The organism is Pseudomonas gregormendelii (assembly GCF_017114825.1).
GTDB classification, from domain to species: Bacteria; Pseudomonadota; Gammaproteobacteria; order Pseudomonadales; family Pseudomonadaceae; genus Aquipseudomonas; species Aquipseudomonas gregormendelii.
Window position 1 is genome coordinate 1 of record NZ_JADEVO010000021.1, and the last position, 56073, is coordinate 56073.

The following is a 56073-nucleotide window of genomic DNA, read 5'->3' on the forward strand; positions in this document are numbered from 1 at the left end:
GAAATGCGCAGCCGACTCGCTACGTCTGGAACGCCAAGGGGGAAGATATTTTGAACAAGATACAGCGAGCCCGTGAGGCAATGGCCTCACAGGCATGAGGAGTGTTATTTGTGAGACAGCACACTAGGGATGTAATGCGTACGTGATGTGGCAGTGAGGCAAAAACGGCTGATAGTGGTATTCAGGGATTTGGGTTGAAGTCAAAAGATCTCAGGCCGGCGCCATCTCTTGCGCCAGCCCGAGAAACGCCGCCGGCAACCGCGCGCCCTTGCGCTCCTTGAGGCAGTACAGGTATTCAGGGATCTGCGGCGCATTCTCGATGGTCAACACCCGCAGTTGCGGATCATGCGGCACTTCCTGCCGGGCAATGATGCTGATACCGATATTGCGCAGCACTGCCTCGCGGATCGACTCCCGACTGCCAATTTCCAGCAGCGGTCCGAAACCCACGCCGGCACTGGCCAGCAGCTCTTCAGTCAAGCGCCGGGTGGTGGAGCCGGATTCGCGCATCAACAGGGTATGCCCGGCCAACGCGCTGAGCGGCACAAGATCATGCACCGCCAGCGGATGATTGCGATGCACCGCCAGTACCAGTGGATCGGTACCCAGCACTCGACGGATCAATCGCGCATCATCCAGCAACTGCGAGGAAGCAGCGACGTCGACGCGGTACTCCTCCAGCGCCTCCAGCACCTGCTGCGAGTTGCCGATTTCCACCGACACCTCCACCTGGGGCAGGCGCTCGCGAAAGGTCTTCACCAGGTCGAGAATGTAATAAGGCGCAGTAGCCGCGATGCGCAAAGTGCCTTGAACCTGACCACTGTTGCGCAGGAAGAACTCGATGTCCGCCTCCTGCTGCATCAATGCCTTGACCATGGGCAGCAGCCGCGCCCCTTCATCGCTGACAGTGAGGCGGCGGCCACCGCGATAGAACAGTTCAACCGAGTACTGGCTTTCCAGATTGCGAATCTGGGTGGTCACCGTAGGCTGGCTCAGCCCGAGCTTTTTCGCCGCCTGGGTGATGCTGCCCAGGCGGGCCACCATATAAAACGCCTTCAGCTCCGCACTCAGCACACCCGATCCTCATCGCTTACTTGCGCAACAAACGCAAACCATTGAACACCACCAACAGGCTCACGCCCATGTCGGCGAACACCGCCATCCACATGGTGGCGACCCCGGCGAAGGTTACCCCAAGAAAGATCGCCTTGATTACCAATGCAAGGGCAATGTTCTGCTTGAGGATGCTCGACGTTTGCCGCGACAGGCGGATAAACGCGGGGATCTTGCGCAGATCGTCGTCCATCAGGGCGACATCGGCGGTCTCGATGGCGGTATCGGTACCAGCAGCCGCCATTGCGAAACCGATCTCTGCCCGAGCCAGTGCCGGCGCATCGTTGATGCCATCGCCGACCATGCCGACGTGATGGCCCTGTGCATAAAGTGCTTCGATGGCTTGCAGCTTGTCGGTTGGCAGCAGGTCGCCCTTGGCTTCGTCGATACCCACTTGCGCGGCAATCGCCTGAGCGGTGTGGACGTTGTCGCCGGTAAGCATCAGGGTTTTGATGCCCAGTTCGTGCAGTTGCCGGATCGCCTCGCGGCTGGACTCCTTGACCGTATCGGCCACGGCGAATAGCGCCAGCGGGCCGGACTTGTCGAGCAACAAGACCACCGATTTACCCTGTTTTTCCAGTGCAAACAGCTTCTCTTCCAGTTCCGGCGAGCAAAGATTCAGCTCTTCCACCAGCCGATGGTTGCCCAAATGGTAGACCTGACCGTTGATTTCACCGCGCACACCGCGACCAGCCAGCGCTTCAAAGTTATCCACAACCAGCGGCGCGAATTGTTTATCCACAGCCGCATTGGCGATGGCCAACGACACCGGGTGATCCGAGCGACCGGCCAGCGCCGCCGCAATCGCTGGGGCGGTTGCGTTAGCGGTTGGGTCAAGCGACAAATAATCGGTCTGCACCGGTTTGCCATGGGTGATGGTGCCGGTCTTGTCCAACGCCAGGTAATCGAGCTTGTAGCCGCCCTCCAGATAAACCCCGCCCTTCACCAGGATGCCTTTGCGCGCCGCCGCCGCGAGGCCGCTGACGATGGTCACCGGGGTGGAAATCACCAACGCGCATGGGCAAGCGACCACCAGCAAGACCAACGCCCGGTAGATCCAGTCGAACCAGGCGCCGCCCATGAACAGCGGCGCAATCACGGCAACGGCCAAGGCCAGCAGGAACACTGCCGGGGTATAGATTTTGGAGAACTGATCGACGAAACGCTGGGTCGGCGCCCGTGCGCCCTGCGCCTGTTCCACGTCGTGGATGATCCGCGCCAGCGTAGAGTTATTGGCCGCAGCAGTGACGGCATATTCCAGGGACCCTGCCTGGTTGATGGTCCCGGCGAACACCTTATCGCCCACGGTCTTCTCGATCGGCAGGCTTTCGCCCGTGATCGGCGCCTGATCGATGGTGGAACTGCCCGACACGACTTCGCCGTCCAGACCAATCCGCTCGCCGGGACGCACCCGCACTCGCGCGCCGAGCTCGATGGTTTTGACGTCTTGCTCAACCCAGCGGCCGTCGGCTTGCTGCACCGTGGCCTGTTCCGGGGTCATCTGCATCAGGCCGCCAATGGCGTTGCGCGCTCGATCCAGCGACTTGGCTTCGATCAACTCGGCCACGGTGAACAGGAACATCACCATCGCCGCTTCCGGCCACTGGCCAATCAGGACCGCGCCGGTGACCGCGATGCTCATCAACGCGTTGATGTTCAGGTTGAGGTTCTTGAGCGCAATCCAGCCTTTTTTGTACGTAGTGAGGCCACCACTGAGGATCGAAACCAGCGCGATGATCGCCACCACCCAGTCCGGCGCGGCGTTGGTGAAGTGGATCACTTCTGCAGTCAGTGCACCCACACCCGACAGCGCCAGAGGCCACCAATGCTTTTTCTCGGGAATCGGCGCAGGCGTTTCGGCGCCCTGCTCCATCGGCTCGGCCACCATGCCCAGCGACTTGATCGCCTCGATGATCGGCGCCGTACTGGGCAGGTCATGGGTCACGCCCAGGACCCGATTGATCAGGTTGAATTCGAGTTGCTGCACACCTGCCAGTTTACCGAGCTTGTTCTGGATCAGCGTCTGCTCGGTCGGGCAGTCCATGGCATCGATGCGGAAACTGCTCAGGCGCGCGCCGTCGGTCGGCGTTTCGCTCAGCTTGATCAGCGAAGGCGCAGCGGCTTTGGAAGCACAGCACGAGTCGCCATGGCTGCCATGGTCATGCTGTTGTACAGGCTGAAGCTTGGGGGCGTGATCATGATCGTGATCCGCGCCGGGTTTGTGGATGTGCTGGGAGTCGCTCATTGGTTTGCGTCCATGTAGGTGCCTGTTGCCAAGTAAAGACCCTGTAGCCACTATAGGGTCAAGCACCCATTTGGAGATTTGCAGCCATGAAGATCGGAGAGCTGGCCAAACTGACCGACTGCGCCGTGGAGACCATCCGCTATTACGAGCGTGAGAACCTGCTGCCAGAGCCCGCGCGCAGTGACGGCAACTACCGCGTATACACCCAGGCCCACGTCGAACGCCTGACGTTTATCCGCAACTGCCGCACCCTCGACATGACCCTGGAAGAGATCCGCAGCCTGCTGGCATTGCGCGACAGTCCGCAGGATCAGTGTGAAAGCGTGAATGCGCTGGTGGATGAGCACATCCATCACGTCAGGGCCCGGATCGAGGGCTTGCTGGCATTGCAGGCACAGCTTCTCGACCTGCGCCAACGTTGCGGCGAGGGACCAGGGAGCGAGCATTGCGGGATTTTGCAGCGGCTGGAGGTGAGTGGCGGGGTTGTCGCGACGGAAGTCGAGCCCTCCCATGTTGGCCGCAGCCACGGCCACTAAAAGCACCACCCATCCCCTGTAGGAGCTGCCGAAGGCTGCGATCTTTTGATCTTGCTGTGAATCAAGATCAAAAGATCGCAGCCTTCGGCAGCTCCTACGCGGAGAGATAACGGAGGCGTTAGACCGCCATCGGCGCGGTCATTGGCGCGTGGTGCTGATAGCCTTCCAGCGAGAAATCGCCAGGCTCGATCAGCTCCAGCCACTCAGGCTGATAAACACCGGTCTTGGCAAACTCCGGCACCCGGTCGCTGATCACCAGTTTGGGCATCGGGAACGGCTCACGCGTGAGCTGCTCGTTGAGCATGTCCAGATGGTTCTCGTACACGTGCGCATCACCGATGAAGTAGGTGAACCAGCGCGGTGTATAGCCGGTCAGGCGGCCGATCAGGCTCAGCAGCGCGGCGCCTTCGGTGAGGTTGAACGGCGTGCCCAGGCCCAGGTCATTGGAGCGGATGAAGAGGGTCAGGGAAATCTCCCTGGTCTCGACATTCGGGTGGAACTGGTACAGCAGGTGGCACGGCGGCAGGGCCATTTCATCGAGCTGCGCGACGTTCCAGCCGTGGAACAGGATGCGCCGGCTACCTGGGTCCTTGATGATGGTGTCGATACACTGGCGGATCTGGTCGATCGCCTTGTACAGCACCACATAAGCCTCGCCGTCTTCTTCGCCCGCGGCGATCTGCCGATATCCCTGGCTCAGGGTCTGCTCGATCGCCGCCTGGTTGCTGACCGGGATCTGCTTGTATGCCGGCCATTTGCGCCACTGCACACCGTAGATCTCGCCGAGATCGTCTTCACCCTGGCGGAACGGGTTGGCCAGCCATTGCGCATTTTCGTTGGCGTTCTGGTCCCAGACCTTGCAGCCCAGGGCGCGGAATTCGGCGGCGTTGTTCACCCCTCGCAAGAATCCGCACATCTCGCCAATGGCCGATTTGAAGGCCATTTTGCGAGTGGTGATTGCCGGAAAACCTTCTTGCAGGTCATAACGCAGCATCGCACCGGGAAAACTGATGGTGTTCACGCCGGTACGGTTGGCCTGCTTGGTGCCGTTCTTGATGACGTGGGCGACCAGTTCGAGATATTGCTTCATGAGTTACCTGTGTCCTTGAGCCCGGGGCCCGAGCCCCGGGTTCGAATTTTATACTGCCGCTGCCGGAGTAGCCGTGGCGCGGTGATACGCCAGCCAGATCAGGAACAACCCGCCAACGATCATCGGTACGCACAGCACCTGACCCATGGTCAGCCAGTTCCAGGCCAGATAGCCCAGTTGCGCGTCCGGTACGCGGACGAATTCAACGATGAAGCGGAAGATGCCGTAGAACAGCGCGAACATCCCCGACACCGCCATGGTCGGCCGTGGCTTGCGGGAAAAAATCCACAGGATCGCAAACAGCGCCACGCCTTCCAGTGCGAACTGGTACAGCTGCGACGGGTGACGCGCCAGTTGCGCAGGATCGGTCGGGAACACCATCGCCCACGGCACGTCCGTTGCCTTGCCCCACAGTTCGGCGTTGATGAAGTTGCCGATACGGCCGGCACCCAGGCCGATCGGCACCATCGGTGCGATGAAATCCATCAGCTGGAAAAACGACTTGTTGTTCTTCTTGCCGAACCACAATGCCGCCAGCATCACGCCAATAAAGCCGCCGTGGAACGACATGCCGCCCTTCCACACTTCGAAAATCAGCGTCGGGTTGGCCAGATAGGCATTCAGATCGTAGAACAGCACATAGCCCAGGCGGCCGCCGACGATCACGCCCATCGACATCCAGAACACCATGTCGGAGAGCTTCTCCTTGGTCCAGGTCGGGTCGAAGCGGTTCAGCCGGCGGGACGCCAGCCACCATGCGCCGCCAATGCCGATCAGGTACATCAGGCCGTACCAGTGGATTTTCAGCGGACCGATGGCCAAGGCCACCGGGTCGATCTGCGGGTAAGGCAGCATTGCGACTCCTCGTTAGAGTTGAAACTTTCTAAATTCCCGGGCGACGCTGTCACGCCAGGATTAAGCCAGTATTGCGGAGCGCGTCAAAGCAGGAAGCTGAGCCCGACGCAGAACAGCAAAGCGGCAAACAGTCTTTTCAGCAATTTCGGCGACAGTCGGTGAGCCAGCCGCGCGCCCACCCGGGCGAAGAACATGCTGGTCAGGGCAATGCCCAGCAGCGCCGGTAAATAAATAAAACCGAGACTATGGGCCGGCAACAACGGATCGTGCCAGCCCAGAATCATGAAACTTAATGCACTGGCCAGCGCAATCGGCAGGCCGCACGCCGATGACGTGGCCACCGCCTGCTGCATTGGCACGCTGCGCCAGGTGAGGAACGGCACGGTCAGCGAGCCACCGCCGATCCCGAAAATCGCCGAGGCCCAACCGATCACGCTGCCGGCCAGGGTCAGACCGACTTTGCCGGGCACCGTTCGGCTGGCCTTGGGCTTGACGTCCAGAGCCAGCTGCACAGCGATGACCAGCGCAAATACGCCAATAATCTTCTGCAGGTTCGGCCCGGAGATCGCTTCGGCCGTCAGCGCACCAAAACCGGCGCCCATCAGGATACCCACGGTCATCCACGCGAAGATCGGCCAACGCACGGCCCCGCGGCGATGATGCTCGCGAACCGCATTGACCGAGGTAAAAATGATCGTCGCCAGGGATGTACCCACCGCCAGGTGAGTCAGGATCGACGCATCGAAACCCTGCAAAGTGAAACTGAACACCAGTACCGGGACGATAATGATGCCGCCCCCCACCCCGAACAGCCCGGCCAGTACGCCCGCACAGGCGCCCAGCGCCAGATAGAGCAGAATTTCCATGGCCATATCCCTAGCATCGTGAAATCAGGAGCGGCATGGTAACGGATGCGGGGGCCAAGGCTCCACTGTGCAAGGCGATGGATCGACGGACGATGACTGCGTACAGTGGGAAAAAAACGCATGGGACCCTCTTATGTGCCTGATTGTTTTTGCCTGGCGACCCGGGCATGCCCAGCCGCTGATCGTGGCGGCCAACCGCGACGAGTTCTACGCCCGTCCCAGCCTGCCCCTTGCGCAGTGGTCGCAAGCGCCCCAGGTGTACGCCGGTCGAGACCTGGAAGCCGGCGGCACCTGGCTCGGTATTGGCGCCAATGGCCGCTTCGCCGCGCTGACCAATATTCGCGATCCCCATCAGCCACCAGCGCGCAAATCCCGGGGCGAGCTGGTCGCACGGTTCCTCAGTGGCGACATACCAATTGATGATTATTTAAACGACGTTGTCGGACGTTCGGTTGAATATGCCGGCTTTAACCTGTTGGTTGGCAACAATCATGAGCTGTGGCACTTCAACGCCCGGGAGTCGGAGGCGGTGATGCTGCAGCCGGGAGTCTATGGGTTATCCAATGCCGGGCTCGACACGCCCTGGCCCAAGTTGCTCAAGGCCCGCTCGGCACTGGAAAGAGCGCTGGACGATCCACAGCCTGATGTTCTGCTCGCGCTGCTCAACGACCCGCAGACAGCCGACTTTGCCGAGCTGCCGGATACCGGGGTGGGGCTGGCAACCGAGGCGTTGCTGTCGAGTGTGTTCATTGCCAGCCCGACTTACGGGACGCGGGCGAGTACGGCGCTGATTGTGCAGGCGGATGGCACTCGGCATATGGTCGAACGGAGCTTCGGGCCGTATGGCGGGCATTTGGGGGAAGTGGAAATCAGGGTTTGATTTTGTCTTGCCTGTGCCGGCCTCATCGCGGGCAAGCCCGCGATGAGGCCATCAGCGGTTTAGAGCACCTTGGCAGTCGCCGGATTATTGATCCGCGCCAACCCAAGGTTCTTCAGCGCCAACTGCAACGAGCTGTGGATAACTTGCGGGTTGTCGATGGTCATCAGCTCTGCCAGCAACTCTTTGGCCTTGCTCAGATTGATCTGGCGCAGCATCCATTTCACCTTGGGCAGGTTGGTGGCGTTCATCGACAGGCTGTCGAAACCCATCGCCATCAACAACACCGCCGCCGCAGGATCACCGGCCATCTCGCCGCAGATACTCACCGGTTTGCCCTCGGCATGGGCATCACGCACCACGTTCTGCAGCGCTTGAAGCACTGCCGGGTGCAGGTAATCGTAGAGATCGGCCACCCGCGGGTTGTTGCGATCCACCGCCAGCAGGTACTGCGTCAGGTCGTTCGAACCGACCGAAAGGAAATCGACTTGTCGCGCCAGCTCCTTGGTCTGGTACACCGCCGCCGGAATCTCGATCATCACGCCAATCGGGGGCATCGGAACATCCGTGCCCTCGTCGCGCACTTCACCCCAGGCCCGATGGATCAGGTGCAGGGCTTCTTCGAGCTCGTGGGTGCCGGAGATCATCGGCAACAGGATTCGCAGGTTGTTCAGGCCCTCACTGGCCTTGAGCATGGCCCGGGTCTGCACCAGAAAGATTTCCGGGTGGTCGAGGGTGACGCGAATGCCGCGCCATCCCAGGAACGGGTTGTCTTCCTTGATGGGGAAATACGACAGCGACTTGTCACCGCCGATATCCAGGCTGCGCATGGTGACCGGCTGCGGGTGGAACGCGGCGAGCTGCTCGCGATAGATCGCCAGCTGCTCCTTTTCGCTCGGGAAGCGCTGGTTGATCATGAACGGCACTTCGGTGCGATACAGGCCAACGCCCTCGGCGCCACGCTTCTGCGCCCGCGCCACGTCCGCCAGCAGGCCGGTGTTGACCCACAGCGGCATGCGGTGGCCGTCGAGGGTCACGCATGGCAGGTCTCGCAAAGAGTCGAGACCCAGGGCCAGTTGCTTCTCTTCTTCCACCACCTCGGCGAATTGCTTGCGCAGCACGTCACTGGGGTTGGTGTAGACCTCGCCACGATTGCCGTCGACGATCAGCTCGATGCCGTCAACCTTGGCGTATGGCAGGTCAACCAGGCCCATAACCGTCGGGATACCCATGGCCCGAGCCAGGATCGCAACGTGGGAGTTACCCGAGCCAAGCACCGAGACCAGGCCAACCAGTGTGCCTTCCGGAACCTCGCCGAGCATCGCCGGCGTCAGTTCTTCGCTGACCAGAATGGTTCTTTCCGGGTAGACCAGGTTTTGCTGGCGCTCCTCCTGTAAGTAAGCCAGCAGGCGTCGGCCGAGGTCCTTGACGTCCGATGCGCGCTCACGCAGGTAGGCGTCGTCCATCAGTTCGAAGCGGTTGACGTGATCGGTGACGACCTGGCGCAACGCGCCTTGGGCCCACTGCCCGGTCTTGATCACGGTGGTGACTTCGTTGCCCAGCGCGGCATCGTCGAGCATCATCAGATAGACGTCGAACAACGCGCGCTCTTCCGGGCGCAGCTGGGTCGCAAGCTTGGCCGACAAGGCACGCATGTCGGCACGCACACCTTCGATGGCAGTCTTGAACAGCCCAAGTTCGGCATCGATGTCGGTAATGGTCTTGTCCGGCACCACATCCAGATCCGCCGGCGGCAGCATGACCACCGCCGTACCGACCGCCGCGCCCGGCGAACCGGGAACGCCGACGAACTTCGCCTCCTGGATGCCCTTGCCCTGGCGCCCCAGCCCTCGGATCGAGCCGGTGGCCTCGGCGTGGGCGATAACGCCGGCGAGCTGCGCGCTCATGGTCACGAGGAAGGCTTCTTCACCTTCATCGAACTGGCGGCGTTCTTTCTGTTGAATGACCAGCACGCCGACGACGCGGCGGTGGTGAATGATCGGCGCCCCAAGGAAGGAGGCGTAGCGCTCTTCCCCCGTCTCGGCGAAGTAACGGTAGCGCGGGTGATCCGCAGCGTTTTCCAGGTTCAGGGGTTCTTCACGCGTACCGACCAGGCCCACCAGACCTTCGTTCGGCGCCATGCTGACCTTGCCGATCGAGCGCTTGTTGAGGCCTTCGGTGGCCATCAGGACGAAGCGGTTGGTCTCGGGGTCGAGCAGGTAGACCGAGCAAACCTGGCTGCCCATGGCCTCTTTGACGCGCAACACAATAATCCCCAACGCCGCCTTGAGATCCTTGGCGGAGTTAACTTCCTGGACGATCTTGCGCAGCGTATTGAGCATGGCTCGGGGTCGAACTCCGTCGTCAGTCGCGCGTTAAAAGGCGCGGGGCAAGCTCTTTGAGAGCGCGTCGATACACCTCGCGCTTGAATGTCACCACCTGGCCCAACGGATACCAATAGCTGACCCAGCGCCAGCCATCGAACTCCGGTTTACCGGTCAAATCCATCCGCACCCGCTGCTCGTTGGAGATCAGGCGCAGGAGAAACCACTTCTGTTTCTGGCCGATGCACAGCGGTTGGCTGTGGGTCCTGACCAGACGTTGCGGCAAACGATAGCGCAACCAGCCCCGAGTACAGGCGAGAATTTCAACATCTTCGCGTTCCAGGCCCACTTCTTCGTTCAACTCGCGGTACAAGGCGTCTTCCGGCGTCTCCTGGGGATTGATTCCACCCTGGGGGAACTGCCAGGCATCTTGATTGATACGGCGAGCCCATAGCACCTGTCCGGCATCATTCGTGAGAATGATCCCGACATTGGGGCGGAAACCATCGGGGTCGATCACGGCAACAACCTCGCAAACGCATGTCGTCGCATTGTTCCACAAAGGTTGTGAAGGCAGCAACGAGCCGGCCTACCTTATGTGCACTCTTGTGAAAAGTCCGTATTCTGGACGCCTTTCTACAGACTTTTCAGCGAGTAACTGCAATGCGGCTGGCTTTATTCGACTTGGACAACACACTTCTGGGCGGCGACAGCGACCACGCCTGGGGCGATTACCTGTGCGAGCGCGGGTTCCTCGACGCGGTTGCCTACAAGACACGCAACGACGAGTTCTATCAGGATTACCTGGCCGGCAAGCTCGATAACGCCGCTTACCTGAACTTTTGCCTGGAGGTCCTGGGCCGCACCGAAATGGCCACGCTGGCGCAATGGCACCAGGACTACATGCGCGACTGCATTGAGCCGATCGTGTTACCCAAGGCTATCGAACTGCTGGCCAAGCACCGCGACGCAGGTGACAAGCTGGTGATCATCACCGCGACCAACCGTTTCGTAACCGGGCCGATTGCCGAGCGCCTGGGCGTTGAAACCCTGATTGCTACCGAGTGCGAAATGCTCGACGGCCGCTACACCGGGCGCAGCACCGACGTGCCGTGCTTCCGCGAAGGCAAGGTCACCCGATTGAATCGCTGGCTGCAAGAGACCGGGCATTCGTTGGACGACAGCTATTTCTATAGCGATTCGATGAATGATTTGCCGCTGCTTGAGCAGGTGGCGAATCCGGTGGCGGTTGATCCGGACCCTAACTTGCGGGCTGAGGCCGAGAAGCGCGGTTGGCCGGTGATCACCCTGCGCGACTGAAGATCAAAAGATCGTCCGAAGGCTCGGGCCGCGTTCGGACGATCTTTTCGGGCTAAACCGGCTTAGCGCCCATTAACCCCGCAATCGCGACCAGGCAAACAAAACTGAACAGCGCCAAGGCAAAGGTAAATCTGCCATTACCCCCCGGCGCCTTGCGCAATTTGTTCAGCCGCACCAGCAGCCAGAACCACCCCAACGCCGCCAAGGTATAAAGCACACTGGAGGCCAGCAGCCAGGTCTGCCCCAAGGGCCAGCCCACCAGGTGCACCATCCACCAGCCGGTGAATGGCATGCTCAGCAGGGCCAGGCCCATCAGCAGCCAGACAAACACCCGTGGCCGCTGCAAGGTGCGGCTGCCCGCCGTGGCGTCGCCACCGCGCCGCGTTTGCCACACCCAGATCCCCAGGCCCAGCGCACAACCCAGCAATATCGCGGTCGCCGCAGTGTGGGCCATTTTCAGGGCGGTTAACGTGTCCATTGTTCGATTTCCTTATGGCTTGCCCAACAGCGTAGTCGCTCAGCCCAGAAACAGCAGATAGGCCGGATTGTCGCTTTCGTCCCAATACGGATAGCCGATTTCTTCCAGCGCCGCAGGCACCAGGTGACGCTCGTCATGCGGTACCTGCAGCCCCGCGACGACTCGGCCGTCCGCAGCGCCGTGGTTGCGATAATGGAACATCGATATGTTCCAGCGCCCGCCCAGCTTGTTGAGGAAGTTGAACAGCGCGCCCGGGCGCTCCGGGAATTCAAACCGCAGAATCACTTCATCGACCACATGCGCGGCACGACCGCCCACCATGTGACGGATGTGCAACTTGGCCAGTTCGTTGTCGGTCAGGTCGAGCACCGGAAAGCCCTGCTCGCCCAGGCTGGCAATCAGCGCGCTGCGCGGATCGGTGTCCGGATGCGTTTGCACCCCGACAAAAATATGCGCTTCGCTGCCGGTGTTGTAGCGGTAGTTGAATTCGGTGATCTGGCGCTTGCCGATGGCTTCGCAGAACGCCTTGAAGCTGCCAGGCTTCTCGGGAATGGTCACGGCGATGATGGCTTCGCGACCCTCGCCCAGCTCGGCTCGCTCGGCGACGTGGCGCAGGCGGTCGAAGTTGACGTTGGCGCCGGAGTCGATGGCCACGAAGGTATGGCCGGTGACACCATGCTGTTCGACGTACTTTTTGATCCCGGCCACGCCCAGCGCGCCGGCGGGCTCGGTGATGGAGCGGGTGTCGTCGTAAATGTCCTTGATTGCCGCACAGATTTCGTCAGTGCTGACGGTGATGACTTCATCGACGTAGTCTTTGCAGATGTCGAATGTGTGCTGGCCGATCTGCGCCACCGCCACACCGTCGGCGAAGATGCCCACGGTCGGCAAGACCACGCGTTCACCGGCAGCCATGGCTGCTTGCAGGCAATTGGAATCGTCCGGCTCGACGCCGATGACCTTGATTTCAGGTCGAAGGTATTTAACGTACGCCGCAATACCGGCGATCAGCCCGCCACCGCCGACCGGGACGAAAATGGCATCCAGGCGCCCCGGGTGCTGGCGCAGGATCTCCATGGCCACCGTGCCCTGCCCGGCGATGGTATGAGGATCGTCGTAGGGATGAATGTAGACGTAGCCTTTTTCGTCGACCAGTTTCAGCGAGTAGGCCAGGGCTTCCGGGAATGAATCCCCGTGCAACACGACTTTGCCGCCGCGCGAGCGTACGCCTTCGACCTTGATTTCCGGGGTGGTCTTGGGCATCACGATGGTCGCTTTCACGCCCAGTACCTTGGCCGCCAGGGCCAGCCCTTGGGCATGGTTGCCGGCAGAAGCGGTGACGACACCGCGCGCCCGCTCTTCCTCGCTCAGTTGGGTGAGCTTGTTGTAGGCGCCGCGGATCTTGAACGAGAACACCGGTTGCAAGTCTTCGCGCTTGAGCCAAATGCTGTTGCCCAGCCGCTCCGAGAGCTGGCGAGCAGTCTGCAATGGGGTTTCTACGGCAACGTCATAAACGCGCGAGGTGAGGATCTTCTTGACGTACTGTTCGAGCATCGGAAAGCATCACTGAGCGGGTTGGGCAGGACCAACGAGTCTAACCCGGCTTCGCGCCACACGACCACACCCCAATCCAAAGCTTTGACCCTACAGGGGTATGCCCCAGGTTTGAGCATGACCTTCGCTGCCCCGCAGCCTATAATGCCGGCCTTCAGCCCCCTCTTCGGCACTTCGGAGCCCGCATGACCCAGGATCAACTCAAACAGGCAGTGGCCCAGGCCGCCGTCGACTTCATCCTCCCGAAACTCGATGACAAGAGCATCGTCGGGGTCGGCACCGGCTCCACCGCCAATTGCTTCATCGACGCCCTGGCGCAACACAAAGGCGCATTTGATGGCGCCGTCGCCAGCTCCGAAGCCACTGCCGCGCGCCTCAAGGGCCACGGGATTCCGGTGTACGAACTCAATACCGTCAGCGACCTGGAGTTCTACGTCGACGGCGCCGATGAAAGCGACGAGCACCTGAACCTGATCAAGGGCGGTGGCGCCGCCCTGACTCGCGAGAAGATCGTTGCCGCCGTGGCCAAGACGTTCATCTGCATTGCCGACGCCAGCAAGCTGGTGCCGGTCCTGGGCGAGTTCCCGCTGCCAGTGGAAGTGATCCCGATGGCCCGCAGCCACGTGGCCCGCGAACTGGTCAAGCTGGGCGGCGACCCGGTCTACCGCGAAGGTGTGCTGACCGACAATGGCAACATCATCCTCGACGTGTACAACATGCAGATCACCAACCCAGTGCAGCTGGAGACGCAGATCAATGCGATCGTCGGCGTGGTGACCAATGGTTTGTTTGCTGCACGACCCGCGGACTTGCTGTTGCTGGGCACCAGCGAAGGCGTGAAAACCCTGCGCGCAGAATAACCAGAAACACCGATAAACCTGTGGGAGCGGGCTTGCCCGCGATGAGGCCATTACAATCAACATTCTGTTGACTGACCGGCCGCCATCGCGAGCAAGCCCGCGCCCACAGTGTTTTGGGGTATTGGTTAGTTTTGTGCGGGTTTCTTGAACACGTAGAACAGGTTCGGCTCGCTCACCAGGTACATCGTGCCTTCGTCATCCATGGCGATCCCCTCCGCCTGCGGCACGGTCTTTTGCAGGCCCTGGCGCCCCTTGCTCAGTGACATGGTACTGAGCGGGCGCCCGTCCACGTCCAGTTCCAGGATCAACCGCGACTCGTCCGACAGCGCCAGCAGATGGCCGCTGCGCTCGTCGTACTGCAGACTGGACAGGTCTCGCACGAACATCCCGGCATCGCGCTTGGGGTTATTGACCACATGTACCGCGTAGGACTTTTCCGGATTGTAGTGCGGAAAACCCTGTACTTCGTAGATCAGCATCGGGTCGCGCTCCTTGGCAACAAACAGGCGCTTGCCCACCGAGTCGTACGCCAGGCCCTCAAAGCCCTTGTTACCGGCCATATGCACACCAAGGGTCATCTGCTCGGCGTCCGCCGCGTCGAGGAAGGTGGTGTCTTCCTCCAGATGAATCTTGATCAATCGCTGCTCGCGCTCGTCAGTGATCACGTAGGTGTCGGCGCTGATGTACTCCACCGCTTCCGGATCGCCAAAGCCCACCAGCGAAATGCGCCGGATAATCTGGCCATCCAGAGACAGCTCGATCAATTCGGAATTCTTGTTGGTGACCGTGAACAGGCTTTTGCGCACTGGATCGAATGTCAGGGCCGACACGTCGTCATCCAGGCCATCGATCACCCGCGCCTCGACCGTGACCTGATAACGATCAAGACCAATGGAAAGTGCGCTCTCGGCCTGCCACAGCGCATGCAGGTTGAACCAGCCGCGCTCGAACAGGCGCAGGTATTGGCCCATGGCTACGAGGGCGATCAGCGCAATGACTAAGAAGATCAGGATCAGAGATTTGGGACGGGCCAATCGACGCATTCTGGTGTGCTCGGATTCAAAACAGGCGGATGAAATACCACGCCTGTCTGAACTGAAGCTTAATGGCCACTTGCCTGCGCCTACAACGTCCAAATTTCTCCTACAGGTTTTCAGCGTGTTTTTCGGATCAGTGTTGTTTTTCGAAGCGGTAAAACAAGTTCGGCTCGCTCACCATGTACAGGTTGCCAGCGTCATCCATGGTCACGCCTTCGGCTCGGGGGATGGTGTTCTCCAACCCGTTGAAGCCCCCCAGCAAGGTCATGAAGCTGACCTGCTTGCCCTGCTCGTCCAGCTCCAGCAGCAGGTGGGAATCGGCTGACAGCACCAGGGTATGGCCGGTGCGTGGGTCGATGGCCAGGGCAGACAGATTACGCAGGTCCAGTTCGTCACTGTCGAGCTTCTGCTTGTCGCCCGCCAGCGAGACGCCGTCGCTGCTTTTCCAGGTGAACAGCGCCGGTGGACGCTCTTCACCTAACAACATCTGCTGATTGCGCGAGTCCCAGACGATGGCTTCGAACGCCTTGTTCTGATCTTTCGAAGGGCCAAGATCGTACTTGGGGAAGTCGCCGATGTTCAGCTCCCGGGTATCGGCATCGACCTTGACTATGGACAGCAGGTGCTCGCGCTCGTCGACGATGGCCATCAGGCCATTGCCCATCACCGTCAGGCCTTCCGGATTGCTCCAGCCGACCAGGGGCATCTTGCGCAGCACGTCGCCCTGCAAGGACAGTTCGACGAGGAACGGGTTCTTGCCCATGACCGAGAACAGGGTTTTGGTCTGAGGGTTGTACGCCAGGTCGGACGCTTCGTCCTTCTCCATGCCTGGCAGCAATTTGGCGTCGATGACTGCGGTGTAATTCGGCAGCCAGATACTTTCCTGGCGCTCGGCGGGGCTTTCGAAACGTTCCTGCAACCAGAGCGCACCGCGGTCATCCCAATGCATGGCAATGGCCAGGCCATAGGTTATGGCGGCAACCAGCAATAGCCAGTAATACCAGCGCATGAAAAAGCGCGGGCGGCGGGCAGGTTTCAGCGTGGGCAGCGGTGGGTTGGCCATTAACGGATGGATTCCGGATAGTCATGAATGGGAGTCATGGGAGCAATCCCGGTTGGGATGCAATTCCTGTGGGAGCAACGCTTGCTCGCGATGAGGCCTTTGAATTCAACATTGAAGTTGAATGGTGGACCGCTATCGCGAGCAAGCGTTGCTCCCACAGGCAGCTCTCCACAGGCAGCTTTGCTTCCACGGGAGGGTGTGCTGTCAGCGGACGCTGGTGGTAAAGCTGCTGGCGCCGGGCAATTCGATGACCAGTTCGTCGCCGACATTCAGCGGGCCAACGCCCACTGGCGTGCCTGTCAGGATCACGTCACCGGCCTGCAGCGAGAAGCATCCGGCCATGTGCTGGATCATCGGCACGATAGGGTTGAGCATGGCGCTGCTGTTGCCGTCCTGGCGAACTTGACCATTGATGGTCAGGCGAATGCCGATGTCGGTCAGGTCGGCGAAGGTGCTGCCGGATACGAACGGCGCAATCACCGCCGCGCCATCGAATGACTTGGCGATTTCCCAGGGCAGGCCCTTGGATTTCAGTTCAGCCTGCTTGTCGCGCAGCGTCAGGTCCAGGGCCGGTGCGAAACCCGAGATCGCATCCAGCACTTCTTCCCGGCTTGGCTTGGTCGACAGCGGCTTGCCGATCAATACGGCGATTTCTGCTTCGTAATGCACCGAACCACGCTCGGTCGGAATGCTGAAGCCGCCTTCGAGCGGCACGACGCAACTGCCCGGCTTGATGAACAGCAGCGGTTCGGTAGGCACCGGGTTGTCCAGTTCCTTGGCGTGTTCGGCGTAGTTACGACCGATGCAGACCACTTTGCCCAGTGGAAAGTGGATACGCGTACCGTCGACATACTGGTGCTGATAGCTCATTGACCGGCTCCTGGTTCGTAGCGCTTAAGTTCGAAAGTCAAACAGCAAAAATCTTGCCCGGGTTCATGATGCCGTTCGGGTCGAACACTGCCTTGACGGCTTTCATGTACTCGATCTCAACCTCTGAACGGCTATAGGTCAAGTAGTCACGCTTGGTCATGCCCACGCCGTGTTCGGCGGAAATCGAACCGTTGTACTTCTGGACGGTTTCGAACACCCACTTGTTGACCGTGGCGCACTTGGCGAAGAACTCGTCCTTGCTCAGGTTATCCGGCTTGAGGATGTTCAAGTGCAGGTTGCCGTCGCCGATGTGACCAAACCAGACGATTTCGAAATCCGGATAGTGTTGGCCGACGATCGCGTCGATTTCCTTGAGGAACGCCGGCACTTTCGACACGGTGACCGAAATGTCGTTCTTGTACGGAGTCCAGTGGGAGATGGTCTCGGAGATGTATTCGCGCAGCTTCCAGAGGTTCTGCAGCTGGGTTTCGCTCTGGCTCATCACACCGTCCAGCACCCAGCCCTGCTCGACGCAGTATTCGAAGGTTTCCAGGGCGTGGTTGGCCACTTCTTCAGTGGTCGCTTCAAATTCCAGCAGCGCGTAAAACGGGCAATCGGTTTCGAAAGGCGCCGGAACATCACCGCGCGCCATGACTTTGGCCAGGGCCTTGTCGGAGAAAAACTCAAAGGCCGTCAGGTCGAGTTTGCCCTGGAAAGCGTGCAGTACCGGCATGATCGAATCGAAATCGGCGGTACCGAGCACCATGGCAGTCAGGTTTTTCGGCGCGCGATCCAGGCGCATGGTCGCTTCGACCACAAAACCCAGGGTCCCTTCGGCACCGATGAACAGCTGACGCATGTCGTAGCCCGTGGCGTTCTTGATCAGGTCGCGGTTCAACTCAAGCAGGTCACCCTTGCCGGTGACGACCTTCATGCCGGCGACCCAATTGCGGGTCATCCCGTAGCGAATCACCTTGATTCCGCCGGCATTGGTACCGATATTACCGCCAATCTGGCTGGAACCGGCCGAGGCGAAATCTACCGGGTAGTACAGGCCCTTTTCTTCGGCGACATTCTGCAGGTGCTCGGTGACCACCCCCGGCTGGCACACGGCGGTGCGATCGGTGAGGTTTACCTCAAGAATCTGGTTCATGTAGTCGAACGACACAACCACTTCGCCGTTGGCTGCCACGGCGGCGGCGGAAAGCCCGGTACGACCGCCGGATGGCACCAGTGCCACCTTGCGTTCGTTGGCCCAACGGACAATGGCCTGAACCTGCTCGGTGGTCTTGGGAAACACGATCGCGGTGGGCGCCGGGGCGAAATGCTTGGTCCAATCCTTGCCATAAGCATTGAGGGAGTCGGCATCGGTCAGCACCTTGCCAGGCTCAACCAGGGTCTTCAGCTCATCAATCAGGGCAGGATTGGTCATCGACAGAACTCTCGAACAATTCATGGTCATCCTGAGAACGCTTCACGTCGCAGGAATGAGTGTTTAGCGGGGCGCCTATGCTAGCATACCGACCCCGCAGCATAGTGCCCAAAGGCGATTCTGCGGCGACGGCGTTCCTGCCGTCCGGGGTCAGCGTCTGCTGACTTCCTGCCATTTTTCTCCGGGATACAGGTTTACGCAGATGAGCAAGACTTCTCTCGATAAGAGCAAGATCAAGTTCCTTCTTCTCGAAGGCGTCCACCAATCGGCTGTCGACGTCCTCAAGGCGGCGGGCTACACCAGCATCGAGTACCTCACTGGTTCTCTGCCGGAAGCCCAACTGAAGGAAAAGATCGCTGATGCGCACTTCATCGGCATCCGCTCCCGCACGCAACTGACCGAAGAGATCTTCGATCACGCGAAGAAGCTCGTCGCTGTCGGTTGCTTCTGCATCGGCACCAACCAGGTCGACCTGAACGCGGCTCGCGAACGCGGGATCGCAGTGTTCAACGCACCGTACTCCAACACTCGCTCCGTAGCCGAGCTGGTGCTGGCCGAAGCGATTCTGTTGTTGCGTGGCATCCCCGAGAAGAACGCTTCCTGCCATCGTGGCGGCTGGATCAAGAGCGCGGCCAATTCCTTCGAAATCCGCGGTAAGAAGCTGGGCATCGTCGGTTACGGCTCGATCGGTACCCAACTGTCGGTACTGGCTGAAGGCCTGGGCATGCAAGTGTACTTCTATGACACCGTGACCAAGCTGCCACTGGGTAACGCGACCCAGGTCGGCAACCTGCACGACCTGCTGGGCATGTCCGACATCGTCACCCTGCACGTTCCGGAAACCGCTGCGACCCAGTGGATGATCGGCGAGAAGGAAATCCGCGCCATCAAGAAGGGCGGCATCCTGATCAACGCTGCGCGCGGCACCGTGGTCGAGCTGGACGCCCTGGCGGACGCGATCAAGGACAAACACCTGATCGGCGCAGCCATCGACGTGTTCCCGGTAGAACCCCGCTCCAACGACGAAGAGTTCGAAAGCCCGCTGCGTGGCCTGGACAACGTTATCCTGACCCCGCACATCGGTGGTTCCACCGCCGAGGCGCAGGCCAACATCGGTCTGGAAGTGGCTGAGAAGCTGGTCAAGTACAGCGATAACGGTACCTCGGTATCGTCGGTGAACTTCCCGGAAGTGGCCCTGCCGGCTCACCCTGGCAAGCATCGCCTGCTGCACATCCACGAGAACATTCCGGGCGTGATGAGCGAGATCAACAAGGTCTTCGCCGAAAACGGCATCAACATTTCCGGTCAGTTCCTGCAGACCAACGAGAAAGTCGGCTACGTAGTGATCGACGTCGACGCCGACTACTCGGAGATCGCCCAGGAGAAGCTGCAGCACATCAACGGCACCATTCGTTGCCGCGTATTGTTCTGACAGCGATGTTGAGCGACAAAAAAGGGAGCCTTCGGGCTCCCTTTTTCATGCCTGCGAAAAATTACTCTACAGTCACGGTGATCTTTTTCGACACGATCGGCGGATCGAACGGAATGTGGCCGCTGTCACCCAGCTCAAGCTGCAAGGTGTGCTTGCCTGGCGGCAGCTTGATGGTCGCTTCGGTCTGCGCCTTGCCGAAATGCATGTGGTTGGCGTCCGTCGGAATCGGCTGACCGGCGGCTGGGAGCTCTTTGACATCAATCAGCAGGTGGTGGTGACCGGTGTGTTTGGTCGTATCGCCAGCCGGGGCCAGGGAGATGTCCTTGACGCCAAACTTGACCTTGAATTCCTGTGGCACCTTGGCGCCGTCTTCGGGCGACACGATGAACGCTTCTGCTCCCTTGGGAGCCGGAGTGGCTGCCGTTGCCAGCATCGAAGCCCCCATCAACAGGCCAGCCAATGCTGCTCGTGACATAAAGGTTTTCATTCTCTTCTCCAGTTTTTACGTAAAATCTGCGCAGTCATGACAACTTCATGACCATTTGTTGTCGAAGGCACTCGACAACCATAGCAAAGCGAGCCGATCCAGAGCCTCGCAATAATGAATTCAAAGGAGTGACCATGCGTTTTTTGCCTGGCCTGATCTGCCTGCTACCCCTTTTGAGCCCACTGGCTCATGCCGAGTTGATTGACGACATCAACGACCGTGGCGAACTACGCATCGCTCTTGAGGCTAATACACCACCCTTCAATTTCAAGGACGACGGCAAGCTCGCCGGCTTTGAAGTCGAACTGGGCCAGCTGCTGGCCCAAGAGCTGGACGTGCGGGCCGACTTCGTCGTTGCCGATGCCAGTGAGCTGTTGCCTGGGGTTGAAATCGGCAAATACGACGTCGCCATCAACCACATAGCACTGACCCCGGATCTGAAGGATCGTTTCGACTTCACCGAACCTTACAGCTATGCCAAGGCGGATCTGATCGCGCAGAAAGAAGCGGAGCCGCGCTCCATACTGCTGGTGCAGAGCCTGGCGCAGGACAAACCCAAGGCGGCTGTGCCGGTGAAACTGGCCATTCCGTTCCAGAAGGGCAACCCGGCGTTTCATGCCAGCCTGGAGAATGCGCTGGGGCGGATCAAGGCGGACGGACGCCTGCAGGCACTGTCGCAGAAGTGGTTTGGTGCGGATACGAGTGTGGCGCCGAAGCCCTGAGCCGAGGCAGATGGATAACCCTGTGGGAGCGCGCTGCTCGCGATGAGGCCGGCATATCCAGCTAAAGTGTTGAGTGACAGGCCGCCAACGCGAGAAGGCTCGCTCCCAAAGGAAACGTGTTCGGGCGGTTAGTCTTGTGCGGTCAAAGCACGGGCCGCTTCCGGCAGTTGCAGCTCGCTGAAGACTTGCACCCCGTGGCGTCGCAGCAATGCCGCTGTGACGCCCTCACCGTTGACCTTCACACCGCTGAACGTCCCGTCATAAGTCAACAGATTCCCGCACGACGGGCTGTTGGCCTTCAGCACCGCAATCCGGATGCCGTGCTTTTGCACCAGTTCCAGGGCCTGACAAGCCCCCGACAGGAACTCGGCGCTGACATCCGCACCATCAGTGGTGATGACCGCCGCCCGCCCATCCAGCACTTCACCGCCCTGCCCGCCGGGGATTTCCGCAGCAGCCCGGGGAGTCGGCAAGCCGCCGGCCACCTCGGGGCACAAAGGCACGACCCGACCCTCACCGACCCATTGCTGCAACTGATCGAAAGGCCCACTGGCACCGCCGTCGTAGCGAACGCGGTGACCCAGCAGGCAGCGGCTTACCAGAATTTTCTGCATGGTCAGAAGGGCTCGTTGCCGCGACGCCGGAACCAGCCGGTCAACGACAGGCGATTTCGGCTGGCGGGCAGGACTTCGTGGGGCACCTCGCCGGACAGGAAGACCACCAGGCAGCCGCCGGTTGGCACGACGTCATGCTGCACGCCTTCGTCCAGGTACATGCGCAACTGGCCACCGTGCTCGGGTAGCCAGGCATCATTCAGGTAGACCACCGCCGACACCATGCGCCGGTCGTCGTCGCGAAAGCGGTCGACGTGCTTGAGGTAAAAGGCGCCTGGCGGGTACAGCGCGAAATGGCTTTCGAAATCCTCCAGACCGAGGAACAGGCCCCGATTCATCGCCTCGCGCAGGCTGTCCATCAGCTGTAGATAACTGTCACACGCCAGCGCCTGGCCGGGTTCGATCCACTGAATGCGGTCACCACGAATGCCCTCGCGAATCTCCGAAGTGGGCCCGCGACCCACGGCGGCAGGCGCCAATTCACCTTCGGCTGAACGTTTATGGCACTCAGCAGCCAGTTCCCGGGTCAGACCCAGAGGCAGGAAAATATTCTGCTGCGACCAGCCATGTGTGGCCAGGTCGTCGACGATACGTAACAGCAGCGGATGATCAGAGGGTATTTGCATGGCGCGCATAGTATTCCTGTGCCTGCAAATCCGACAGAGCCATGCAGCGGCTTGATACGAATTCTCGACAAGTCCGAATGCCACACGGAGAATAGTCGCCTGCTGACAGGAGTCCCTAATGCGTCGTTTGCTTTTCTCACTGTTGATGTTCTGCGTTTTACCCGCCTGGGCAGACGACCACGACCAGTTGTACAAGGTCGCCGGTTGGCCGGAACAACGCGCGCATTTTAACGATGCCTTGTCGGCGGCACAGCAGCGTTACCAGAACAGCCTGCCACCGGCAGTGTTCCAGGCATTGGTGAACAACAGCAATCAGCGTTTTGCGCCTCAAGCGGTCGATCAGCGGGCCGAGGCGCAACTGCGCAAGACCCTGGCCGATCCCAAGCCGGCATTGGCCTTTTTCCAGTCACCGCTGGGCAAAAAAATCGTCGCGGCGGAGTTGCTGGCAACCCGCCGCGATCAGCTGGCGAAGAATGCCAAGGGCTTGCCGAAAATCGAGGCCAGTGACACGCGCCTGCTGATCATCGGACATCTGGCCCAGGCCCTGCCTGCGCGCGAAGCGGGCGCCGAAGTCAGCCTGGCGATTGCCGGCGTCGCGGCGGACAGTCTGAGCTCCATGATCCCCGGCCTGCTGGGTGGCGGCCAGGCTCAGGGCATGTTGAATGGTCAGCGCCAGCGCCTGATGGACCAGATCGGCAGCGACCTGAACAACACCTTGCTGTACGTCTATCGCGACCTGTCGGATACCGAGCTGGAAGAGTTCGCGACCTTTGCCGAATCGACCGAAGGCAAGGCTTATTACCAGGCGGCTCTGGCGGCTATTCGGGCGGGGTTGGCGGTGGGGCAAACTAATCCTGGCGAATGATGTTCAGCGCCCGAGAGGGCCTCTTCGCGGGCAAGCCCGCTCCAACATGGACCACATTCGGCTGGATAACTCGGTCAACTGTGGAAGCGGGCTTGCCCGCGATGGGGCGATCACTGCCGCTACAAATTCCGCCCCTTGATCCGCTTGGTCAAGAACCCAAAATACTCCGCCCGCAAAGCCAGCGTCTCATTCGCCAGATGATGCCGCGCCTCAGGCAGCATCAATACCTGCGGCCGGTCGAATTTAGTCCGCAACACCCCAAGGTTATGCTGCCAGTCCACCGTCATGTCCGCCTGCCCTTGCACGATCAGCGGCCGACGCAAGCTGTGCGGCGCTGCCTCGATGCGCTTGACCCAACGGGCGAGCGCGCCTACCCAGGCGGTGGGCAGGCGCAGCGGTTGTAGCGGGTCGGCTTGCAGGAAGGGCAGGAAGTCCGGATCGTTGGAGTTTTCGCTGAAGCGCCGGGCGATACCTTTGACGAAGGGCCTGAGCAGGTGATAACTCAATTGTGACCAACCCCACGCCCGTGGTCGAACCAGTGGCGACAGCAAAATCACCTGGCCCTGGGCTGGGCTTTGCGCGCCCGCGTTGAGCACATGATCAATCACAATTGCACCCCCGGTGCTTTGCCCGCACAAGTGCCACGGCTGCGGCAGATCAATCGACTCCGCTTCGGCAAACAAGCCCTGCAGCGTGTCCTGGTACTCGCTGAAATCCCGAATGCTCGCCCGCTCGCCACTGGACAGGCCATGCCCCGGCAGGTCGCAGGCAATGACGGCGAAGCCCTGATCCAGCGCCCAGTCGATCACGTGCCGATACAACCCGGTGTGATCGTAGAAACCGTGAAACAGGAACAACGTCGCTTTCGCCCGCGCCGGCCACCAGAACTGACTGACCAGCTGATAACCACCCGCCTCGAATCGGCCCAGACCAGTGCGCAGTTCGCGCCCGGGAAAATCCAGGCCATAAAAGTGCCGATACGCCCGCGCTTGCTCCGACAACGGCTGGGCATCGGCCAATGGCCGCAGGCTGGCGCGCAAGTGATCGGGGGCGAAAGTGGCAGACATGAGCAATTTCCAGCAAGTGAAACGGACTTTATCGGCCTGCGATATTCATCTGTCCCGGCAAGCATGGCAAGCTAACCGACCTCCAAGGAAAGCATTCCATGCGCCCGGCCTACCGCACCACACTGCTCGCCAGCCTGCTCACCCTCGTGTGCGCCGTCGTACTGTGGGCGGCATACGACTGGTTTCAAGGTCGCTACCTGCGCGCATTCAGTGAACATACGGCAGTATTCTCCGGCGACCCCTTGCGTCTGCCGGACGACCTTGCAGGCCCCGGGGCCATTCGCCTGGTGCACTTCTGGGACCCTGCGTGCCCCTGCAATGTCGGCAACCAGCAGCATCTCAGTGAGCTGGTCGAGCGTTATGTTCCACAGGGCATCGAGTTCTACTCGGTGCAAAAACCCGGTAGTCACGGGCAGTTACCGAGCACCCTCGGCGGGCTGAAAAACATCAACGTGTTGCCTGGCTCCGAGCAGATCCCCGCCAGCCCCGCCGTGGCGATATGGGATCGAACCGGCAAACTGGCCTATTTTGGCCCCTACAGCGAAGGCCTGACGTGCAATTCCAGTAACAGCTTCATCGAACCGATCCTGCAGGCGCTGAACGAAGGCCGCGAGGTGAGCGCCACTCACACACTGGCGGTGGGGTGTTACTGCCCCTGGCCTGTCGCGGCAACGAAGTAGGGAAGATCCGGCAATACGAATCCCTCCTAAGGGCGATGGGCCGTCGCGGCAGGTCGTGTTAAACAGTGTCGCCAGGGAATTGCTGTCACTCATAACAAGAACAAGGAATCACCATGAAACGCCTCCTGACCGTTCTAGTCCTGCTGGTTGTGGTGCTCGCTGCCGGCGCTGGCTGGTATGTCTACAGCAAACAGCCGACGCGCAAGGGCATGGTTGAACTGCAACACCTGCAGGGTCCGGTCACGGTGCGCTACGACGAACGCGGGGTCCCGCATATCCGCGCCGAAAACGAACCCGACCTGTACCGCGCGCTGGGCTATGTGCACGCCCAGGACCGGCTGTTCCAGATGGAAGTGCTGCGTCGCCTCGCCCGGGGTGAACTGGCCGAAGTGCTGGGGCCCAAACTGCTCGATACCGACAAGCTGATGCGTAGCCTGCGCATCCGGGAGCGCGCTGAGACCTACTTCGCCAACCTGGATCAACAGTCGCCGGCGTTTATCGCCATGCAGGCGTATCTGGATGGCATCAATCAGTACCAGGACAGCCATGCGCGACCGGTCGAGTTCGACGTGCTGGGCATTCCCAAGCGCCCGTTTACCGCACAGGACACCATCAGTATCGCCGGCTACATGGCCTACAGTTTCGCCGCAGCGTTTCGTACCGAGCCCCTGCTGACCTACGTGCGTGATCAACTCGGTGCGAACTACCTCAATGTGTTCGATCTCGACTGGCAGCCCAAAGGCGTGCTGGCCAATCACCAGGGTGGCGCTGCCAGGCCCCTTGCCAGTGTCGACTGGAAGGACCTCAACGCCCTCGCCCGCCTGAGTGAACAGGCCCTGGCGGAACACGGCCTGCCGCAGTTCGAAGGCAGCAACGCCTGGGTCGTCGCCGGCAGCCGCACCAAGAGCGGCAAGCCGCTGCTGGCGGGTGACCCGCACATTCGCTTCTCGGCGCCGTCGGTATGGTATGAGGCGCAGCTCTCGGCACCCGGCTTTGACCTTTACGGTCACTATCAGGCGCTGATGCCGTTTGCGTCACTCGGCCTGAATCACGATTTCGGCTGGAGCATCACCATGTTCCAGAACGATGACCTGGACCTGATCGCCGAGAAGGTCAATCCGGACAACCCCAACCAGGTCTGGTATCGCGGCAAGTGGGTGGACATGACCTCCAGCGAGCAGCAGATAGCGGTTAAGGGTCAGACCCCAGTGACCCTGGTACTGCGCCAGTCGCCCCATGGGCCGATCGTCAACGATGCGCTGGGCGCGAATGTGGGCAAGACCCCGATCGCCATGTGGTGGGGCTTCCTCGAAAGCCCGAACCCGATTCTCGAAGGCTTCTACCAGCTCAACCGCGCCGACACCCTGGCCAAGGCGCGCAGTGCCGCAGCCAAGGTCCAGGCGCCCGGCCTGAACATCGTCTGGGCCAATGCCAAGGGCGACATTGGCTGGTGGGCGGCAGCGCAGCTACCCAGGCGCCCCGCGGGCGTGCGGGGTGGCTTTATTCTCGATGGCAGCACTGCCGAGGCGGAGAAGGACGGCTTCTACCCGTTCAGCGCCAACCCTCAGGAAGAAAATCCGCCGCGGGGCTATATCGTGTCGGCCAACTTCCAGCCGGTATCGCCAACCGGCATGGACATCCCCGGGTACTACAACCTGGCGGATCGTGGCCAGCAGCTCAATCGCCAGCTCGGCGACAAAGCCGTCAAGTGGGACCTGGAAGCCAGCCAGAAGCTGCAACTGGGCACCACCACCGGCTACGGGCCACGCTTGCTCGCCCCGTTGTTGCCGGTGTTACGCGAAGTGGTGAGCGATCCTGCCGAACTGCGGTTGGTGGAGCAATTGGCCCAGTGGCAAGGTGATTACCCGCTGGACTCCACCAATGCCACGCTGTTCAACCAGTTCCTGTTCAACCTGACTGACGCGACCATGCATGACGAGCTGGGCGATGGGTTTTTCGACACCCTATTGTCGACCCGGGTGATCGATGCCGCACTGCCGCGCCTGGCCGCCAGCGCTGATTCACCGTGGTGGGACAACCGCGACACCCTGGTGAAGGAAACCCGCGCCGACACGGTCAAGGTGGCATGGCAAGCGAGCCTGGTGCACCTTCGGAACACGCTTGGCGCAGACTTCGCGCAGTGGCAGTGGGGCAAGGCGCATACCCTGACCCATGGTCATCCGGTAGGGCAGCAAAAACCGCTGGACCAGGTCTTCAACGTCGGCCCGTTCCCCGCGCCGGGCACTCATGAAGTCCCCAACAACCTGTCGGCGAAGATCGGCCCGGCGCCCTGGCCTGTCACCTATGGCCCGTCGACCCGGCGCCTGATCGACTTCGCCGACCCGGCCCACAGCCTGACCGTCAACCCGGTCGGTCAGAGCGGCGTGCCCTTTAACAGCCACTATGAAGACCAGGCCGAGGCGTATATCGAAGGGGTCTATTTCCAGGCTTACCTCAATGAGGAGGAAGTGGCGGCGAATACGCGCAGTACTTTGAAGTTGGTGCCAGTGGCTCAGTAGATTTGTGTTGCCTGGGCTTGCCCGCGATGGGGCCCGCATGGACACCCCAGACCTGCGCCTCACACCACCACCGCAAAATTCAGCCTGAACTGCTGGGGCGTTACCCCCAGCCGCCGGTTGAACACACTGCGCATGTGCTGTGCATCGCGAAAACCACACTGATACGCCACTGTCTTCAGTGGTGCACGGGTGCTCTCCAGCAACACCCGCGCCGCATCCACCCTAGCCCTTTCGACGAACTCCGCCGGGGTGATCTTCGCTTCCCGGGCGAACACCCGGGAAAAATTACGGGCGCTCATGTTGGCGGCGTTGGCCAGGTCGGCGATGGTCAGGTCCCCGGTGAGGTTGGCCAGCACATGGAGCTGCACCAGCGCCACCGCCGAGGTCGGTTCGGCATGGGGCGTGAGGAATGGACTGAACTGCGACTGCCCGCCCGAGCGCTGGGTGAACACCACCAGGCGCTTCGCCACGCTCAAGGCGACTTCCGGGCCGTGATCCTGGGCCAGCAGGAACAGCGACAGATCAATCCCTGCAGTCACCCCCGCCGAGGTGTATAGCGCGCCATCCTGCACGTACAGCCGGTCGGCTTCGACACGCGTACCAGGACATAAAGCGGCCAGCGCCGCCGCATCGCCCCAGTGGGTGGTCACCGTTTTGCCTTCCAGCAACCCGGCTCGGGCAAGCATGAATGCGCCATTGCAGATCGAGCCGAACCGTCGCGCCCGAGCGCTGGCGTCGCGCAGCCAGGCATCAAAAGTTGCGCCGAAATTCATGTACGGCAACTGCGGGCCTCCGGCCACCAGAAGCAGGTCATAGTCATCCAGCGCTTCGCAGTAATGCCGATGGGCATTGACTGCCAAACCGTTGGAACAGGCCATCACCCCATGCTCGACACCAATCACTTCCAGGCAATAGTGGTCGGCCGGTGCCAGGAAACGATTGGCCTCGGAAAACACATCCATGGGCCCGGTGACGTCCAGGGACTGAACGCCGGCAAAGACCACAATGGCAACGGTTTTACTCATGACAGACTTGCCCCCATTCAATGCCCCCAGCAGGAGTGAGCTTGCTCGCAATGGACTTAATGGCGCCATTTCGTCCAGGCAGCCCTCTTCATCGTTCAGCTCCATCGCGAGCAAGCTCGCGCCTACAGGAACTTAGCCAATCGCGGCGCAACAAGCGAGGCTGGCGCGATATGCACGTTCATTGGCAAGGATCGCAGCCATGGCTCGATTGTCCGCTGTGTGGTGCAGGAACAGACTTGTTCCATCAGCGCCACCAAGGCGTTCCCCACGAGGAAAGCACCCATGAGCAGCCACATCGCCGGCATCCAGATCCCCGACAGCGCCCTGGCCAGGGCCACCACCGAATACATTCGCGACGTCGAGTCAGACCTGCTTTATCACCATTCTCGCCGGGTGTTCCTGTTCGGCGCACTTAGCGGCGAACGCCAGCAGTTGGCCTACGACCCCGAACTGCTTTACGTCGGCGCGATGTTTCATGACCTGGGCCTGGTGGAAGGCCACCGCTCTGCCGATGAGCGTTTCGAGGTCGACAGTGCGAACGCCGCCAAAGCCTTCCTCAAGCCCTATGGCTTAAGCGACGACGACATCGAACAGGTGTGGTTATCGATTGCCTTGCACACCACGCCGGGAGTGCCGCAACACCTTCGCCCCAACGTGGCCCTGGTAACAGCAGGGGTCGAGATGGATGTGCTGGGCATCGATTACGCGACGTTTTCCACCGTGCAGCGCGAGGCGGTGGTGCATGCGCATCCACGGGGTGAAGGGTTCAAGGAGTGCATCCTGTGTGCCTTTGCCAACGGCTTCAAGGACAAGCCAGGCACCACCTTCGGCACGGTGAATGCGGATGTGCTGGTGGACAGTGAGCCAGGTTTCAAGCCGATGAACTTTGTCGAGATCATCCGCAAGTCCCCGTGGATTTCCTGACCGCTGAAAAACCTGTGGAAGACTTCATGCTGCTGGGCTGCGGCACCTGGACTCCGCACCCGGCGAACAGCCCTTGCGGGCGTGAGCCTGCTCGCGATTGCGGACTGACATTCAACATCTTCGTTGAACGTTAAACCCTCATCGCGAGCAGGCTCGCTCCCACAGGTGTTCGAGCCTACAGACTCAAACGGCTTGCGGTGCCTGCGCACGACGCACGTCCGGTTGCTTCCATGAGTCGGCAGCGCTTTCCTCAATGGCCTGCTGGATCGCTTTCTTGCGCGACTCTTCCGCACGCCGGCTGAAGAACCACACCAGGAAGGTCACCAGCGACACCGCCAGCAGAATCAAACTGGCCACGGCGTTGATCTCAGGCTTCACGCCCAGGCGCACGGCCGAGAACACTTCCATCGGCAAGGTCGTAGACCCCGGCCCGGAAACGAAACTCGCCAACACCAGGTCATCCAGGGACAACGCGAAGGACATCATGCCCCCCGCTGCCAGCGATGGCGCGATCATCGGGATGGTGATCAGGAAGAACACCTTCCACGGCCGTGCGCCAAGGTCCATGGCGGCCTCTTCGATGGACAGGTCCAGCTCACGCAAACGCGCCGACACGACCACCGCCACATACGCGGCACAGAACGTCGTGTGAGCGATCCAGATGGTGACGATGCCACGCTCCTGGGGCCAGCCGATCATCTGCGCCATTGCCACGAACAGCAGCAACAACGACAGACCGGTAATCACCTCGGGCATCACCAGCGGCGCGGTGACCAGGCCACCGAACAACGTGCGCCCCTTGAAGTGGGTGATCCGGGTCAACACGAAGGCCGCCAGTGTACCCAGCGCTACCGCCGCAACCGCCGTGTAGCAGGCGATCTCCAGCGAGCGCAGCACCGAGCCCATCAGTTGGGTGTTGTCCATCAGGCCGACGTACCACTTGATCGACCAGCCACCCCATACCGTCACCAGTTTGGAGGCGTTGAACGAGTAGATCACCAGGATCAGCATCGGCGCATAGATGAACAGCAGTCCTACTACCAGCATGAAACTCGAGAAACGGAAGCGCTTCATTCCTTGCCCTCCATCTCTTTGGCCTGGCTACGGTTGAACAGGATGATCGGCACGATCAGGATCGCCAGCATCACCACCGCCAGGGCAGACGCCACCGGCCAGTCACGGTTGTTGAAGAATTCCTGCCACAGCACTTTACCGATCATCAGGGTTTCCGGACCGCCGAGCAGTTCCGGGATGACGAACTCACCCACGACCGGAATGAACACCAGCATGCAGCCAGCGACGATGCCGTTCTTGGACAATGGAATGGTGATTTTCCAGAAGCTGTTGAACGTGCTCGAGCCCAGGTCGGAGGCCGCCTCCAGCAGGCTGTTGTCATGCTTCACCAAGTTGGCGTAAAGCGGCAGGATCATGAACGGCAGGTAGGAATAAACCACGCCGATATACACCGCCAGGTTGGTGTTGAGGATTTGCAGCGGTTCGTTGATCCAGCCCATGGTCATCAGGAAGCCGTTGAGCAGGCCGTTGTTGCTGAGGATGCCCATCCACGCATACACGCGGATCAGGATCGCGGTCCAGGTCGGCATCATGATCAGCAGCACCAGCACCGTCTGCATCTCTTTGCGGGCACTGGCGATGGCGTAGGCCATCGGATAGCCGATCAGCAGGCAGAGGACCGTGCTGATCAGCGCCATCTTCAACGAGCCAAGATACGCGGCGATGTACAGCTCGTCGTCGCCCAGCATCGCGTAGTTGCCCAGGTTCAACAGCACCTGGAGCTTCTGGTCGATGAAGCTGTAGATCTCGGTGTACGGCGGAATGGCCACGTCGGCTTCGGCGAAGCTGATCTTCAATACGATGAAGAACGGCAACATGAAGAACAGGAACAGCCAGATGAACGGAACCCCGATGACCAGCTGGCGGCCACCGGGAATTATTCGATTGAGGCGGCGTTTGAATTTGCGCATGTTCATGAGCGGAGTACCACGCCGCTATCGTCTTCCCACCACACATAGACCTGGTCGCCCCAGGTCGGACGCTGGCCACGACGTTCGGCGTTGGCCACGAATGACTGCACCAGCTTGCCGCTTGGCAGCTCGACGTAGAACACCGAATGGCCGCCCAGGTAGGCGATGTCGTGGACCTTGCCGCTGGACCAGTTGTATTCGCACGTCGGCATGTCGGCGGTAACCAGCAGTTTTTCCGGACGGATCGCGTAGGTGACCGACTTGTCCTGCACCGAGGTGCTGATGCCGTGGCCCACGTAGATTTTGCGGTCCAGGTCCTTGCAGGTAATGATCGCGTGGCCTTCGGCGTCGTCGATGACTTCGCCTTCGAAGATGTTCACGTTACCGATGAATTCACAGACCAGGCGGCTGGTCGGGGTTTCGTAGATGTCGATCGGGCTGCCGATCTGGGCGATCCAGCCCAGGTGCATGATCGCGATGCGCTCGGCCATGGTCATGGCCTCTTCCTGGTCGTGGGTCACCATGACGCAGGTTACACCGACTCGTTCGATGATCTCGACCAGCTCCAGCTGCATCTGCGAGCGCAGTTTCTTGTCCAGTGCGCCCATTGGCTCATCGAGCAACAACAGCTTTGGCCGCTTGGCCAGGGAGCGCGCCAGTGCCACACGCTGACGCTGGCCGCCAGACAGTTGATGCGGCTTGCGCTTGGCGTACTGGCTCATCTGCACCAGCTTGAGCATTTCGGCTACGCGGGCGTCGACTTCGGCCGCGGGAATCTTGTCCTGCTTGAGGCCGAAGGCAATGTTCTGCGCCACGGTCATGTGCGGGAACAAGGCGTAGGACTGGAACATCATGTTGATCGGCCGCTCGTACGGCGGCATATCGGTAATGTCCACACCGTCGAGGAAAATGCGCCCCTCCGTAGGCCGTTCGAAACCCGCAAGCATGCGCAGCAACGTGGACTTGCCCGATCCCGAACCGCCGAGCAGGGCGAAAATCTCGCCTTTCTTGATTTCCAGGGACACATCGTCCACGGCAATCGTCTCGTCGAACTTCTTCGTGACCCGGTCGATTTTGACCAGCACCTGTTTAGGTGTCTGGTCGCCCTCGAGGGCTTTCTTGTAGGCGCCGGAGGCAACTGCCATTTACGAAACTCCCAAAAAAACAGAGTGCAGTTCGCTCAAGGTGAGCCAACCTTGGATAGTTTTGAAGCTATTTACCCGACTTGACCTTGGTCCAGCTGCGGGTCATCAAACGTTGAATATTGGGTGGCAGCTCGATGGACACGTAGGTCTTGTCGAGGACTGCCTGCGGTGGATAAACCGCTTCGTCGGTGCGAATGGACTGCTCCATCAGTTTGTCCGACCCAGGGTTAGGGTTGGCGTAGCCGACGTAATCACTGACCTGGGCGATGACCTCAGGTTTCAGCAAATAGTTAATGAAGGCGTGGGCTTCCTTGACGTTGCTCGAGTCCTTTGGAATCGCCAGCATGTCAAACCACAGCGCGCCACCTTCCTTGGGAATCGAGTAGGCGATGTTCACGCCCTTCTTCGCTTCTTCAGCGCGGTTTTTCGCCTGGAACATGTCGCCGGAGAAACCGATAGCCACGCAGATGTCGCCGTTGGCCAGGTCCGAGATGTACTTGGAGGAGTGGAAGTAAGTCACGTAAGGCCGCACCGCCAGCAACTTGGCCTCAGCCTTCTTGTAGTCCTGCGGGTTGGTACTGTTGGCATCCAGGCCCATGTAGTTGAGCACTGTCGGCATCATTTCGTCAGCCGAATCGAGGAAGGCGACACCACAGCTGTGAAGCTTCTTGATGTTCTCCGGCTCGAACAGCACGGCCCAGGAATCGATCTTGTCGACACCCAGTACCGCCTTGACCTTATCGACGTTGTAACCGATGCCGTTAGTGCCCCACAGGTACGGCACGGCATAGAGGTTGCCCGGATCGTTCTGCTCCAGGCGCTTGAGCAGCACCGGGTCGAGGTTCGAATAGTTGGGCAGCTTCGACTTGTCGAGTTTCTGGAATGCGCCCGCCTTGATCTGCTTGCCCAGGAAGTGGTTGGACGGCACGACGACGTCGTAACCGGTGCGCCCGGCCAGCAACTTGCCTTCCAGGGTTTCGTTGGAGTCAAAGACGTCATACACCGGCTTGATGCCGGTCTCTTTCTGGAAGTCTTCCAGGGTGGTCTGACCGATGTAGTCCGACCAGTTATAAATATGCACCGTACCGGCGGCCTGGGCACCGACAGCAACTGTCAGTCCGGCAGCCATCAACAGGGCATTGCGAAACAAAGAAGAAATAGGCAAGTGGAGGTCCTCTGAAATTAGTTGGGCCCAAGTTGCCCCGCGCTGCATGACAGCCCTCGACTGCCCGACAACAAACCGGCGCGCAACTTACCCTCGAAAAACCGTTCCAGCAAAACTTTTATGCATATAGCCCTGTAGGAGCGAGCTCGCTCGCGATGGTCGCCAACGATAACTCGGGATGCCTGGCACCCAACGGTGCTCCAGCGTTCTTCGCGAGCGAGCTCGCTCCTGCAGGTTTATTTATTTACCCGATTTGATCTTGGTCCAGCTGCGGGTCAGGATTCGCTGGGTAGCGGCCGGCAAGTCGGCAATCGCGTACAGCTTGGCCAGAACGTCGGCTGGTGGATAAACGCCCGGGTCGCTGGTGATGTCTTTATCAACCAGCGGTGTTGCCGCAGCGTTACCGTTCGGGAAGCGCACGGCGTTGGTAATCTCTGCCATGATTTCCGGCTTCATCAGGAAGGTCATGAACTTGTAGGCGCCTTCAACGTTTTCGGCATCTTTCGGGATGGCGACCATGTCGTAGAAGCTGCCAGCACCTTCTTTCGGAATGTTGTAGCTGACCTTCACCTTGTCACCGGCTTCAGCCGCACGGGACTTGGCCTGGTAGATGTCGCCCGAGTAACCGATGGCCACACAGATGTTGCCGTTGGCGAGGTCGGAGATGTACTTGGACGAATGGAAGTAGCCGATCGAAGGACGGACTTTCAGGAACAGTGCTTCAGCTTCAGCCAGTTGTTTCTTGTCCTGGCTGTCGGTCGGATAGCCCAGGTAGTGCAGCGCCACCGGAATCATCTCGGTTGGCGAATCGAGGACACTGATGCCGCATGATTTCAGCTTGGCAGCATTTTCAGGCTTGAAGATCAGGTCCCAGGAATTGGTTGGTGCATCGGCGCCCAGTGCTGCCTTGACCTTTTCGTCGTTGAAGCCGATACCGATCGAACCCCACATGTACGGGAATGCATGTTCGTTACCCGGATCGCTCACCGATACCGCTTTGAGCAGGTCGGTATTGAGGTTTTTCCACAACGGCAGTTTGGACTTGTCGAGTTTCTGGTAAACGCCAGCCTTGATCTGCTTGGCCAGGAAGTTGTTCGACGGCACGACGATGTCGTAGCCGGACTTGCCTGCCAGCAACTTCGCCTCCAGCGTTTCGTTGCTGTCGAATACGTCGTAGACCACCTTGATGCCCGACTCGGCTTCGAACTTCTTGACGGTGTCCGGTGCGATGTAATCAGACCAGTTGTAGACGTGCAGAACCTTGTCGTCCGCCTGAACTGCGCCTGCCATCATGCCCATCAGGGACATGGCCAGGAGGGTCTTGCCAGCTATCTTCATACCTAATGCCTTCATGGGTAATGCTCCAATTTTTCTCTTTAACCACGTGCTCAGCGGCCTTTGCCGGGCATCTGAAACAACCGGTAGTCTGGCAAGATCCGAGGCAGGCTTTCAAGGAAAGACCCATCCTTTGTTTGCCCTGAGCGAAATGCAAACCTTGCACCCCGCTCAGAGCCTAGCACTTACGCTTGCAGCGCACTCAGTGTCAGGTCCAGGCACTTGCGAGCCTTGGTCACCAGCTCATCGATTTCCGCCTTGGTGATCACCAGTGGCGGAGCAATGATCATGGTGTCGCCGACGGCGCGCATGATCAGGCCGTTATCGAAGCAGAAGGTGCGGCAAATCATGCCGACGCCTTTACCTTCGTAACGCTTGCGAGTGGCCTTGTCCTGGACCAGTTCGATCGCCCCCAGCAGCCCTACCCCACGTACTTCGCCCACCAGTGGGTGATCGTTCAGTTCCCGCAGGCGACTTTGCAAATACGGTGCCGTTTCTGCGTGGACGTGCTCGATGATTTTTTCATCACGTATGATGCGGATGTTTTCCAGCGCCACCGCAGCCGCCACCGGGTGACCGGAATAGGTGAAACCGTGGTTGAAGTCGCCGCCTTCGTTGAGCACTGCCACCACTTCGTCGCGCACGATCAGGCCGCCCATTGGGATGTAGCCGGAGGTGAGGCCTTTGGCGATGGTCATCATGTCGGGCTTGAGGTCGTAGAAATCGGAACCAAACCACTCGCCGGTGCGACCGAAACCGCAGATCACTTCGTCCGCCACGAACAGGATGTCGTACTTGGCGAGGATTTCCTTGATGCGCGGCCAGTAGGTCTCAGGCGGAATGATCACGCCACCGGCACCCTGGATCGGCTCGGCAATAAAGGCACCGACGTTATCAACGCCGATTTCCAGAATTTTTTCTTCCAGCTGGTTGGCAGCCCACACGCCAAACTCTTCAGGCGTCATGTCGCCGCCTTCGGCGAACCAGTACGGCTGGGCAATGTGAACGATGCCTGGAATCGGCAGGTCGCCCTGTTCGTGCATATAAGTCATGCCACCCAGGCTCGCGCCGGCCACAGTGGAACCGTGATAGCCGTTCTTGCGGCTGATGATGACTTTCTTGTTCGGCTGGCCCTTGATCGCCCAGTAGTGGCGCACCATCCGCAGCATGGTGTCATTGCCTTCGGAACCGGAGCCGGTGAAGAACACGTGGTTCATGCCTTCCGGCGCGATATCGGCAATGGCCTTGGCCAGTTCCAGTACGGGAGGGTGAGCAGTCTGGAAGAACAGGTTGTAGTACGGCAGCTCGCGCATCTGCTTGCTGGCTGCGTCAGCCAGTTCGTCGCGACCGTAACCGATGGCCACACACCACAGGCCGGCCATGCCGTCGAGGATCTTGTTGCCTTCGCTGTCCCACAGGTAGACACCCTTGGCGCTGGTGATGATGCGCGGGCCTTTTTCCTTCAACTGCTTGAAGTCACTGAACGGTGCCAGGTGATGGTCGTTGCTCAGTGCTTGCCACTCACGGGTTTGCGGATTGTTACTAGTCATGCGAATTCTCCTAAGTTTGCAGTGAGGGCGCGGTTATTTCCTACCGCGCCGCAGCGCATCAGACGGCGAAGAGCAGGAATTCCCGCTCCCATGAACTGATCACGCGCTTGAAGTTTTCATGCTCGGCCCGCTTGACCGCGACGTAGCCAGTGATGAATTTCTTGCCCAGGTACTTCTCGACGGTCGCGCTGTTTTCCATGCGCTCCAACGCGTCCTCGATGGTCAGTGGCAGGCGCAGGTTGCGGCGTTCATAACCACGTCCCACCACCGGCGCACTTGGGTTCAAGCCTTCGACCATGCCGATGTAGCCGCAGAGCAGGCTCGCGGCGATCGCCAGGTAAGGGTTGGCATCGGCACCCGGCAGGCGGTTTTCCACTCGACGGTTCTGTGGCCCGGCATCCGGCACCCGCAAGCCCACCGTGCGGTTTTCTTCGCCCCACTCCACGTTTACCGGCGCCGAGGTATCCGGCAGGAAGCGGCGGAACGAGTTGACGTTCGGTGCGAACAGCGGCAGCAGCTCGGGGATCAGCTTCTGCAGCCCGCCGATGTGGTGCAGGAACAGCTGGCTCATGGTCCCGTCTTCATTAGAGAAGACATTCTTGCCGGTCTCGATGTCGATAATGCTCTGGTGCAAGTGCATCGCGCTGCCCGGCTCACCGGTCATGGGCTTGGCCATAAAGGTGGCAGCCACATCATGCTTGAGGGCCGCTTCGCGCATGGTGCGCTTGAAGATCAGGATCTGGTCGGCCAGGGACAGGGCATCGCCGTGACGGAAGTTGATTTCCATCTGCGCCGTACCGTCTTCGTGGATCAGCGTGTCGAGGTCCAGCTCCTGCAGTTCGCACCAGTCATAGACGTCTTCGAACAGCGGGTCGAACTCGTTCGCCGCCTCGATGGAAAACGACTGACGACCGATTTCCGGACGACCGGAACGGCCAATTGGCGGTTGCAACGGGTAGTCCGGGTCGTCACTGCGCTTGGTCAGGTAAAACTCCATTTCCGGCGCCACGATCGGCTGCCAGCCTTTGTCGGCATAGAGTTTCAGCACTTTCTTGAGCACGTTGCGCGGCGACAGCTCAATCGGGTTGCCTTGCTTGTCATAGGTATCGTGGATCACCTGGGCGGTGGGCTCCACGGACCACGGCACCAGGTACACCGCGTTCTGGTCGGGACGGCAGATCATGTCGATGTCGGCCGGGTCGAGCAGTTCGTAATAGATGTCGTCTTCGACATAGTCGCCAGTCACGGTCTGTAACAGAACGCTTTCGGGCAGGCGCATGCCTTTTTCCGCAATGAATTTGTTGGTCGGCGAAATCTTGCCCCGGGTGATACCGGTCAGATCGGCGATCATGCATTCGACTTCTGTGATCTTGTGGTCTTTCAACCAATCGGTGAGCTGGTCGAGGTTGTGACTCATAAATGCCTCTTAGGCTGAGTTTCCGGACTCTGATAAGTCAGGCGTTGTTTGACGCATCGGCGTCGTGTGGTACAGATTGCCCTTGCAATTGCCGGGCACATGAATGCTCGCCTCGAAAGAAGCGTGGGGCAACAGGTGTATGGGTGATGCGTGCAGAATTATCGGCAGTCTGCGCTACGAAGTACGGGCCGCTGGAGTGAAACGGTTCTATATTGGATGCAGAGCCGGTAAAGAGAATGCCATCCAGACCGTCCAGAATATCGGACGCTGCCAGCTGATCGGTCTGCCGTGAGCAGCCGGTGACGCCGATGAACGGCAGGCGAGACATGAAACACCCCGGTATTATTGCTGTTATGGGTTTGATTCGAGCTTAGCCTTGTTCATTTTTTTACACAACACCCCCGTAAAAAATACAACACGGCCCGCTCAAGCCTGCGGCTGGTAATAAGCCCGAGGGCAAAAAAATGCCCCAAAGTGCCTCAAAAAAGCCTCATGGGCGCTTTTTTAGGGCAAAAAAGGCCTCGCTTGACTTCGGCATGCCGTTCGGGTTGACTGAAACCCGAAGAGATCAATGATTGATATTTTTAACAACAAAGGTGTTGCATCATGTCGGTACCCCCGCGTGCCGTTCAGCTTAACGAAGCGAACGCGTTCCTTAAGGAACATCCTGAGGTTCTGTACGTTGACCTTCTGATTGCGGATATGAATGGTGTGGTGCGCGGCAAGCGCATCGAACGCACCAGCCTCCACAAGGTTTACGAGAAAGGCATCAACCTGCCGGCCTCCCTCTTTGCCCTGGATATCAACGGCTCGACGGTGGAAAGCACCGGGCTGGGCCTGGACATCGGCGATGCTGACCGAATCTGTTATCCAATCCCTGACACCCTGTGCAACGAGCCTTGGCAGAAGCGCCCTACTGCGCAACTGTTGATGACCATGCACGAACTCGAAGGTGAACCCTTCTTCGCCGACCCCCGGGAAGTCCTGCGTCAGGTTGTCGCCAAGTTCGACGAAATGGGTCTTACGATCTGTGCCGCGTTCGAACTGGAGTTCTACCTGATCGACCAGGAGAACGTGAACGGTCGCCCGCAACCTCCGCGCTCGCCGATTTCCGGCAAACGCCCGCACTCGACACAGGTTTACCTGATCGACGACCTCGACGAATACGTCGACTGCCTCCAGGACATTCTGGAAGGTGCGAAGGAGCAAGGCATTCCTGCCGACGCGATCGTCAAGGAAAGTGCCCCGGCGCAGTTCGAAGTGAACCTGCACCACGTGGCCGACCCTATCAAGGCGTGTGACTACGCGGTACTGCTCAAGCGCCTGATCAAGAACATTGCCTACGACCATGAGATGGACACCACCTTCATGGCCAAGCCTTACCCGGGCCAGGCAGGTAATGGACTGCACGTCCATATCTCGATCCTTGATAAAGACGGCAAGAATATTTTTGCCAGCGAGGATCCCGAGCAGAACGCCGCACTGCGTCACGCGATCGGCGGTGTGCTCGAGACCCTACCGGCACAGATGGCTTTCCTGTGCCCGAACGTCAACTCCTACCGTCGCTTCGGCGCACAGTTCTACGTGCCCAACGCGCCGTGCTGGGGTCTGGATAACCGGACTGTAGCGGTACGTGTACCGACCGGTTCCGCCGACGCGGTCCGCCTGGAGCACCGTGTTGCCGGCGCCGACGCCAACCCGTACCTGCTGATGGCTTCGGTCCTGGCTGGCGTGCACCACGGCCTGGTCAACAAGATCGAACCGGGCGCGCCCGTGGAAGGCAACTCCTACGAGCAGAACGAGCAGAGCCTGCCGAACAACCTGCGTGATGCACTGCGCGAGCTGGACGACAGCGAAGTGATGGCCAAATACATCGATCCAAAATACATCGACATTTTTGTCGCGTGTAAGGAGAGCGAGCTGGAGGAGTTCGAACACTCCATCTCCGATCTTGAGTACAACTGGTATCTGCATACTGTTTAAATTCGCATCAAATAAAAATAACGCCGCCAGCCTTACAGCTGGCGGCTTTTTTTATTCTCGCCATTCCCACTGGCAAAGAGGAATGATCCTACGCAAACGTAGGACGCGGACTGCATAGCTGAACATTGCGCAATCACACACTCAGGAACGCCGGACCATTACCGGAATTCCTACCAGAGTGGTGAAAAAATGATCATGAAAAAACAGCTATTGGCGTCGGCTCTTGCCTTGATCGTCTCCGGTGCTTGCAACACCGCCGGGGCAACGACGGGCAAACCCGTTGACTGGAGCTATACCGCTCCTATCGGCGCGGAAAACTGGGGAGGATTGAGCAGCGAATATGAAGGCTGTACGTCCGGCCAAGCGCAGTCTCCGATCGCGATATCCGTGATGCGGTTGAGACTGAAATTGCCCCGTTGGCGTTCACATTTCAAGCTGGCCCCGCTGCCATTCTGAACAACGGACATACCATCCAGGTATCGTCATCCGCCGCAGGCGGTATCACCTTGCCCTCAGGCAAGTACGCATTCGTGCAGATGCACTTCCATACGCCCAGCGAAGAAAAAATCATGGGCCGGACTTACCCACTCAACGCGCATCTGGTTTACCGCAACACAGCAGGCGAGCTTGCTGTGGTCGCATTGCTATTTGAAGAGGGCACACACAACCCGACCCTCGAACCGATCCTGGCAGCCATGCCCGACAATGCAGGCGGCATGGAAACCCTGAAAACGCTGAACATTGCCAATCTATTACCCTCAAACCGTCGCTACTACTCCTACGCGGGATCGCTGACGACGCCACCGTGTACGGAAGGTGTGCGCTGGCATGTGCTTTCCTCAGTGCTGCAACTATCTACAACGCAGCTGCAGGCATTCAAGGCGCTGTACCCGATGAATGCACGCCCGGTTCAACCCTTGAACGGACGCAGCATACAAGTCGGAGGATAAACTGCTCTGTAATGTTATTGGGCAGCAGGCCGCCCCGTGCAGACAAGGTGCAGGGCGCCTCGTACAATGCTCGCTGCCCTTGCAGGAACACTCCGATGACGCGCACCGCCAACGTTCGCAAACCCCGCGCCCGCAGCCAGGCGCGGATCGACTCGATACTCGACGCCGCCCGCACGCTGCTGGCTGCCGAAGGCGCAGGCAGTCTGTCGATCTACAGCGTTGCCGAGCGCGCAGACATCCCGCCCTCCTCGGTCTACCATTTCTTCGCCAGTGTTCCGTCCCTGCTCGAAGCGCTGACGGCCGACGTCCACGCCGCTTTTCGCGCCTGCCTGCAAGCCCCCATCGACCACACCGCCCTCAATGGCTGGCGCGACCTGTCGCGGCTGGTGGAACAGCGCATGCTCGACATCTACGACGAGGACGCGGCCGCCCGACAGTTGATTCTCGCCCAGCATGGGTTGACCGAAGTGACACAGGCTGACCGTCAGCACGACATCGAGTTGGGGGACCTGATGTACAAGCTGTTCAATCATCACTTTGAATTGCCGAAGCTGCCGGACGATGTTGACGTGTTTGCGTTGGCGATGGAATTGGGTGATCGGGTGTACGCGCGTTCGGTGCAGCAGCATGGGCAGATCACGCCGCGCATGGCCGAGGAAGGGATGCGGGTGTTTGATGCGTATCTGGGGCTTTATCTGCCGCCTTATCTGACCAAGCGCGCTCACTCAATCTGACTACGGTGCAGGTCATGCTGGCCTCATCGCGGGCAAGCCCGCTCCCACAAGAATCTCCAGCGAACAAAGATTTTGTAAGTGACAAATCAACCTGTGGGAGCGGGCTTGCCCGCGATGGCCACACCGCTGACTCCACTGAATCACGCACACAAAAAACCCGAAGGGCTCACACCCTCCGGGGTTGTGCGCAGTGCACGCCCTTTACAACTTGGCGATCGACACCTCGGTGGATTTCACGAACGCGATCACTTCACTGCCGACCACCAGCTCAAGCTCTTTGACAGAACGAGTGGTGATGACTGAAGTGACGATACCCGAAGCGGTCTGCACGTCGATTTCCGACAGCACGTCACCCAGCACGATTTCCTTGATCGAGCCTTTGAACTGGTTACGAACGTTGATGGCCTTGATAGTCATGAGGTTGTTCCTGTCGTTGGATAAGGTGAGTTATTGCGCCCAACGCAACTGCGTGGGCAATGGTGAAACAGGTTCGGGTTCCGGCGGCTCGCCGGGCAGTGACAGCACGCGGTTGAGGACTTCGGTTTCCAGCGCCGCCAGCCGGTGAGAACCGCGAACCCGAGGGCGCGGTAGTTCCACGTGGAGGTCGAGGCCGACTTCACCCTCTTCGATCAGGATCACCCGATCGGCAATCGCGACCGCCTCACTGACGTCGTGGGTCACCAGCAACACCGTGAAGCCGTGCTTTTGCCAGAGGCGTTCGATCAGTTGCTGCATTTCAATCCGGGTCAGGGCATCGAGAGCGCCCAGGGGCTCGTCCAGCAACAGCAAGCGCGGTTGGTGGATCAGCGCGCGGGCCAGGGCCACACGTTGCTTCTGGCCACCGGACAAGGCCGCCGGCCACTCATTGGCGCGGTCTGCCAGGCCAACCGACTCCAACGCGTCCAGTGCTTGTGGCCGCCAGTTGCCCTTGAGCCCGAGGCCGACGTTGTCGATAACTTTTTTCCACGGCAGCAGACGCGCTTCCTGGAACATCAAGCGGGTGTCTTCCAGCGCAGCGCTCAAAGGCGCCGAACCCGCCAGCAGATCACCACCAGTGGGTTTGTCGAGGCCGGCGAGCAAGCGCAACAAGGTACTTTTACCGCACCCGCTGCGCCCGACCACGGCCACGAACTGCCCGGCCGGAATGTGCAGGTCGATCTCGCGCAGCACTTGCCGCGTACCAAAGGTCTTTTGCAGCTTGCGCACTGCCAGTGGAATTCCGCGCAGCAAGCGTGGAGGTTGTTGAGCCGTCATGCGGCACCTCCCTTGGCAGCCTGATAGGCCGGATGCCAGCGCAGCCATACTCGTTCAAGTCCGCGCGCAGCGAGGTCGGCCAGTTTGCCGAGCACCGCGTACAACAGGATCGCCAGCACCACCACGTCGGTCTGCAGGAATTCCCGGGCATTCATTGCCAGGTAACCGATGCCAGAACTGGCAGAAATGGTTTCCGCAACGATCAGCGTCAGCCACATGAAGCCCAACGCGAAGCGCACACCGACCAGGATCGAAGGCAGTGCGCCCGGCAGGATCACCTGGCGGAACAGGCTGAAACCGGACAAACCGTAACTGCGCGCCATCTCCACCAGCGCCGGATCGACGTTGCGAATGCCGTGATAGGTGTTGAGGTAGATCGGGAACAATGTGCCCAGGGCCACCAGGAAAATCTTCGCCGACTCATCGATGCCAAACCACAGGATGACCAGAGGGATCAGCGCCAGGTGCGGTACGTTGCGCACCATCTGCACCGAACTGTCGAGCAGGCGCTCGCCCCATTTCGACAGGCCGGTGATGAAACCCAGCACCAGGCCGATGCTGCCACCGATGGTGAAGCCCAAGGCAGCACGCCAGCCGCTGATTGCCAGATGGGTCCAGATTTCACCGCTGCGCACCAGGCTCACGCCGGCTTCAATGACGGCTATCGGCGCCGGCAGAATCCGTGTCGACAACCAGCCCGCCGATACCGACAACTGCCACACCGCCAGCAACAGCACCGGCAACGCCCAGGGCGCCAGGTTGTGGATAACTTTCTTCATGACACGCCTCAGCTCTGCGACGCGGCTTTGGGAAGGATATCGTTGGCGACCATCTCGCCGAACGGGCTGACGTAGTTGGCACCCTGGGGCAGCTGCGCACGCTCGATATCCAGGTGCGGGAACAACAGCTCCGCAACACGATAGGACTCTTCCAGGTGTGGATAGCCGGAGAAGATGAACGTATCGATGCCCAGGTCCGCGTATTCCTTGACACGGGCGGCCACTGTCGGACCGTCACCCACCAGTGCCGTGCCGGCACCACCACGCACCAGGCCGACACCGGCCCAGAGGTTGGGGCTGACTTCCAGGTTGTCGCGACTGCCACCGTGCAGCGCGGCCATGCGTTGCTGGCCAACCGAATCGAAGCGCGACAGCGACGCCTGGGCGCGGGCGATGGTTTCATCATCCACGTGGGAGATCAGCCGGTCCGCCGCTTGCCAGGCTTCAGCATTGGTTTCCCGAACGATCACGTGCAAGCGAATCCCGAACCGCACGGTACGCCCCAACTTGGCGGCCTTGGCCCGTACCTGTTCGATCTTCTCGGCAACAGCGGCCGGCGGCTCACCCCAGGTCAGAACCATCTCGACCTGCTCCGCGGCAAGGTCCTGCGCCGCTTCCGACGAGCCACCGAAGTACAGCGGTGGACGCGGTTGCTGGATCGGTGGGTAGAGCAGCTTGGCGCCCTTCACGCTGATGTGCTGACCGTCGTAGTCAACGGTTTCACCTTCCAGCACCCGACGCCAGATGCGAGTGAATTCCACCGAAGCCTGATAGCGTTCTTCGTGGCTCAGGAACAGACCATCGCCGGCCAACTCTTCCGGATCCCCGCCGGTCACCAGGTTGAACAGCGCCCGCCCCCCGGACAACCGATCCAGCGTCGCCGCCTGGCGCGCGGCCACCGTCGGGGAAATAATCCCGGGGCGCAGGGCGACCAGAAACTTCAGGCGCTGGGTTACCGGGATCAACGACGCGGCCACCAGCCACGAGTCTTCGCAGGAGCGCCCGGTGGGGATCAGCACCCCGCCAAAGCCCAGGCGGTCGGCTGCTTGCGCGACCTGTTGCAGGTAACCGTGGTCGACGGCGCGAGCGCCTTCGGCGGTGCCAAGGTAATGGCCGTCGCCGTGGGTAGGCAGGAACCAGAAGATGTTGAGGCTCATGGAGTGGTCTCCTTAGGAAGTCGAATTACGGTGCTTTGGCAACGGCCGCCGGTGGCGTCCAGATCACGTCCTTGATGCTCAGCGGCTTCGGAATCAGCTTGAGCTGGTAGAAGCTGTCGGCGATTTTCTGTTGCGCGGCCACCACTTCCGGGGTCAGGAATAGCGCGCCGTAGCCCTGGCGTTTCACCGACGTCAGGGTGATGTCTGCCGGCAGGCCAAGCAGTGGCGAAACCTGTTGGGTCACGTCTTCAGGGTTGGCCTTGGACCATTCGCCGACTGCGCGCACTTGCTCCACCAAAGTCTTGATCACCTCGGGATTTTTCTGCGCGTAGGGTTTGGTCGCCAGGTAGAACTGATGGTTGTCGACGATGCCTTTGCCGTCACGCAGGGTGCGGGCCTGCAGTTGCTGTTCGGCCGCAGCCTGGTACGGGTCCCAGATGACCCAGGCGTCGACACTGCCACGCTCGAACGCGGCGCGGGCATCGGCTGGCGGCAGGAACACGGTCTGGATATCGCTGTATTTGAGGCCGGCGTCTTCCAGAGCCCGCACCAGCAGGTAGTGAACGTTGGAGCCTTTGTTCAGGGCGATTTTCTTGCCCTTGAGTTCCTGCACAGATTTGATCGGCGAGTCTTTGGGCACCAGGATCGCCTCGCTGTGGGGCGCTGGTGGTTCATAGGCGACATAGAGCAGATCGGCACCGGCCGCCTGGGCAAACACCGGCGGGGTTTCGCCGGTAACGCCGAAGTCGATGGAGCCGACGTTCAGGCCTTCCAGCAACTGCGGGCCACCGGGGAATTCAGTCCATTGCACGTCCACGCCTTGGGCGGCGAGGCGTTTCTCCAGAGTACCCTTGGCCTTGAGCAGCACCAGGGTGCCGTACTTCTGATAACCGATTCGAAGTGTCTCGGCCTGAGCTTGAGTAATGGCGCCGAAGGTGACAGCCGCAGCAAACAGAGCGACCAGACCACGACGCAAAATGACAGTGCGCATAGCGCTCTCCTTTTTGCAGTTGGGTTTTGGCTGCACCTGCTTGGCCGTTAGCGGCTGAGTAAGGTGGAGTGAAGCAAATTCAGGGGTGGATTGAGTGCGGGCTCAAATGCTCCAGCGAGCACTCAGCAAACGTTCATTCAACAGGTTCGGATCGATCGGTTTCGGCCGTCGCGCCATGGCGATAAGAAACAGCTCCAGTGACTCACCGAGTCGTTGTTCCAGCTCAGGCGCCAGTTGCGCCTGGGCGCTGCCTTCGCCGTAAGCGATCTGACTGTCCACGGCGAAAATCCCGTGCAACATTTCCTGGGCTTTGAGCGCCGACAGCACCGGTTTGAGCGCGTAATCCACCGCCAGCATGTGCGCGATACTGCCGCCGGTAGCCATGGGTAAAACCACTTTGTGGTCCAACGCGCGCTCGGGCAGCAGGTCCAGCACGGTTTTCAGTGCACCGGAGAACGAGGCCTTGTAAACCGGCGTAGCGATCAGCAGGCCGTCAGCGTTTTCAATCTGTTGCAGCAGGTCGATCACCTTGGGGCTATCGAAGCGTGCATGCAGCAAGTCTTCGGCCGGGAAGTCCCGTACCTGGTAACTCACCACTTCCACACCTTGCTCGCGCAACCAGCGCTGAGAGTGGTCCAGCAGCACTCCGGAACGGGAGCGTTGGCTAGGACTGCCACCGATTGAGACAACCAGCATTCAGGAATTCCTTAAGCTATTTTGGCAATTCGCAGTGTGCGATCTCGCTTGGATGGAGTGACCTTAACAGCTGATTGTTATATCCATAAATCATATTTATTCATTTGGTTATTCTAATAAGAGATATGGAAAGAGTGGATGTCCAGGCAAAAAAAAAGGCCGTCGAAACGGCCTGAAATCCCCTGCTTTGGGGTGTGGGTTCAAAAAGATCGCAGCCTTCGGCAGCTCCTACAGGTGCCCGCCTATCCGTGTAGGAGCTGCCGGAGGCTGCGATCTTTTGATCTTCAACGATTGGGTTGCGGCGTCAGGCGCAGGTACGGCTTCACCGCGCGATAACCTTTGGGAAAGCGCTTCTGGATTTCTTCCTCGTCCTTGAGCGATGGCACGATCACTACTTCATCACCGTCCTGCCAGTTGGCCGGGGTCGCCACCTTGTAGTTGTCGGTGAGTTGCAGCGAGTCGATTACCCGCAGGATTTCATGGAAGTTACGGCCAGTGCTCGCTGGGTAAGTGATGGTGAGCCGCACCTTCTTGTTCGGGTCGATGACGAACAACGATCGCACGGTCAGGGTGTCGTTGGCATTGGGATGAATCAGATCATAAAGGTCCGACACCTTGCGATCGGCGTCAGCCAGAATCGGGAAATTGACCTGGGTGTCCTGGGTCTCGTTGATGTCTTCGATCCATTTGTGGTGCGAATCCACCGGGTCCACGGACAGGGCAATCGCCTTGACGCCGCGCTCGGCGAACTGGTCTCTCAGCTTGGCGGTAAAGCCCAGCTCGGTGGTGCATACCGGCGTGAAGTCTGCCGGGTGGGAGAACAGCACGCCCCAGCTATCGCCCAGCCATTCATGAAAACGAATGGTGCCGGCACTGGAATCCTGTTCGAAGTCGGGGGCGATGTCGCCAAGTCTGAGGCTCATGGTGCTGCTCCTGGTGAGTGCTTGATGAGCTCAACTGTGCCTGCGTTTTTTATCTATTAAAAAGAATAAATATCGATTTGTTTAGAATTAAAACGCATATAAAAAGCCAGTTAAAAAACACAAAAAACCCCGCCCGACAGTGTGCCGGGCAGGGCTTTTTTTACTTCAGTAACGCGAGCGCTATTACAACAGCGGGATCGAATAGCTGAGGATCAGGCGGTTTTCGTCCTGCGAACGGGTGTTCGGCAGGTCGGTGCGCCAGGTAGCATTTTTCCACATGAAGCCTACGTTTTTCAGCGGGCCTTCTGGTACCACGTAAGCCAGGGTGAAGTCGCGTTCCCACTCGGAGGCACCCGAAGCGGCCTGCTGACGGTTTGCACCAACGGTGTCGATATCGTCACCCTTGAGGTACACAGCACCAGCAGTCAGACCAGGCACGCCGACTTTAGCGAAGTCATAGGAGTAGCGTACTTGCCAGGTTTTCTCGCCAGCACGGCCGAATTTCTGGATCTGCATGTCAGTGATGGTGTAGTTCGACGAACCGTCGCCCTGGTTCAACCAAGGGAAATCGCTACTGCCGTTGCTGACCTGGTAACCGCCACCGAAGGTGTGACCGGCAACGGTGTACAGGAACAGGCCGCTGTACAGGTTGTTATCGACCGGGCCTTTACCGCTTGGCACGCCGTTGTAGTTACCGTTGCTGAAGTAAGCAGCGGTATTGGAGTTGGCACCGTCATCCGAGCTATTGAAATAACGCAGGTCAGATTTCAGAACGCCCGGGCCGATTGCCCAGTTGTGCACCAGACCCAGGAAGTGTTGCTTGTAGAAATCTTCCAGGTTGCCGTAGTAGTACTGGGCAGTCAGGTCTTTGGTGATCTTGTAGTCACCGCCGGCATAGATGAACTTGTTGCTGTTGGCGACACGAGCGTTGGCACCGCCGATCGACAGTTGTTCATTGTTGCTGGAGTTACGACCTTTGACGTGCTCGATCTGGCCACCGACCAAGGTCAGGTCCTTGATCTCGCCAGAAGTGATCTGGCCACCCTGCCAGGTTTGTGGCAGCAGGCGACCGTCGTTAGTGACAATGACCGGGTTCTTCGGCTGCAAGGTACCCAGCTTCAATTCAGTCTGGGAGATCTTGGCCTTGGCCGTCAGGCCCAGGCTGGAGAAGTTATCGACCGCTTCACCGTTGGATTTGCTAGGGAACACGGTGCCGCCATAGGAAGTGGCCGTCGCACCGTTAGTACCGCCACCGGAATCGAGGCGTACGCCCAGCAGGCCAATGGCATCGATACCGAAGCCAACAGTTCCTTGGGTGTAGCCGGAGATGAAACGCAGGTCGAAGCCTTGGCCCCATTCTTCGTTTTTATTGGCGCCGGTACCGTCACGGTTATCGGTGTTGATGTAGAAGTTGCGCAGGCCCAGGGTGGCCTTGCTGTCTTCGATGAAACCGGCGGCGCCTGCCTGCTGCGCCAAAACCCCTACGGCCACAGCCAGGGCCAAAGTGGACTTGTTCATTGTTTCGCTCCTATCGTCTCTAATTTTTTTTCGGTCCAGAGTCGAATGCTCTGGATCCTGAAATGCGCGGTGACCGCAAACCACGGGTCATCGCGTGATGCGTCTACCCCGGGCGTCTGACCAAGGGAAATGGGGCCCGCATGGTAAACGGATAAAAAATAATTTCATTCTTTTAATGCCATTCAGGAATAACGGATGGCATTTAATCGTGTCAGGCCACCGGTATCGGCCCCAGCGGGACGCACTTTAGGGCTTCGCGTTAAAAGCTAAAAAGAATAATAAATTACATAGTAAGACCTAATTTGAATATAAGAAAAATCCGAAAAAAAGCCCCGCCAGCTGGCAGGGCTTTTTCCGTGTTGGGTGTTACAGGAAGCTATAGGTGTAGTTGAAAATCACGCGGGTCTGGTCTTGCGCGGAGATGTTGGTGTCGCCGCGGTAGGTGCCGTGACGCAGGGTCGTGCCGAACCCCTTGAGCGCGCCGGTTTGAATCACGTAGTCCACGCGCAGGTCGCGCTCCCACTCGGTCTGGTCTTTGCCAACGCCGTTGGTGGCCTTGATGTCCTCGCCGCGCAGATAAGCGGCCGAGGCCTTCAGGCCTGGAACGCCCAGGGATGCGAAGTCGAAGGTGTACTGACCGAATGTGGTGTTCTCACCTGCACGCACGAAGCCGTTGATCATGGCGTCGGTGAACGAGTAGAAGCTCGAACCGCCGGCTCCTTCGTTGCGACCATTGCCGTCGACCACGCTGCCCTGGTTCAGGTAGACGAAACCACCGTCATCGCTGACTCGCTGATGGCCCAGCAAGAATGCGTTCGGACCCAGGGTGTAGGTGAACATGGCGCTCCAGGTCTGGTTATCCACCTCGCCCGGGTTCTTCGCATAACCGCCGTTGTTGTTGAAGCGGTAACCCGCATCACCGTTCTTGCCGTCGGAGCTGCTGTCGAAATAGCGCAGGTCAGTCTTGAACGACTGGGTGGCGCTGATCGGGTAGACGTGTACCAGGCCCAGGAAATGCTGCTTGTAGTAGTCTTCCAGATTGGCGTAGTAGTACTGCAGCATCAGGTCTTTGGTGACCTTCCAGTCAGCACCACCGTAACGGAATTTGTTGCTTTCTTCAGTGCCGCCAGCGACTGCCAGACCGGTGGTGTTCGACGACGCTCGACCCGCGGCGTGCTCGAGCTGGCCGGCGTTGAACGTGACGTTGTCGATTTCCTTCGAGGTGATGGTGCCGCCTTCGAAGGTCTGTGGCAGCAGGCGGCTGTCGTTCGCGATCAGTACCGGCATGCTCGGTTGCAAGGCACCACCGAGGTGGGCTTCGGTTTTCGAGATACGTGCCTTGACGTTACCGGCTACCCGGCTCCACGGGTCGGATGCCGAGCCGTCAGTGTCACTTGGGAAGAATGAGTTGTTGTCCGGGTGATGACCGCGACCACCGTCCAGATGAATGCCGACCAGCGCCTGGGCGTCAAAGCCGAAGCCGACCGTGCCTTGGGTGAAGCCCGACAGGTAGTCGAACTTGAGACCCTGAGCAGCTTCGCGCTGATCATTGGCGGCGCCTTCGCGAGTGTCGGCGTTGTAATACATGGTGCGAGAACTGACGGAAGCCTTGCTGTCTTCAATGAATCCGGCGGCGCCTGCCTGCTGCGCCATTACCCCTACGGCCACGGCCAAGGCCAAGGTGGACTTGTTCATTTTTTAAGCTCCTCTCGTTTCTAATTTTTGTATTCCTGGCCCTGGGTCAAATGCCCGGGATCCTAGGATTTGCGATTAGCGCCAGACCGTGACCTGCAAGTCAATCGTAACCGTATGTGACTACGACCATGGTCTAATCCCCGTGAATCCAGCGTCGGCAGATAAATGCGCTTTGCATAAATCCAATACGAAGCATCCGATGTTTTTTAATAGCCTTTAGGAACTGACCACAGGCGCGGTCCGGTGAACGCAAGCCTATAAGCTAATTCCCAAAAGATATTTATTGGCCATTTTTTAGATCGATTAGATTTAACGGAAATCCGCATTTCCTCTCATCGAAGACCAGGTCATGACAATCAAGCGCGCACTATCCAGCCCAATTGTTACAGTTTGTGTATCGGCTTTAATTTCTTTTAACGCCGTCGCCGCCAACCTGACCGTGGGATATCAGACCGGGATTGATCCGAGCAAGGTGCCGCAGGCCGACGGCCTGTATGAGAAAACCATTGGCCAGAAAATCGATTGGCGACGCTTCAACAGCGGGCCGGAGGTGGTCACGGCCATTGCTTCCGGGGATGTGCAGATCGGGAATCTGGGCTCCAGCCCGCTGGCCGCCGCGGCTTCGCGGAACCTGCCAATCGTTGCCTTCATCGTTTCGGCGCAGATCAATGCCGCCGAGGCGCTGGTGGTCCGTAACGGGAGCGGGATCAATAAACCGGAAGATCTGATCGGCAAGACCATCGCCACGCCCTTCGTTTCCACCTCTCATTACAGCCTGCTCGGCGCACTGAAGCATTGGGGCCTGAGTACTTCGCAAGTGAAGGTGGTGAACCTGCAGCCGGCGGAAATTGCTGCTGCCTGGAAGCGTGGTGATATTGACGGGGCCTTCGTATGGTCGCCTGCCCTGGGCGAAATCCGCAAGACCGGCAAGACCCTGACCGATGCGGCCGAGGTTGGCCAATGGGGCGCTCCGACTTTCGAAGTGTGGGTGGCGCGCAAGGATTACGCCGAGAAGCACCCGGAAGTGATTGCCAGGTTCGCCAAGGTCACCCTGGACTCATTCGCCGACTACGCCGCGCATAAAGACAGCTGGACTGCCGATTCGGTGCCGGTGCAGAAAATCGCCAAATTGACCGGTGCCAATGCCACCGATGTGCCTGAACTGCTGGCCGGCTCGGCTTTCCCGGACGCCAAGGCACAGCAGACCACCGCGCTGCTGGAGGGCGGCACGGCCAAGGCGATTGGCGAGACGGCGAAGTTCCTGAAGGAACAGGGCAAAGTCGAGACGGTGCTGCCGGATTATTCGGCGTACGTCAGCTCTAAATACGTGGAATAAACGCGATCCCCCGTAGGAGCTGCCGCAGGCTGCGATCTTTTGACTTGTTTTTAGATCAAAAGATCGCAGCCTGCGGCAGCTCCTACAGGGGGATTGCGTTACAGGGTTTTTTCGAAGATCTTCGAATTACGCTGATAGTTGTACAGCGACGCTCGCGCCGACGGCAGCCGGTCCACGCTGCTTGGCACGAACCCGCGCTCGCGGAACCAGTGGGCGGTACGGGTCGTGAGGACGAACAGGGTTTTCAGGCCCTGGGCCCGGGCGCGGGTTTCGATGCGCTCCAGCAGTTCATCGCCACGCCCGCCGTGGCGGTACTCCGGGTTGACCGCCAGGCACGCCAGCTCACCCGCATCCGAATCGGCAATCTGATACAGCGCCGCGCAGGCGATGATCATGCCTTCGCGCTCGACCATGCTGAATTGCTCGATCTCGCGCTCCAGCACCTCTCGGGAACGACGCACCAGGATGCCCTGCTCTTCCAGCGGGCTGATCAGTTCCAGCAAGCCACCGACGTCCTCAATCGCCGCTTCGCGCACGATTTCGAATTGCTCCTGGGCCACCAGGGTACCGCCACCGTCGCGGGTGAACAGCTCGGTCAGTAGCGCACCGTTTTCGGCATAACTGACGATATGACTGCGTGCTACACCGCCACGGCAGGCCTCAGCAGCGGCATCGAGCAGTTCCCCCTGATAATTGCTGCCCAGGCGCAGCAGGTGCGCCGGCACTTGCTGAGGACGCAACTCACGCACCAGGCGTCCGTTTTCGTCGATCAGGCCCAGGTCGGCACCAAACAGCAGCAATTTGTCGGCGCCCAGGTCGATGGCGGCGCGGGTCGCGACGTCTTCGCAAGCCAGATTGAAGATCTCGCCGGTTGGCGAATAGCCCAAAGGCGACAGCAACACGATGGAGCGCTCGTCCAGCAGGCGATTGATGCCTTTGCGGTCGACCCGACGCACCTCACCGGTGTGGTGGTAATCAACCCCTTCGAGCACGCCGATCGGCCGTGCGGTTACCAGGTTGCCGCTGGCCACCCGCAGGCGCGAGCCCTGCATCGGCGAAGACGCCATGTCCATCGACAGTCGCGCTTCGATGGCGATCCGCAGCTGGCCGACGGCATCGATCACGCATTCAAGGGTGGCGGCATCGGTGATACGCATCCCATGGTGGTAATGCGGGGTCAGGCCACGGGCAGCCAGGCGCGCTTCGATTTGTGGACGGGAGCCGTGAACCAGCACCAGCCGCACGCCCAGGCTGTGCAGCAGCACCAGGTCATGGACGATGTTGCCAAAGTTTGGATGCTCCACGCCATCGCCGGGCAGCATGACAACGAAGGTGCAATCGCGGTGGGCGTTGATGTAGGGGGAAGCGTGACGAAGCCAATTAACGTATTCGGGCATGAACCTGGGCCTGTAATAAATAGCAGCCAAAAAATGGGCGAAACGGAACAACGCACAGCGGGCTGATGGTTATCGTCGGAACAGGCTTGGCGACACGCGCGCTCTCCTCATGAATACGGGATTGATGACCGCCAATTTACACGGCGAACGGTGTAGGAGCTGCCGCAGGCTGCGATCTTTTGATGTTGCTCCTAAAAACAAGATCAAAGATCGCCGCCTGCGGCAGCGCCTACGGCGATAGCGTTCAACCGACAGATTTGGCCGGTGTCAGGCAGTAATGTTCAATCAGTTGTCGTAATAGATGCACCGTAGGCTGCAAACGTGACATTTCGAGGTATTCCCCCGGCTGGTGGGCACAGGCTATATCCCCAGGACCAAGCACCAGCGTTTCACAACCAAGGCGCTGAAGATAAGGCGCTTCGGTGCCGAACGCCACTGCTTCGGCCATGTGACCTGTGAGCTTTTCGGCGACGCGTACCAGTTCAGCGTCTTCAGCCTGCTCGAACGGCGGCACTTCAGGGAATAGCGGCGCGTAATCGATTTTTACCTGATGCCGTTCGGCAACCGGCATGAGCCGCTGCAAAATCTCCGCGCGCAAGGCCTTCGGGTCCATGCCTGGAAGCGGTCGCAAATCGAACTCCAGGGAGCACTGCCCGCAAATCCGGTTGGGATTATCGCCGCCGTGGATGCACCCGAAGTTCATCGTGGGCGTGGGTACGCCGAACTGCGGGTTGCGAAACTCGCGTTGCCAGAGCAAGCGCAGGCCACGCAGCTCACCGATGGCATCGTGCATCGCTTCGAGGGCACTGTGTCCCAGGCGGGGGTCGGAGGAATGGCCACTCTGCCCGAGTATGTCGATGCGCTCCATCATGATGCCCTTGTGCATGCGGATCGGCTTCAGGCCGGTCGGTTCGCCGATCACTGCCGCGCGCCCCAGCGACCGTCCGGCTGCGGCCAGCGCGCGGGCACCGGACATCGAGCTTTCTTCATCGCAGGTGGCGAGGATCAGCAGCGGCTGTTTGAACGGCTGGTCGAGCAAGGGTATGACGGCTTCGATCGCCAAAGCGAAGAAACCCTTCATGTCGCAACTGCCCAAACCCACCCAGCGGCCGTCGACTTCGGTCAGCTTCAGAGGATCGGTCTGCCACAAAGCGCCATCGAACGGCACGGTGTCGCTATGCCCGGCCAATACCAGGCCACCAGGACCGGAACCGAAGCTGGCGAGCAGATTAAATTTGCCGGGGCTGACCTGCTGGATGTCGCAGGCAAAACCCAGGTCGCCCAGCCAGGTGGCCAGCAGGTCGATGACAGGGCGGTTGGTCTGATCGAGACTGGCCTGGGTGCAACTGACGGACGGTGCAGCGATCAGCGCAGCGAACTGATCTTTCATGGACGGCAAAGGCATCGCTGACTCCAACTCCCGAATTGAAGTCCATCATAGAGCTATCTGGCGGCAGGAATAAACCGTCGCGGGGCGTAGGATGGACGAGTCCTGTACACTGCACGGCCTTGGCAGCCACACATTCCCCCGGCTGCGCTCCCGATCCTGGATTTTCCGGCCATGCAGAAAGAAACCGAAATCAAACTCCGCGTCAGCCGCGAAACCCTCGCAGCTCTGCGCGAGCACCCGCTACTGAAAAAACGCAACAAAAGTGGCTGGGAACGCCGTGAACTGATGAACCAGTACTTCGACACGCCTGAGCGCGACCTGGCCCGCGCCAAGGTTGCCCTGCGCCTGCGCCGTGATGGCGAAGAAGTGATTCAGACCCTCAAGACCCGCGGCCACAGCGTTGCCGGTCTGTCCGAGCGTAACGAATACGACTGGAAACTGCCCAAAGCCAAGCTCGATGTGAAAAAACTCGACGGCGAATGCTGGCCTGAAGAGTTGGCCGAACTGGACAAGAAGACCCTGAAAGCCATCTTCACCACCGACTTCGTTCGCGAACGTGCCGAAATCGCTTGGGGCCGTGGCAAAACCAAGGTGGTCATCGAAGCCGCGCTGGACCTGGGCCATGTAGTGGTCGGCAAGCAGAAAGAAGAAATCTGCGAGCTGGAACTGGAACTGCGCGAAGGCGAACCTGCTGCTCTGCTGGAACTGGCTGCCGAACTGGCCGCAACCCTGGCGTTGATGCCGTGTGACATCAGCAAGGCCGAGCGCGGTTATCGCCTGTACGACGCCAACAGCTATTCACTGAGCCTGCCGGCACCGCAAATCAGCGCCGAAATGCCGCTGGACGACGCATTTGCCGCGCTGTGCTGGCATTTGCTGGCCAGTAGCCAGCGCCTGGCCGAGCAGTACCGCTTCAATGGCCACTGGCGTTTGCTGCAGGACTGGGTCGAGAACCTGGCTGAAATGCGCGCACTGCTCAGCAGCCTGGGGCAAGCCGCACCGCGTCAATCGACCCACGACCTGCGAGTCGCGCTGGACGCGTTGCTCGAAGACTGGCGCCCACTGGTCCAGGCCGGGGTGGATGACGAGGATGTGCGCAAAGCCGCGCCTGAACAATTCCTGGAAGAGCTCGAAGACCCGCGCTGGGGTCTGTTCTCCCTCAACACTTCGCGCTGGTTGCTGGCCCGTACCT

54 protein-coding genes (1 of these 54 only partly in view) are annotated in these 56073 nt (G+C 59.8%); 17 read left to right on the forward strand and 37 right to left on the reverse strand.

Annotated elements, in window-relative coordinates:
* Nucleotides 1-210 precede the first annotated feature (210 nt).
* Complete coding sequence (locus IMW75_RS15555) at nucleotides 211-1074, reverse strand: LysR substrate-binding domain-containing protein (RefSeq protein ID WP_205893124.1); 864 nt, start codon at nucleotides 1072-1074, stop codon at nucleotides 211-213.
* 16 nt (nucleotides 1075-1090) lie between these two features.
* On the reverse strand, nucleotides 1091-3358 hold the full coding sequence (locus IMW75_RS15560; protein ID WP_205893125.1) for a heavy metal translocating P-type ATPase: 2268 nt from the start codon (nucleotides 3356-3358) through the stop codon (nucleotides 1091-1093).
* An 86-nt stretch (nucleotides 3359-3444) separates the two neighbouring features.
* Between IMW75_RS15560 and cadR the strand changes: the two genes are divergently transcribed.
* Nucleotides 3445-3894: a Cd(II)/Pb(II)-responsive transcriptional regulator gene (gene cadR / locus IMW75_RS15565; RefSeq protein ID WP_045059782.1), complete on the forward strand. Its 450-nt coding sequence runs from the start codon at nucleotides 3445-3447 to the stop codon at nucleotides 3892-3894.
* Nucleotides 3895-4012: 118 nt separating this feature from the next.
* Here the strand turns inward: cadR and IMW75_RS15570 are convergent, their stop codons facing one another.
* From IMW75_RS15570 to IMW75_RS15580, 3 genes are all read right to left on the reverse strand, one after another.
* Nucleotides 4013-4984 carry a thymidylate synthase gene (locus IMW75_RS15570; RefSeq protein WP_045059781.1) on the reverse strand — a complete coding sequence of 324 codons (972 nt, stop codon included), beginning with the start codon at nucleotides 4982-4984 and terminating at the stop codon, nucleotides 4013-4015.
* A 48-nt stretch (nucleotides 4985-5032) separates the two neighbouring features.
* Nucleotides 5033-5839 (reverse strand): prolipoprotein diacylglyceryl transferase, encoded by an 807-nt coding sequence (gene lgt / locus IMW75_RS15575; RefSeq protein ID WP_205893126.1) that lies wholly within the window; start codon nucleotides 5837-5839, stop codon nucleotides 5033-5035.
* An 83-nt stretch (nucleotides 5840-5922) separates the two neighbouring features.
* A complete protein-coding gene (locus IMW75_RS15580) occupies nucleotides 5923-6705 on the reverse strand; it encodes a sulfite exporter TauE/SafE family protein (RefSeq protein ID WP_045059779.1) in 783 nt (260 codons plus the stop codon).
* Nucleotides 6706-6838: 133 nt separating this feature from the next.
* Here IMW75_RS15580 and IMW75_RS15585 point away from each other — a divergent pair, with 133 nt between their 5' ends.
* Entirely contained in the window at nucleotides 6839-7585 is a 747-nt protein-coding gene (locus IMW75_RS15585) for an NRDE family protein (protein WP_205893127.1), read from the forward strand.
* Between the two features lie 59 nt (nucleotides 7586-7644).
* Here IMW75_RS15585 and ptsP read toward each other — a convergent pair whose 3' ends face one another.
* Nucleotides 7645-9924 carry a phosphoenolpyruvate--protein phosphotransferase gene (gene ptsP / locus IMW75_RS15590; protein WP_205893128.1) on the reverse strand — a complete coding sequence of 760 codons (2280 nt, stop codon included), beginning with the start codon at nucleotides 9922-9924 and terminating at the stop codon, nucleotides 7645-7647.
* 22 nt (nucleotides 9925-9946) lie between these two features.
* On the reverse strand, nucleotides 9947-10426 hold the full coding sequence (locus IMW75_RS15595; protein WP_007945562.1) for an RNA pyrophosphohydrolase: 480 nt from the start codon (nucleotides 10424-10426) through the stop codon (nucleotides 9947-9949).
* Nucleotides 10427-10569: 143 nt separating this feature from the next.
* On the opposite strand from IMW75_RS15595, the gene IMW75_RS15600 reads away from it, so the two are divergent.
* Nucleotides 10570-11226, forward strand: coding sequence for a histidinol-phosphatase (locus tag IMW75_RS15600; RefSeq protein ID WP_045059776.1), 657 nt, complete (start codon nucleotides 10570-10572; stop codon nucleotides 11224-11226).
* Nucleotides 11227-11278: 52 nt separating this feature from the next.
* Here the strand turns inward: IMW75_RS15600 and IMW75_RS15605 are convergent, their stop codons facing one another.
* Together IMW75_RS15605 and ilvA are read right to left on the reverse strand one after the other, a co-directional pair.
* On the reverse strand, nucleotides 11279-11704 hold the full coding sequence (locus IMW75_RS15605; protein ID WP_045059775.1) for a DUF2269 domain-containing protein: 426 nt from the start codon (nucleotides 11702-11704) through the stop codon (nucleotides 11279-11281).
* Between the two features lie 39 nt (nucleotides 11705-11743).
* The gene (gene ilvA / locus IMW75_RS15610; protein WP_122841104.1) at nucleotides 11744-13258 is read right to left on the reverse strand and encodes a threonine ammonia-lyase, biosynthetic; all 1515 of its coding nucleotides are present in this window, start codon (nucleotides 13256-13258) and stop codon (nucleotides 11744-11746) included.
* Between the two features lie 185 nt (nucleotides 13259-13443).
* Here ilvA and rpiA point away from each other — a divergent pair, with 185 nt between their 5' ends.
* Nucleotides 13444-14118, forward strand: a complete 675-nt coding sequence (gene rpiA / locus IMW75_RS15615) for a ribose-5-phosphate isomerase RpiA (RefSeq protein WP_045059773.1) — start codon at nucleotides 13444-13446, stop codon at nucleotides 14116-14118.
* Between the two features lie 125 nt (nucleotides 14119-14243).
* Here rpiA and IMW75_RS15620 read toward each other — a convergent pair whose 3' ends face one another.
* From IMW75_RS15620 to IMW75_RS15635, 4 genes are all read right to left on the reverse strand, one after another.
* A complete protein-coding gene (locus IMW75_RS15620; protein WP_205893129.1) occupies nucleotides 14244-15161 on the reverse strand; it encodes an SdiA-regulated domain-containing protein in 918 nt (305 codons plus the stop codon).
* A 127-nt stretch (nucleotides 15162-15288) separates the two neighbouring features.
* A complete protein-coding gene (locus IMW75_RS15625) occupies nucleotides 15289-16218 on the reverse strand; it encodes an SdiA-regulated domain-containing protein (RefSeq protein ID WP_205893130.1) in 930 nt (309 codons plus the stop codon).
* A 204-nt stretch (nucleotides 16219-16422) separates the two neighbouring features.
* Nucleotides 16423-17088: a fumarylacetoacetate hydrolase family protein gene (locus IMW75_RS15630; RefSeq protein ID WP_045059770.1), complete on the reverse strand. Its 666-nt coding sequence runs from the start codon at nucleotides 17086-17088 to the stop codon at nucleotides 16423-16425.
* A 37-nt stretch (nucleotides 17089-17125) separates the two neighbouring features.
* Nucleotides 17126-18520, reverse strand: coding sequence for an FAD-binding oxidoreductase (locus IMW75_RS15635; protein ID WP_205893131.1), 1395 nt, complete (start codon nucleotides 18518-18520; stop codon nucleotides 17126-17128).
* Nucleotides 18521-18722: 202 nt separating this feature from the next.
* Between IMW75_RS15635 and serA the strand changes: the two genes are divergently transcribed.
* Nucleotides 18723-19952, forward strand: coding sequence for a phosphoglycerate dehydrogenase (gene serA, locus IMW75_RS15640; protein WP_122841096.1), 1230 nt, complete (start codon nucleotides 18723-18725; stop codon nucleotides 19950-19952).
* Nucleotides 19953-20013: 61 nt separating this feature from the next.
* Here serA and IMW75_RS15645 read toward each other — a convergent pair whose 3' ends face one another.
* The gene (locus IMW75_RS15645) at nucleotides 20014-20439 is read right to left on the reverse strand and encodes a DUF4399 domain-containing protein (protein ID WP_045059767.1); all 426 of its coding nucleotides are present in this window, start codon (nucleotides 20437-20439) and stop codon (nucleotides 20014-20016) included.
* Nucleotides 20440-20573: 134 nt separating this feature from the next.
* Here IMW75_RS15645 and IMW75_RS15650 point away from each other — a divergent pair, with 134 nt between their 5' ends.
* The gene (locus tag IMW75_RS15650; RefSeq protein WP_205893132.1) at nucleotides 20574-21161 is read left to right on the forward strand and encodes a transporter substrate-binding domain-containing protein; all 588 of its coding nucleotides are present in this window, start codon (nucleotides 20574-20576) and stop codon (nucleotides 21159-21161) included.
* A 128-nt stretch (nucleotides 21162-21289) separates the two neighbouring features.
* On the opposite strand, the gene IMW75_RS15655 is transcribed toward IMW75_RS15650, so the two are convergent.
* Complete coding sequence (locus IMW75_RS15655; protein WP_045059765.1) at nucleotides 21290-21775, reverse strand: 2-thiouracil desulfurase family protein; 486 nt, start codon at nucleotides 21773-21775, stop codon at nucleotides 21290-21292.
* A gap of 2 nt (nucleotides 21776-21777) precedes the next feature.
* On the reverse strand, nucleotides 21778-22410 hold the full coding sequence (locus tag IMW75_RS15660) for a 2OG-Fe(II) oxygenase (protein ID WP_045059764.1): 633 nt from the start codon (nucleotides 22408-22410) through the stop codon (nucleotides 21778-21780).
* Between the two features lie 109 nt (nucleotides 22411-22519).
* On the opposite strand from IMW75_RS15660, the gene IMW75_RS15665 reads away from it, so the two are divergent.
* On the forward strand, nucleotides 22520-23266 hold the full coding sequence (locus IMW75_RS15665) for a DUF2059 domain-containing protein (protein ID WP_045059763.1): 747 nt from the start codon (nucleotides 22520-22522) through the stop codon (nucleotides 23264-23266).
* Between the two features lie 119 nt (nucleotides 23267-23385).
* Here the strand turns inward: IMW75_RS15665 and bipL are convergent, their stop codons facing one another.
* Entirely contained in the window at nucleotides 23386-24333 is a 948-nt protein-coding gene (bipL, locus tag IMW75_RS15670; RefSeq protein WP_205893133.1) for a phospholipase BipL, read from the reverse strand.
* Nucleotides 24334-24431: 98 nt separating this feature from the next.
* Here bipL and IMW75_RS15675 point away from each other — a divergent pair, with 98 nt between their 5' ends.
* Nucleotides 24432-25013, forward strand: coding sequence for a DUF6436 domain-containing protein (locus IMW75_RS15675; RefSeq protein WP_045059761.1), 582 nt, complete (start codon nucleotides 24432-24434; stop codon nucleotides 25011-25013).
* Nucleotides 25014-25126: 113 nt separating this feature from the next.
* Nucleotides 25127-27532 (forward strand): penicillin acylase family protein, encoded by a 2406-nt coding sequence (locus IMW75_RS15680; RefSeq protein WP_205893134.1) that lies wholly within the window; start codon nucleotides 25127-25129, stop codon nucleotides 27530-27532.
* 59 nt (nucleotides 27533-27591) lie between these two features.
* Here IMW75_RS15680 and IMW75_RS15685 read toward each other — a convergent pair whose 3' ends face one another.
* Complete coding sequence (locus IMW75_RS15685) at nucleotides 27592-28557, reverse strand: GlxA family transcriptional regulator (RefSeq protein ID WP_205893135.1); 966 nt, start codon at nucleotides 28555-28557, stop codon at nucleotides 27592-27594.
* Between the two features lie 282 nt (nucleotides 28558-28839).
* Between IMW75_RS15685 and IMW75_RS15690 the strand changes: the two genes are divergently transcribed.
* Together IMW75_RS15690 and IMW75_RS15695 are read left to right on the forward strand one after the other, a co-directional pair.
* On the forward strand, nucleotides 28840-29481 hold the full coding sequence (locus tag IMW75_RS15690; RefSeq protein ID WP_045059759.1) for an HD domain-containing protein: 642 nt from the start codon (nucleotides 28840-28842) through the stop codon (nucleotides 29479-29481).
* Complete coding sequence (locus tag IMW75_RS15695) at nucleotides 29469-29615, forward strand: hypothetical protein (protein WP_160298063.1); 147 nt, start codon at nucleotides 29469-29471, stop codon at nucleotides 29613-29615. The genes IMW75_RS15690 and IMW75_RS15695 overlap by 13 nt, the downstream gene beginning before the upstream one ends.
* 49 nt (nucleotides 29616-29664) lie before the next feature.
* Here the strand turns inward: IMW75_RS15695 and IMW75_RS15700 are convergent, their stop codons facing one another.
* From IMW75_RS15700 to IMW75_RS15735, 8 genes are all read right to left on the reverse strand, one after another.
* Nucleotides 29665-30555 (reverse strand): ABC transporter permease subunit, encoded by an 891-nt coding sequence (locus IMW75_RS15700; RefSeq protein WP_205893136.1) that lies wholly within the window; start codon nucleotides 30553-30555, stop codon nucleotides 29665-29667.
* Nucleotides 30552-31433: an ABC transporter permease subunit gene (locus tag IMW75_RS15705; RefSeq protein WP_240889004.1), complete on the reverse strand. Its 882-nt coding sequence runs from the start codon at nucleotides 31431-31433 to the stop codon at nucleotides 30552-30554. The genes IMW75_RS15700 and IMW75_RS15705 overlap by 4 nt, the downstream gene beginning before the upstream one ends.
* A 35-nt stretch (nucleotides 31434-31468) precedes the next feature.
* Nucleotides 31469-32611, reverse strand: coding sequence for an ABC transporter ATP-binding protein (locus IMW75_RS15710; protein WP_045059756.1), 1143 nt, complete (start codon nucleotides 32609-32611; stop codon nucleotides 31469-31471).
* A 67-nt stretch (nucleotides 32612-32678) separates the two neighbouring features.
* The gene (locus tag IMW75_RS15715; RefSeq protein WP_045059755.1) at nucleotides 32679-33776 is read right to left on the reverse strand and encodes a polyamine ABC transporter substrate-binding protein; all 1098 of its coding nucleotides are present in this window, start codon (nucleotides 33774-33776) and stop codon (nucleotides 32679-32681) included.
* A gap of 240 nt (nucleotides 33777-34016) precedes the next feature.
* Nucleotides 34017-35114, reverse strand: coding sequence for a polyamine ABC transporter substrate-binding protein (locus tag IMW75_RS15720; protein ID WP_045059754.1), 1098 nt, complete (start codon nucleotides 35112-35114; stop codon nucleotides 34017-34019).
* A 182-nt stretch (nucleotides 35115-35296) separates the two neighbouring features.
* Complete coding sequence (locus tag IMW75_RS15725) at nucleotides 35297-36661, reverse strand: aspartate aminotransferase family protein (RefSeq protein ID WP_045059753.1); 1365 nt, start codon at nucleotides 36659-36661, stop codon at nucleotides 35297-35299.
* Nucleotides 36662-36719: 58 nt separating this feature from the next.
* Nucleotides 36720-38078 (reverse strand): glutamine synthetase family protein, encoded by a 1359-nt coding sequence (locus tag IMW75_RS15730; RefSeq protein WP_045059752.1) that lies wholly within the window; start codon nucleotides 38076-38078, stop codon nucleotides 36720-36722.
* Between the two features lie 37 nt (nucleotides 38079-38115).
* Complete coding sequence (locus tag IMW75_RS15735) at nucleotides 38116-38406, reverse strand: hypothetical protein (RefSeq protein ID WP_082069181.1); 291 nt, start codon at nucleotides 38404-38406, stop codon at nucleotides 38116-38118.
* Nucleotides 38407-38684: 278 nt separating this feature from the next.
* On the opposite strand from IMW75_RS15735, the gene IMW75_RS15740 reads away from it, so the two are divergent.
* The 4 genes from IMW75_RS15740 (at nucleotide 38685) to IMW75_RS15750 (ending at nucleotide 41745) form a co-directional block, all read left to right on the forward strand.
* Nucleotides 38685-40061, forward strand: a complete 1377-nt coding sequence (locus tag IMW75_RS15740) for a glutamine synthetase family protein (RefSeq protein ID WP_045059751.1) — start codon at nucleotides 38685-38687, stop codon at nucleotides 40059-40061.
* A gap of 189 nt (nucleotides 40062-40250) precedes the next feature.
* Nucleotides 40251-40517: a hypothetical protein gene (locus IMW75_RS26960; protein WP_237142294.1), complete on the forward strand. Its 267-nt coding sequence runs from the start codon at nucleotides 40251-40253 to the stop codon at nucleotides 40515-40517.
* Nucleotides 40478-41011 carry a carbonic anhydrase gene (locus IMW75_RS15745; protein ID WP_237142295.1) on the forward strand — a complete coding sequence of 178 codons (534 nt, stop codon included), beginning with the start codon at nucleotides 40478-40480 and terminating at the stop codon, nucleotides 41009-41011. Before IMW75_RS26960 ends, IMW75_RS15745 begins: the two co-directional genes overlap by 40 nt.
* Before the next feature lie 95 nt (nucleotides 41012-41106).
* Nucleotides 41107-41745 carry a TetR/AcrR family transcriptional regulator gene (locus IMW75_RS15750; protein ID WP_045059750.1) on the forward strand — a complete coding sequence of 213 codons (639 nt, stop codon included), beginning with the start codon at nucleotides 41107-41109 and terminating at the stop codon, nucleotides 41743-41745.
* A gap of 201 nt (nucleotides 41746-41946) precedes the next feature.
* Here IMW75_RS15750 and IMW75_RS15755 read toward each other — a convergent pair whose 3' ends face one another.
* The 9 genes from IMW75_RS15755 to IMW75_RS15795 all read right to left on the reverse strand — a co-directional run bounded on the left by IMW75_RS15755 (nucleotide 41947) and on the right by IMW75_RS15795 (nucleotide 50758).
* Nucleotides 41947-42162 (reverse strand): TOBE domain-containing protein, encoded by a 216-nt coding sequence (locus IMW75_RS15755; RefSeq protein ID WP_003229256.1) that lies wholly within the window; start codon nucleotides 42160-42162, stop codon nucleotides 41947-41949.
* A 30-nt stretch (nucleotides 42163-42192) separates the two neighbouring features.
* A complete protein-coding gene (ssuB, locus tag IMW75_RS15760) occupies nucleotides 42193-42999 on the reverse strand; it encodes an aliphatic sulfonates ABC transporter ATP-binding protein (RefSeq protein WP_045059749.1) in 807 nt (268 codons plus the stop codon).
* A complete protein-coding gene (gene ssuC, locus IMW75_RS15765; RefSeq protein ID WP_045059748.1) occupies nucleotides 42996-43778 on the reverse strand; it encodes an aliphatic sulfonate ABC transporter permease SsuC in 783 nt (260 codons plus the stop codon). Before ssuC ends, ssuB begins: the two co-directional genes overlap by 4 nt.
* Before the next feature lie 8 nt (nucleotides 43779-43786).
* Complete coding sequence (gene ssuD, locus IMW75_RS15770) at nucleotides 43787-44935, reverse strand: FMNH2-dependent alkanesulfonate monooxygenase (RefSeq protein WP_045059747.1); 1149 nt, start codon at nucleotides 44933-44935, stop codon at nucleotides 43787-43789.
* 25 nt (nucleotides 44936-44960) lie between these two features.
* Nucleotides 44961-45926 carry a sulfonate ABC transporter substrate-binding protein gene (locus IMW75_RS15775; protein WP_045059746.1) on the reverse strand — a complete coding sequence of 322 codons (966 nt, stop codon included), beginning with the start codon at nucleotides 45924-45926 and terminating at the stop codon, nucleotides 44961-44963.
* A gap of 102 nt (nucleotides 45927-46028) precedes the next feature.
* On the reverse strand, nucleotides 46029-46622 hold the full coding sequence (gene ssuE, locus IMW75_RS15780) for an NADPH-dependent FMN reductase (RefSeq protein WP_205893137.1): 594 nt from the start codon (nucleotides 46620-46622) through the stop codon (nucleotides 46029-46031).
* Nucleotides 46623-46906: 284 nt separating this feature from the next.
* A complete protein-coding gene (locus IMW75_RS15785; RefSeq protein WP_045059744.1) occupies nucleotides 46907-47545 on the reverse strand; it encodes a peroxiredoxin in 639 nt (212 codons plus the stop codon).
* Nucleotides 47546-47728: 183 nt separating this feature from the next.
* Complete coding sequence (locus IMW75_RS15790) at nucleotides 47729-49063, reverse strand: OprD family porin (protein WP_045059628.1); 1335 nt, start codon at nucleotides 49061-49063, stop codon at nucleotides 47729-47731.
* A 366-nt stretch (nucleotides 49064-49429) separates the two neighbouring features.
* Nucleotides 49430-50758 carry an OprD family porin gene (locus IMW75_RS15795; protein WP_045059629.1) on the reverse strand — a complete coding sequence of 443 codons (1329 nt, stop codon included), beginning with the start codon at nucleotides 50756-50758 and terminating at the stop codon, nucleotides 49430-49432.
* Between the two features lie 349 nt (nucleotides 50759-51107).
* Here IMW75_RS15795 and tauA point away from each other — a divergent pair, with 349 nt between their 5' ends.
* The gene (gene tauA / locus IMW75_RS15800; RefSeq protein ID WP_205893138.1) at nucleotides 51108-52094 is read left to right on the forward strand and encodes a taurine ABC transporter substrate-binding protein; all 987 of its coding nucleotides are present in this window, start codon (nucleotides 51108-51110) and stop codon (nucleotides 52092-52094) included.
* Between the two features lie 98 nt (nucleotides 52095-52192).
* Here the strand turns inward: tauA and argA are convergent, their stop codons facing one another.
* Together argA and argE are read right to left on the reverse strand one after the other, a co-directional pair.
* A complete protein-coding gene (gene argA, locus IMW75_RS15805; RefSeq protein ID WP_205893139.1) occupies nucleotides 52193-53491 on the reverse strand; it encodes an amino-acid N-acetyltransferase in 1299 nt (432 codons plus the stop codon).
* Between the two features lie 244 nt (nucleotides 53492-53735).
* Nucleotides 53736-54896, reverse strand: a complete 1161-nt coding sequence (argE, locus tag IMW75_RS15810; RefSeq protein WP_205893140.1) for an acetylornithine deacetylase — start codon at nucleotides 54894-54896, stop codon at nucleotides 53736-53738.
* Between the two features lie 156 nt (nucleotides 54897-55052).
* On the opposite strand from argE, the gene IMW75_RS15815 reads away from it, so the two are divergent.
* Nucleotides 55053-56073: the 5' portion of a CYTH domain-containing protein gene (locus IMW75_RS15815; protein ID WP_205893141.1), read on the forward strand. Its footprint extends 347 nt past the window's final position; 1021 of the gene's 1368 nt are visible here — the first part of the coding sequence; its start codon is at nucleotides 55053-55055; the stop codon falls past the right edge of the window.

What these genes read in the sequence shown, in the direction of transcription:
- argA (WP_205893139.1), bottom strand. Translation starts at nt 53,491, where the DNA reads ATGCCCGAATACGTTAATTGGCTTCGTCACGCTTCCCCCTACATCAAC.
- IMW75_RS15665 (WP_045059763.1), top strand. Translation starts at nt 22,520, where the DNA reads ATGCGTCGTTTGCTTTTCTCACTGTTGATGTTCTGCGTTTTACCCGCC.
- IMW75_RS15690 (WP_045059759.1), top strand. Translation starts at nt 28,840, where the DNA reads ATGAGCAGCCACATCGCCGGCATCCAGATCCCCGACAGCGCCCTGGCC.
- serA (WP_122841096.1), top strand. Translation starts at nt 18,723, where the DNA reads ATGAGCAAGACTTCTCTCGATAAGAGCAAGATCAAGTTCCTTCTTCTC.
- ssuB (WP_045059749.1), bottom strand. Translation starts at nt 42,999, where the DNA reads ATGACGGCTCAACAACCTCCACGCTTGCTGCGCGGAATTCCACTGGCA.
- tauA (WP_205893138.1), top strand. Translation starts at nt 51,108, where the DNA reads ATGACAATCAAGCGCGCACTATCCAGCCCAATTGTTACAGTTTGTGTA.
- IMW75_RS15605 (WP_045059775.1), bottom strand. Translation starts at nt 11,704, where the DNA reads ATGGACACGTTAACCGCCCTGAAAATGGCCCACACTGCGGCGACCGCG.
- IMW75_RS15785 (WP_045059744.1), bottom strand. Translation starts at nt 47,545, where the DNA reads ATGAGCCTCAGACTTGGCGACATCGCCCCCGACTTCGAACAGGATTCC.
- IMW75_RS15560 (WP_205893125.1), bottom strand. Translation starts at nt 3,358, where the DNA reads ATGAGCGACTCCCAGCACATCCACAAACCCGGCGCGGATCACGATCAT.
- IMW75_RS15680 (WP_205893134.1), top strand. Translation starts at nt 25,127, where the DNA reads ATGAAACGCCTCCTGACCGTTCTAGTCCTGCTGGTTGTGGTGCTCGCT.
- IMW75_RS15580 (WP_045059779.1), bottom strand. Translation starts at nt 6,705, where the DNA reads ATGGAAATTCTGCTCTATCTGGCGCTGGGCGCCTGTGCGGGCGTACTG.
- IMW75_RS15775 (WP_045059746.1), bottom strand. Translation starts at nt 45,926, where the DNA reads ATGCGCACTGTCATTTTGCGTCGTGGTCTGGTCGCTCTGTTTGCTGCG.
- IMW75_RS15645 (WP_045059767.1), bottom strand. Translation starts at nt 20,439, where the DNA reads ATGAAAACCTTTATGTCACGAGCAGCATTGGCTGGCCTGTTGATGGGG.
- IMW75_RS15755 (WP_003229256.1), bottom strand. Translation starts at nt 42,162, where the DNA reads ATGACTATCAAGGCCATCAACGTTCGTAACCAGTTCAAAGGCTCGATC.
- lgt (WP_205893126.1), bottom strand. Translation starts at nt 5,839, where the DNA reads ATGCTGCCTTACCCGCAGATCGACCCGGTGGCCTTGGCCATCGGTCCG.
- ilvA (WP_122841104.1), bottom strand. Translation starts at nt 13,258, where the DNA reads ATGCTCGAACAGTACGTCAAGAAGATCCTCACCTCGCGCGTTTATGAC.
- ssuE (WP_205893137.1), bottom strand. Translation starts at nt 46,622, where the DNA reads ATGCTGGTTGTCTCAATCGGTGGCAGTCCTAGCCAACGCTCCCGTTCC.
- ssuD (WP_045059747.1), bottom strand. Translation starts at nt 44,935, where the DNA reads ATGAGCCTCAACATCTTCTGGTTCCTGCCTACCCACGGCGACGGCCAT.
- IMW75_RS15660 (WP_045059764.1), bottom strand. Translation starts at nt 22,410, where the DNA reads ATGCGCGCCATGCAAATACCCTCTGATCATCCGCTGCTGTTACGTATC.
- argE (WP_205893140.1), bottom strand. Translation starts at nt 54,896, where the DNA reads ATGCCTTTGCCGTCCATGAAAGATCAGTTCGCTGCGCTGATCGCTGCA.
- IMW75_RS15650 (WP_205893132.1), top strand. Translation starts at nt 20,574, where the DNA reads ATGCGTTTTTTGCCTGGCCTGATCTGCCTGCTACCCCTTTTGAGCCCA.
- IMW75_RS15700 (WP_205893136.1), bottom strand. Translation starts at nt 30,555, where the DNA reads ATGAAGCGCTTCCGTTTCTCGAGTTTCATGCTGGTAGTAGGACTGCTG.
- IMW75_RS15720 (WP_045059754.1), bottom strand. Translation starts at nt 35,114, where the DNA reads ATGAAGATAGCTGGCAAGACCCTCCTGGCCATGTCCCTGATGGGCATG.
- ptsP (WP_205893128.1), bottom strand. Translation starts at nt 9,924, where the DNA reads ATGCTCAATACGCTGCGCAAGATCGTCCAGGAAGTTAACTCCGCCAAG.
- IMW75_RS15750 (WP_045059750.1), top strand. Translation starts at nt 41,107, where the DNA reads ATGACGCGCACCGCCAACGTTCGCAAACCCCGCGCCCGCAGCCAGGCG.
- rpiA (WP_045059773.1), top strand. Translation starts at nt 13,444, where the DNA reads ATGACCCAGGATCAACTCAAACAGGCAGTGGCCCAGGCCGCCGTCGAC.
- IMW75_RS15585 (WP_205893127.1), top strand. Translation starts at nt 6,839, where the DNA reads ATGTGCCTGATTGTTTTTGCCTGGCGACCCGGGCATGCCCAGCCGCTG.
- IMW75_RS15675 (WP_045059761.1), top strand. Translation starts at nt 24,432, where the DNA reads ATGCGCCCGGCCTACCGCACCACACTGCTCGCCAGCCTGCTCACCCTC.
- IMW75_RS26960 (WP_237142294.1), top strand. Translation starts at nt 40,251, where the DNA reads ATGATCATGAAAAAACAGCTATTGGCGTCGGCTCTTGCCTTGATCGTC.
- cadR (WP_045059782.1), top strand. Translation starts at nt 3,445, where the DNA reads ATGAAGATCGGAGAGCTGGCCAAACTGACCGACTGCGCCGTGGAGACC.
- IMW75_RS15620 (WP_205893129.1), bottom strand. Translation starts at nt 15,161, where the DNA reads ATGCGTCGATTGGCCCGTCCCAAATCTCTGATCCTGATCTTCTTAGTC.
- IMW75_RS15710 (WP_045059756.1), bottom strand. Translation starts at nt 32,611, where the DNA reads ATGGCAGTTGCCTCCGGCGCCTACAAGAAAGCCCTCGAGGGCGACCAG.
- ssuC (WP_045059748.1), bottom strand. Translation starts at nt 43,778, where the DNA reads ATGAAGAAAGTTATCCACAACCTGGCGCCCTGGGCGTTGCCGGTGCTG.
- bipL (WP_205893133.1), bottom strand. Translation starts at nt 24,333, where the DNA reads ATGTCTGCCACTTTCGCCCCCGATCACTTGCGCGCCAGCCTGCGGCCA.
- IMW75_RS15635 (WP_205893131.1), bottom strand. Translation starts at nt 18,520, where the DNA reads ATGACCAATCCTGCCCTGATTGATGAGCTGAAGACCCTGGTTGAGCCT.
- IMW75_RS15600 (WP_045059776.1), top strand. Translation starts at nt 10,570, where the DNA reads ATGCGGCTGGCTTTATTCGACTTGGACAACACACTTCTGGGCGGCGAC.
- IMW75_RS15740 (WP_045059751.1), top strand. Translation starts at nt 38,685, where the DNA reads ATGTCGGTACCCCCGCGTGCCGTTCAGCTTAACGAAGCGAACGCGTTC.
- IMW75_RS15795 (WP_045059629.1), bottom strand. Translation starts at nt 50,758, where the DNA reads ATGAACAAGTCCACCTTGGCCTTGGCCGTGGCCGTAGGGGTAATGGCG.
- IMW75_RS15725 (WP_045059753.1), bottom strand. Translation starts at nt 36,661, where the DNA reads ATGACTAGTAACAATCCGCAAACCCGTGAGTGGCAAGCACTGAGCAAC.
- IMW75_RS15655 (WP_045059765.1), bottom strand. Translation starts at nt 21,775, where the DNA reads ATGCAGAAAATTCTGGTAAGCCGCTGCCTGCTGGGTCACCGCGTTCGC.
- IMW75_RS15790 (WP_045059628.1), bottom strand. Translation starts at nt 49,063, where the DNA reads ATGAACAAGTCCACTTTGGCCCTGGCTGTGGCCGTAGGGGTTTTGGCG.
- IMW75_RS15685 (WP_205893135.1), bottom strand. Translation starts at nt 28,557, where the DNA reads ATGAGTAAAACCGTTGCCATTGTGGTCTTTGCCGGCGTTCAGTCCCTG.
- IMW75_RS15625 (WP_205893130.1), bottom strand. Translation starts at nt 16,218, where the DNA reads ATGGCCAACCCACCGCTGCCCACGCTGAAACCTGCCCGCCGCCCGCGC.
- IMW75_RS15630 (WP_045059770.1), bottom strand. Translation starts at nt 17,088, where the DNA reads ATGAGCTATCAGCACCAGTATGTCGACGGTACGCGTATCCACTTTCCA.
- IMW75_RS15730 (WP_045059752.1), bottom strand. Translation starts at nt 38,078, where the DNA reads ATGAGTCACAACCTCGACCAGCTCACCGATTGGTTGAAAGACCACAAG.
- IMW75_RS15735 (WP_082069181.1), bottom strand. Translation starts at nt 38,406, where the DNA reads ATGTCTCGCCTGCCGTTCATCGGCGTCACCGGCTGCTCACGGCAGACC.
- IMW75_RS15570 (WP_045059781.1), bottom strand. Translation starts at nt 4,984, where the DNA reads ATGAAGCAATATCTCGAACTGGTCGCCCACGTCATCAAGAACGGCACC.